This is a genomic window from Clostridium sp. AM27-31LB, assembly GCF_003480745.1.
GTDB classification, from domain to species: Bacteria; Bacillota; Clostridia; order Lachnospirales; family Lachnospiraceae; genus Butyribacter; species Butyribacter intestini.
The window spans coordinates 88,537-132,314 of the sequence record NZ_QUJS01000011.1 but is presented as its reverse complement, the minus strand read 5'-3'; the positions used below and the strand labels follow the sequence as shown (position 1 = coordinate 132,314).

The window sequence follows — 43,778 nt, the reverse complement described above, 5'->3', positions numbered from 1 at the left end:
TCTTAGCTGCATTGCAGCTATCCGTGCTACGCACAGATGAGGCGGTAAATTATTGTTTATGGCATTATTGAATTCAATTTTTTGGTCAATTACCCTCAAAATACCAGATACTTTTTTCTGAACTTCATAATCTGGAATTTCAATTTCTATCTTTCTAAATTCGGCTTGCTTTATTCCAGTTACGGTTGTACCAGTTTCTCTTGCCTTTAGTGAGGCTTGTCCAATTGGAGACTGAAGATAGTAAAGCAGATAATCATTATCTAGCACATTTTCTTTTCCTCTAAGTGTCAACAAGCGCTGTGCTATAGCCACATCATTTCTATCAAGTCTTGCTACCAGTCCAAGCGGAGCTTCCGTTGTAAGAAGAATATCTCCTTTTTTAGGAAATCCTCTAACCATAAATTTTTCGTATTCTTCTTCGGATATAAAATAGCATTGTGAGTAATCAATATGATTATTTTTCACTGATTTTGCACTTAATGTCATTATTCCAGTTTTAGATTTTTTTGGTGTTTTACCTCTATAATCTATCAAAGCATCAAGCGCATCTTCCATTATCATTGTGTTAAACTTCATACCCAATCGCCCCCAATTTCTTACGGATTTCATCCTCCAGTTCGTGAGACTTTGCAAACATATCTGAAAGCTCTGATGTAAGGCGTGTCATCTTTTCTTCAAAAGGTTCTCCATCGTCTGGGGCCTCTTCAATACCAACATATCTACCCGGTGTCAAAATAAAGTCCTGATTTTCGATTTCCTGAAGGTCTGCTACAGCACAGAATCCTTTCACATCTTCAAGCGTACCATCTTGAAATGCTGTAAATGTATCTGACAACTTCTGAATATCTTTATCTGTAAAGTCTCTGTGCTTACGGTCAACCATATAACCCATCTTACGGGCATCTATAAATAAAGTTTTACCTTTCTGCTTTTTGTTCTTAGAAATAAACCAAAGTGTAACCGGAATTGTAACGCTGTAAAATAACTGCGTAGGCAGTGCAACGATACCTTCTACAAGGTCAGCCTGAATAATATTCTTTCTGATTTCTCCCTCACCGCTTGATTGAGATGACAACGCACCATTAGCAAGTACAAGACCAATTTTTCCATTCGGTGCAAGATGATGTATCATATGCTGAATCCACGCATAGTTGGCATTTCCTGCTGGCGGAGTTCCGTATTTCCATCTAACATCATCTTTTAACTTGTCTTGTCCCCAGTTTGAAAGATTGAAAGGCGGATTTGCCATAATAAAATCAGCTTTAAGCGTTTTATGTAAATCATTGAAAAATGTATCTGCCTGATAAGGTCCAAAATCTGCATCGATACCGCGAATAGCCATATTCATTTTTGCCATCTTCCAAGTATCAGCGTTAGACTCTTGACCGTAAACAGCGATTTCTCCACGCTTGCCACTGTGTACCTGAATAAATTTTGCACTCTGAACAAACATACCACCAGAACCACAACATGGGTCATATACACGACAATTTTTGAATGGTTTCAAAATAGCAACGATTGTTTTAACAATGCTTGCAGGAGTATAGAACTCGCCACCCTTAACACCTTCGTATGCCGCAAACTGTTGAATACAATACTCATATGTTCTGCCAAGAAGGTCTTTGCTTTCTTCTGTATCGCCCATATCCATATTGGTAAAAAGATCAACAACCTCGCCTAATACTCGCTTATCCAAATCTGGACTTGCATAATTCTTTGGAAGCACATTTTTAAGAGTTGTATTTTCCTTTTCAATAGCTCTCATTGCATCGTCGATAACAGTACCGATTTCTGGAGTATGTGCTGCAGAAGCAATCTTGCTCCAACGGGCATCCTCCGGTACAAAGAAAATATTATCTTCTGCGTATGCATCCTTATCATCTTCAAAACCATCGCCCTCATCAACAAGCTGTTGATATCGTTTTTCAAATGCACTTGATATGTAACGCAGAAAAATAAGTCCTACAATAACCTTTCTGTATTCTGCTGCCGGAATGTGTCCCCAAAGAACACAAGCCGCATCCCATATTTGTTTTTCAAATCCAATATTAGCATTATTTTGAACTGCCATTTATAAATTCCTTTCTATTAGCAACTTGCTATATTTATCTGCACATGTTTCTTCATTTTGCAGTATCACTATCGTTCTATTACCACAATATCATCAAAGCCACATTTCAATTCAACACATATCCTAGCTAGAATATCTAACGATACTTGTTGATCGTTGTTCATTTTGGTAAATGTACTTGGTGCTATCTGTGTTTTCTTTCTCAATTCAGTTTTCGTCATATCCCTATCAATTAACAACTTCCATAAAGGTTTATAAGTTATTTTTACTTGATTTTCTGACATGTTATTTCCTCCAATTATCACGTCAAATAGTCCTTTTATCTTGATTTTTATTATATCATCAGTCTTTCGCTTATGCAATTACAAATTTCGAGTTCTCGAAATCATGCATATGATTATCCACAAAAAATTGAGCAGAGGAATCATCTCCCTCTGCCCTTATTCCACATCTTATCTTTCGCCTTATCTTTATCAGCATCTCTACCGACGCTCTTATCATAAATCCTCTGAAACTCTTCATAAAGCTCATCCCCATCCAGCTTTATCCCCAGCCTTTTCATTACATCCGAGAACAACCTTATACTTCCACTCACATCAGCTATATCAAATCGAAATACATCTGCCTTAACAGAATCACTGACATTCTCATAACCACCAAGCTCTAATATTCTACTAACAATCCAGCCAGCTTTGTCCACAGATTCTGTCTCTCTATTTTCCACATATTCACTTTTATCTGTTACATCAGTTATACTTTCGTCCATTCTTGCCAAATTCACATCAGCCAAATCAAGAATCTCTGGTGTTCCTATGCCATCAAAATCAGTCTGTTGTTTTCTAACTCCATCAGTTGGCTCTTTCTGTCTGCCTATTTCATTCTGATTATTGTCTGGATTTATTACCACAACATTCGTCCCCGGCTCAACAGCCACATCTTTCTTGGACACAGCCACATCTTCCATCCCCGGTATCTCAACATCCCTGTCTGCAACGATTTCTTCTTTCCCTGTCACCGCATAATAAGCCGTATACAAATCTTTCCTTCCGTATCCGTAAGTGCCAGAATTTCATTCTGCCATTTACGCACATCTGCTGGAGTTATTTCATTCATCTTCAGATTCTTGAAATATGGAAGTATCTTCTTTTCGACTATATTCTCCTTAGTCAGCCATGTGTTCAGCTTAACCCTCGGATTGACATCCTCTGTATACAGCTTCCAGAACTCTCCAAATGTCATATCCAGATTATTCTCCTGCCGAATCTTATAGTTTCGTTCATAATCAAGAGCTTCCCTCTTCGTTGCAAAGCCCCTTTTCTTTATCTGTTTATTTTCCCCGGTCCAGTCCTTACAATAGAATTTGACGAACCAGGTACCTGTCTTATTATCTTTATAAGCTGGCATATTCATCATCTCCTTTTCATTACACACGCAAAAGCAGGTACATAAGCTTTACTAACTTTTGCACCTGCTCCCAGCATTTTCTTTTTATCAGCCTGCATCACTCATACCATAAAATCGTTCTTCAAAGTACTTTCTATTTACTCTTCCACGAATTGCAATATAACCTTTCTTTACTATTTCGTCATTCAGTTCCCGCATAAGCTTATATGCTGCTGATTTTGAAATCCCAAGAATTTCCATAATATCTTCTACTTTTAAAAACTTTTCGTTCATACCTTTCACCACCTTTCTTCTAAAAAATGTTATTTTGACATTTCCCATACCAGTTCTGCTGATGTCACAACCAGCCTCATTACATGAGATATTCTCCTGTAATACCGCCCGCTCCTGCTCGAGGTACTCGGTCCACTTGGGGAAGTGTCTACATTCGCTCGCTTCACATTTAACTCTATAAATGAATTTCATGCGAAGGTCGTGGCAAGTGCCTGTTAGATTTCTGATACCGCTCATTCAGTTGTTTTCAATACCATATCGTATAGATAAATGAATTATGATTATTCTATATCCTATGGTATTGAATTGTCAAGAACTTTTTCTAATGTTCTCGTATAGAAAAACTTCCCTTTTCATTTTTTTCGTGTTATACTGTGTTCAACAGTCCATACAGGATCACAAAATGGAGGTAACTACACTATGACAATAGGTGAAAGAATAAAGAAAATACGGGTGTTCCGTAAAATGACAATGGATGATCTAGGCGGTGCTCTTGGCTTTGAAGGAAAAAATATGTCAGTCCGTATATCACAATACGAAACTGGTGCACGTATTCCCGGCGAAGATATGATTCAAAAGCTCGCCGATGCACTGCACTGCAATTACAAAGCTATTTCTGATTATAGCCTTGGTGCTGCAGAGGATATCATTGAAACACTTTTCTGGCTTGAAGAAAGTGCAGCTTCACTTCCAGCAAGAGGAAAAGGTACAAGATTTCCTGAGTACACTGCTCCCGGCAATCTGATTCACTTAACTGCAATGACTCCGGCAAAGCCATCTGAAACAGCCAGACCAACTTATAACGAAGATGATTATGACTATGCAGGTGCACCTGTTGCATTAACTTTTGAATATGGATTGGTAAATGATTTCCTTTCGGAATGGTGTGAAATGAAAACGAAATTAAATAACGGAGAGATTTCTCCAAATGAATATTTTGAGTGGAAAATAACATGGCCTCATGCGTAAAAAAGATAAGGAGTGAATATATGAACATTATTGATGAATTTATAGAACATTATAAAAAAGAATATGATTTTTATGATACTGCAAGTAAACTTGTTGCACAACAACTTGAAAATGCATTACATGCTTCTGGCATTCGTGCAATTGTTACATATCGTGCAAAAAATCCACAGCGTCTTCAAACAAAACTTATTCAAAGAAACACTGAACATCCTTATTCCTGTTTAGAAGATATATATAATGATATATGTGATTTTTCTGGCGTACGTGTTGCTTTATATTTTCCAAGTGACCGAGACAATGTCGAAGAAATTATCAAGGATAACTTTAACCTACTACAAGAGCCAAAAATATTTCCTACCCAACAAAAAATTCCCAATTTTAATAAACGTTTTTCAGGTTATTGGGCAAGACATTATCGGATATCTCTTAAAGATACTTCTTTAACAGAAAGTCAATTAAGATATGTTAACTCAAAAACAGAAATTCAAGTTGCATCCGTACTTATGCATGCTTGGTCAGAAGTAGAACATGATTTAGTATACAAGCCTCTTAGTGGGAATTTATCAAACGAAGAACTCTCTATTCTTGACGAACTTAATGGTTTAGTTTTAGCTGGTGAAATAGCTTTAGAAAGATTAAACGAAGCTGCAAAAAGCAGAATCAAAACCGAAAATGCTTTTAATAATCAATATGAGCTTGCTTCTTTTTTATACACAAAATACCAAAACAAGATTGACTCTAATAAGCAATTAAAGTTAGGTAATGTAGAGCTTCTTTTCAATCTAATGATACGATGTAAACTTATGACAGCTTCGGATTTAGCACCTTATTTAAAATCTCTTGATTTTGCAAAAGGACTTAAAACAATAAGTGAACTAATTACAGACAATATTATTTTTGGTAATTCGGACAGATATAATATATATATCAGTCTGAAAACCTCATCCAATGAAGAAAACAATGAATTTCATGCTTCTATAGGACAATTTATGGAACAATGGATTTTACTTGAAAGACTTATTAATTCAATTTCTATGGATAAAAATCCCAATTATCGTACTCCATTTAGCACAAACAACTTAAAAATAATATTCTCACCTGCAGAATTATCTCGCATTATTGAATTAAGAAAATACAGAAACGCTCTTGTACATGGGGCTCTAATACCTGAGATAAAAAATTTGAAGCAAATGACAAATGAATTAAAAACAGTATGTGATAAACTCCAAGATAATTATCATAAGGACATTATTCACATTTAGTACCAAAATAGTACCACAAGGCAAAAATCAAGCTCGCAAATGCCAATTTTACTAGGCTTTGCGAGCTTTTAAAAATTATTCAAATTCTACAAAGACTAACGCTTTTTGTTTAGGAATTATTCTCTGTAATGTTTCTCGTTCTTTTGATTATTTGATATATCCATATTATCCTGCCTATACGAGCTAATGTTATCATTTTGTTATCGGCATTGATAACACCTACTCGATAACTGTGGATAATAACTATATGTAGCATGTCAAATTATAAGCTATTTTGCTTAGAGATTCAACACAAAACTGAAATTTTACTTTTCCTTATATTCATCTGGTATTGCTATTTGAAATGTTTCACACAACAGCATCACATCATGCACATCATTTTTATCGTGTTCATATCCCAAATGAAGCATTACCTGACTCAATGGTTCAATACAAGAAACAGTTATATCTCCAACTTTTCCAATACCGGAAAAAGTTTTTGATGGAAATATATCTCCCTCATAAACAATTCCGTCATCTGTAAATTCAAAACAATGTAAATCAATGATTCTTTGTTTATCATCTTTCCAGACAGTATGACCATCCGTTGTATAATCAGTATTTACTTCCTCAAATCCATGCTGCTTAATCACATAAATATAATCATGATAATGTTTCAGTTCAACAAACAAATCAATATCATTGTGTATTCTTGATTCTCTTTTAAGAAGTGCATCAACACCCCATCCGCCATCTAAATATACTTTAATTTCGTTTTGCAAAGCATATTTTATAATTTCACATGCATCTTCTGTACGTACCATAATCTATCCTCCAAATTCAAATCTTTGTATGCTTTCCAACTCACTAAAAGCCTGAAATTTGTCAGTCTTTCATCCTTTTTGTTATCAATCACCAATTAGCTGTAATCCATTAGGATTTAGCTGATATATTTTATCGCACACCTCTTCAATATACTTTCTATCGTGAGAAATGCTAATGACAGCCCCCGGAAATTCTCGGAGCATTTTTCTTATTACCGGACCGGACAATGGTGAAAAATTTCTTGTCGGTTCATCCAGAATAAGAACATTTGCACCACTTAAGCTCATCCTCAAGAGAAGCACTTTCGCCTTTTGTCCGCCTGATAACTCCCGAATCGGATGCTCCATTTCATCTGGTGTGTATTTAAGTGAACCAAGGTATGTTCTAATTCTTGTACGCTCTTCTTTATCTCCTGTTTTATCAAGGTAATCAACCGGTGTAACATCCAAATCCAGCAGGTCTTCATAAGTTTGAGGCATATATTCTGCTTTAATGTCATTCCGATTTAGGAGTTCTTCCGCTATCTTTTTTAGAAGAGTCGTTTTTCCTGCCCCGTTGGCTCCTATCATACAGATTTTTTCTGAACCTTTTATTTTTAAATGAATTCCTTCTGCTAAAATTCTTTTGCCATCCGGAGTCACAAGCTTTGAAAGTTCATATTCTATGACCGTTTTTCCTGCGGGAATGTGTGAGTTTTCATCCCCTAATTTGACAAAGATTGCTTCTTCCTGTTCCGGCATCTGAGTCATATTTTCATCTTCTTTTTCAAATCTTCGTTCCATTGCCTTAACCGTATGCATTTTGTCCTTTAAGTTTTTGGCAACAGACGGTGCTTGTCTGGTACAACTTCTTAATGCACCTTGTACACTCTGCATAACTCTTTGATATTTTTCATCGCGAATCTTTTTCTCCCTACGGTCACTCAGTGCCCGCTGTTTTTGGATTTCAAATTTATGAAGCCGTTCTTCCACATAGCGTCTATAGGGAAGCTTTGCCACGGTATATCTCGCCTTTGTTTTTCGTATAATCTGCTCGATATGTATCACCATGTTGGCAGTACGCTCTATCAGCGTTTCATCGTGTGAAATAAAAAGCACAATGTGCTTCCAGTCATTTATGATTTTTTCCAGTAATGTAAGCGTCGCAATGTCGATGTCATTGGAAGGTTCGTCCAACAACAGCACAGAAACATCGCGAATGAAAAGCCTCATAAGTTGTGTCTTGACTTTTTCGCCTCCTGAAAGACTACCCATTGTCTGGTTACTGTAGAAAAAATCATTTTTCATTCCAAATTTTCCCGCAATAACAGACAATTCTTTAGGCGTTTTCTCCCAGAATATTTCCTCTTCAGAAAAATATTCGTATATTGTTTTTTCCTTATCTTCATCGAGCATCTCCTGCGGAAGATAACCAAGACGTTCGTGTCCCATTATCCTTTCCCCATCTGCTTCTATATAGTTTTCTACAAGCGACGGATTGTATATCCACTTCATTAATGTCGATTTCCCATTTCCCTCTTCTCCAATAATAACTGCCTTATCTCCATCATTTAGCACAAGGTTGAAATCATTAAGAATTATTCTCAGGTCTTTTTTATGTGTTAAATTTAATTTTTTTATCTGCAACATTAAAGTTTCTCCTTTTCGAAGTCTGAGCCAATTATTATTTTGAACACACAAAAACGAGTCTTTTTTGCATACGCAAAAATAGACTCGCTAAATAGACCCTTATTTCTTTTCCAAAAGGAAAACAAAGGAAATGCCTCTTGCGATAATCCAACTTAAGCGTACACAAAACAAACCTATTCTCTACAGGCTCAATAACTATATGTGTCTTACTTAAATCAAATTATCTATTAATCATTTCCTCACCTTACACAAAATGTGCCTTTCTTTCTTCTAATGGCAATACTATCATACTGTATTTTTTGTGTCAATACATTTCACCTTATGGAAGTGCAAATTAAAATTTTCACTTCCTAATTATACATCCAACCATTACGAAATTCAATCTTTCACAACCTCTTTACAACCACAACCACAGCACTCCAGCAAACGCAGGAGCACCATACCGTAAAACGCTTATGTGTAAATCAACTCCGTTCCTACAACTTCCCTCACACAAGCCTGAATATTATTCATTCTTCCAATCCATTCGTAGGGATTATCTTTCTTTAATTGTTCCGTCACATCTTGTCTGTCGGCATATTCCTTTACCAGTCGAAGAAACATATCCTCTGCTTGCTTATCGACTTCTGCAAGATAACTATGCAGCTTTCCGCTTGTCAGCAGGTTCATATATAACACTTTATAGTGTTCCTTTAAATGCCTTGCATGTCGTTTCCCCCATAAACCAATCGGCTCTATTTCTTCTTCGGCTGGTACTGTGATGTTCGGCAATAAATAATCACCCACCTGTCTATAAGTTCCGCCCATTTCTTCAAAAATTGTCTTTGTCATTTTCCTTTTCCTCCTGTGATTTTTGTCTATCGTGATCGTGTATTATCACGCTTGCGACCTTTAACTGTTCTTGCCTGCTCCAACAAATCATCTATCTGTTTGCGACCAAAAACCTTACGGAGCAGGCTGTAATCTTTATTTTCTGCTTTTAGGATTTTGTTTTCTTCGGTCAATCTTTCATTGACTTTCTCCAAACGCTGATTGGTGCGGTATAACTGTGCATTCGCTGTATTCAGCCTATGATAGTTGTCCCACCCCTCAAAGCAGCGGGCAAGCACCGTTTTGACAAGTTGCTTCAATTTCCTTACAACCGGCTCTGCCATTTTGGTTTTATATGCCTTTGCAGTCATAAATTTCTCTGGTTCTGGCAACTGATATTTCGGTGCAGTATCAAGCTCTATTTCAAGATTTGACAGCTCGTCTTTTGCCTTATCATAGTTCAATACTCGTTCCGACAACACATCAAATTCAATCTGTTTCTGCTCGATTTTCGCACCTAATGCCGCCACTTCTTTTTCTCTTTCCTGCTTTTTATAATCCAAAACAGAAAGATGTTTTTCGTGTGTGCCTAAATGTTCCCACTCAATCCCATAACGTTCCATCACCGCCGCAAGCTGTTCTTTTTCGGACTGTATCCATTGCGACCACTCCGTATCGCCACGACTGCCGCCCTTAAAACCTTGCGTTGCAAGAGCCTGCTTTAGTGACACTCTTGTATCAAGTCCACGCTTGCTGCCTGTGGTAAAAGGTACAAAATCTATGTGCAGATGTGGTGTAGCTTCATCCATATGCAGATGAGCCGAGAACACCCGAAGCTGTGGATTTCGCTCCTGAAAACCCTGATAGTATTCATCTAAAATCTGCTTTGCCAGTTCTCCGTTTTCCGTATCGGCGTTCATATTTCCCTTACCGCCCACCTGTAAAATGATTTCGTGGAACGGTTTTTCCTGCTTGGAACTTCGGATTTTTTCATAATAATCTTTTATCTTTCGGTCTGACCTTATCTGCTTGGCATTGTATCTTTCCAATGCTTCATCAAACAATTCGTGATAAACTGTCTTTATATTTTCATTGCAGTAGTCGATATTGAGATGAGTACGAGTTCCGTCTACATTTTCTGCTCGGAACTTTCGGCTATTGTGATTGACCGAGCCTTTACCGACCATTGCACTTATCGTTCTCTGCATTTTTTCATCTCCCATCTGTAAATTTCAACATTCTCAGGTTTTGTTACTTTTGTCAAAAGTAACGCAAAAGCACTTTTGACGGGTACACCCATCAAAAATGCGACCTGTAAACAGGTTTTGCGTTCTCCGAAGGCTCTCCGAGGGGTGAGCGTGTGCCGGTGGCACACACGCCTGCGAACCGACCGAGCCAGCAGGCGAGACCAAAGAGCCGCCTTTGAAAAGGCACTCTCTGCACACTCCCCTAAACTTTATCCGGTGTCAAAGTGTGACGATGGTGACAATGTTTTTCACAGCGTGCTGCTCTCAAAAACATTGACACCTTTGACACCGTTTGTCACGCCGTCTGCTCGGTTTCTTTCCAAAGTGAAACCTTTCTTCCGTCGTGTGTGCGGCTGTTCTGATAACGGATACCGTAATCACGAAACAGCCTGCTTGCGTTGATACTGAGCCTTAAAGAAAGTACATTCGGCTTTATATCCACCGCAAGCCTTTCGCAAAGTTCCGAAGCAGTTCCTTCCCATCTGTCACTTTCCGAAAAGAGCGTATCCGCTATCTTCTCAAGCAGAGGTTCGGGCGGTTCTTTCCACATCTCCGTTTCCGATTTTGCAAAGTTCCACACCAATCGCTCGCTGTCCCTTACAAGATGGATTTTCATATCCTGCTGGTCTCTGCCAGCAACATCAAGTGTGGCATTGTTGGAAGTACGCTTGTCCTTACTGAGAACAAATGCACCGTCTGCCGCACCCATCAGACCATTCGTGCCTGAAATCATATCGAATATATCTTCCGATTTTTGTTTGCGTGTATGATGAACAATAAGCATTGAAACCTTGTAACTGTCTGCCAACGCTTTCAGCCTTGCCACAACATCATAATCACTTGCGTAGCTGTAATCTGCTCCGCCTGCTTCACGCACACGCTTTAAGGTGTCTATGATAATCAAGCCTGTGTCTGGGTGTTCCCTCATAAACCCTCTTATCTGTTCTTCCAGTCCGCCATTGACCGTTTTACATTCCGTTGCGAAATACAGATTGCCTGTCTCCTTTGCACCGAACATCTGAAACAATCGCTTCTGCAAACGTGGGTAATCATCTTCAAGGGCAAAATAAAGCACCGTTGCCTTACGCACCTTATACTCCCAAAGCGGTGTGCCTGTGCTGATATGATAGGCAAGCTGTGCCATCATAAAGCTCTTTCCCACTTTCGGGGAACCTACGAAAAGGTAAGTTCCCCTTTGGAGCAGACCGTCGATAAGTGGTGTCTGAACCTCAAACACCGTATCATACAGCGTTGTCATTGATACTGTTTTCAGATAGGAAGGGTCTAACTGTCTGAGTATTTCCCTTTGCATTTCTTCAAAAGATTGCTCGTACCCCTTGAAATCCGTATCCTGATTGACTATACTATTGTCAGTACATTTGGAAAGTGACTGTTCCGCATCTGTTGCCGCAGATACATTTGGAATAGTCATTTCTTTTTTATTCTCCATTCGCATCCTCTCCTTTCAAACCGCCGAGAATAATGGAAATCAGTTCTATTACACTCAGCAGTTCATCATCCACACCTTTTCCTGCTTCAATCCTTTTCAGTTCCGCAAGGACTGTGGCAAATTCCGTTTTCAACGCCTTATACACTCTCGGATTGCCCTGTACCACCACATCCTGATTTAAGCAACGGCGGTAACAATACTCCTGTTTTGGCAATCCTGATAGAGCTACAGCTCTGTTAATGAGTTCGTTTTCTTCGGGCGATACTCGAAACCCTACTGTGATATTCCTCCAACGATTTTTGTTATCTCTGTTCTTAGCTGACATTTTCAAAATCTCCTTTCCCTAAATCATCTAATTTTTCTGCCATCTCAATCTGCTTTGACGGAAAGAGGTGTGCGTACTGATAAGTAATATCAATACTTTCGTGACCAACTCGGTCAGCAATCGCCACCGCAGAAAAGCCCATATCAATCAAGAGTGAAATGTGGCTGTGACGGAGATCGTGAATGCGGATACGCTTCACGCCTGCCGCCTTTGCCCCTCTGTCCATCTCGTGATGAAGATAGCTTTTCGTCACCGTAAAGATACGGTCTTTCTTCTTCAATCCGTAAAGCATACCGAGATATTCTTTCATTTCCTCACACAGAAACTTCGGCATTTTAATCGTGCGGTTGCTCTTTTTCGTTTTCGGAGAAGTAATCACATCCTGCCCTTTCAAACGCTGATAGGATTTATTGATTGTGACTGTTTCCTTATCAAAGTTGAAATCTGCCGGAGTCAAAGCTAACAGCTCGCCCTCTCGGATACCGCACCAGTAAAGCATTTCAAACGCATAAAAGGAAACAGGCTTGTCCATCATCTCAAAAGAGAATTTCTTGTATTCTTCCTTTGTCCAGAACAGCATTTCCTTGTGTTCCTCACGTCCCATATTTCCCACCTTTGCCGCAGGATTGGAACGCAGTTCATAGTAGCGGACAGCGTGATTGAAAATGGCGGACAACTGATTGTGCAGCGTTTTCAGATACGTCTGTGAATAAGGCTTTTTCTTCTCATCACGATAGGCAAGCATTTCATTCTGCCAAGTAATAATCTCCTTTGTGGAAATCTCGCTGATTTTCAGTTTCCCGAAATACGGAAGTATCTTTGTGCGTATGATATGCTCTTTGGTAAGCCACGTGTTTTCCTTCAAACGGTTCTTCACATCATTGATATAAAGCTCCGTAAAGGCTTCAAAACTCATATCAAGGTCTGAAGAAGTCTGCAATTTGAACATTCTTTCCCATTCCTGTGCTTCTCGTTTGGTAGCAAAGCCACGCTTGCATTTCTGCTTGCGTTCCCCTTTCCAGTTCACATACCTTGCCATCACATACCAAGTACCGTTATCTTCATTCTTAAATACCGGCATTTACATTTCCCCCTTTCCTGCTCCGTAGAGCCTTTCGTAAAAATACTGGCGATTTACACGCCCTGCAATCGTAATAAAGCCCTTTGCTTTCAATTCCTCATTTAATTGTCTGATGAGTTTATATGCATAAGGTTTTGATACGTTTAGTTCCTGAGCCACATCTTCGGCTCGGATAAATCTGTTTTCCATATCCTTTTTCTTCCTTTCTTAAAATAATTTTTTGCTTGCCGCTTTCTCCGTGTTAAAGTTCCAACAGGCACTCCTGCTTGTCGGCAGGCGCTGTGCTGTCCCAATGCACCGCAGTACATCAGGCGCTCGCTCGTATAGGGGTTCCCGAAAAGTCGGAGACTTTTGGGGAAGAGGAGGAGCAGTGCAGCGAATGAGCTTTTGTGCTTGCACACAAGCGAACGATACGGAACTTGCTCCGACGAGGTCTTGGCGGTTTGGCTTTTCGGACGGTCATTCAGTTGTCGCATTAAGCATATTTGTTTAATTCGTAATTTATTTTACTAAACATATTTGCTATTGTCAAGTGGTTGCAAAGAAAATATTAAACATTTTTGTTTCGGTTTTTCTTGACTTCCACTAAACATTTCTGCTATACTTATTTCACTAAATATAAAAGGAGCGTATCATTATGGCTATCAGCGAAAGAATACATTTTTTCAGACTAATGCGTGGTATGACACAAAAGTATCTCGGTACAGCAATCGGTTTTCCAGAAAAGAGTGCTGATGTGCGTTTGGCACAGTACGAAACTGGTACACGCAAACCGAAAGCAGACCTTACAAATGCATTGGCACAGGTGCTTGATGTTTCTCCACAGGCTCTTGATGTTCCTGACATAGACAGCTATATCGGTCTTATGCACACTCTGTTTACCCTTGAAGATATTTACGGTCTTACTGTCAGTGAAGCAGACGGAGAGGTATGCTTAAAGGTCAACAAGGACAAAGGCAGAGAAGCATATGAACTCCTCAAAATGCTGTATGCTTGGAAAGAACAGGCAGACAAGCTATCTTCCGAAGAAATCAACAGAGAAGAATACGATAACTGGCGTTACCATTATCCAGAGTTCGACACCACACAGCGTTGGGCAAAAGTTCCATCACAGGAATTAAGTGACGCTCTCGTGGAAGCATTCAAAGACCACTTGAAAGATAAATAAGCACCTACAGGACCTGCCACTGGCAGCTCCCTACAGATGCTTTGGCAACGACAAAAAAGCCCTTAACTATGGTTATTAACCACAGCTAAGGGCTTAGTTTATAATATGGAATTTGTTCAGAGCCAAGCTCCGAACTTTAGTCTGCAAGCCACCTGTTAATTGTTCCGTTACCCATAAACCACTGGATAACAAGAATAATGGCACTTGCTATGACTGTTATCAATTTGTTATCAAAAGACTAATCGAAATCGCTGAAACCCGCATAAACACTGGCTTTTTTAAGCAACTCGATTTATTCAAACTCTATCGTTCCAGGTGGCTTACTCGTCAGATCATAAAATACTCGATTGACTCCTTTCACCTCATTTATAATTCTACTCATTACTTTCTGAAGTACATCATATGGTATCTCGGCACTGTCCGCTGTCATGAAGTCTACCGTATTTACTGCTCTTAATGCTACTGCATAGTCATAAGTTCTCTCATCGCCCATTACACCTACTGAACGCATATTTGTGAGAGCGGCAAAATACTGTCCGATGCTGCGGTCAAGTCCTGCATTTGCGATTTCTTCGCGGTAGATTGCATCTGCCTCCTGAACTATCTTAACTTTCTCGGCTGTTACTTCACCGATAATTCTGATTCCAAGTCCCGGTCCTGGGAATGGCTGGCGGAATACAAGATTTTCAGGTATTCCAAGTTCAAGTCCTGCCTTGCGCACTTCGTCTTTGAAAAGATTTCTGAGTGGCTCTATGATTTCCTTGAAATCTACGAAATCAGGAAGTCCCCCTACATTGTGATGAGATTTGATTACTGCTGATTCTCCGCCCAGTCCGCTCTCTACCACATCTGGATAAATTGTTCCCTGTGCTAAGAAATCAACTGCTCCGATTTTCTTTGCTTCTTCTTCAAAGACACGGATAAATTCTTCACCAATGATTTTTCTTTTCTGCTCCGGTTCTGTTACACCTGCGAGCTTGTCATAGTATCGCTGCTGTGCGTTTACTCTTATAAAGTTTAAGTCAAACTGACCGTTTGGTCCAAATACATTTTCTACTTCGTCACCTTCGTCTTTTCTGAGCAAACCGTGGTCTACAAATACACAAGTAAGCTGTTTTCCGATGGCTCTTGATAAAAGTCCTGCTGCCACCGATGAGTCTACTCCGCCTGATAATGCAAGTAAAACTTTTCCATCTCCTACTTTATTGCGTATTTCTTCTATTGATTCTTTTACAAATGAATCCATTCTCCATGTGCCTGCACATCCACATACTTCGCGCACAAAGTTGTAAATCATCTTTGTTCCGTTTTCTGTATGAAGAACTTCCGGATGGAACTGAATAGCATAGAGATTTTTGCTTACATTCTGTGCTGCTGCTATAGGACAATCGGCTGTCGAAGCTGTAACCTCAAATCCCGGTGCCGCTTCTGCAATTCTGTCAAAATGGCTCATCCAGCATATAGATTTCTTTGGAAGATCTTTCTGAAGCACTGAATTGTCAGTAAAGTTAATCTCTGTCTTTCCGTATTCTCCGACCTCCGGAGTGATTACCTTGCCGCCAAGCACATGCATCATAAGCTGTGCACCATAGCAAAGTCCAAGTACAGGAATTCCAAGTTCAAATAATTCTTTTGAGTATGTTGGCGAATCTTCTTCATAACAACTATTTGGGCCACCTGTAAGAATGATTCCTTTAGGAGCCATCGCCTTGATTTCTTCAATTCCGGTACGATAAGAATATATTTCACAATATACATTGCATTCACGGACACGTCTTGCAACAAGCTGATTGTACTGCCCGCCAAAATCAATGACTATTACTTTTTCCTTATCCATTGATATTCATCCTGCCATTTATAGGTATTTTTTATAAATAGCTTTTCCTTTCCTTAATTTTCGTAAAACCCTTATTAACTATTATAAATTAGGCTCATAACAAAGACAAGAGTTAATTTTAATTTTCACATGACATTGGTAACAGTTCAGCCCAAAAAAAGATAAGTCAATAATACATGAGCTTGCTCAATGTATTATTGACTTGTTTTTTGGGGCGGAATAGCCTTTCATTTATGAAATGAAGTAAACTCAAGCTGCATAGCAGCGACTGACAGCTTGCTGGCAGGTTTACGAATGTAATAAATGAGGGGCTGAACTGTTACATGACATTGACTGTATATGTTATTGTTTACTTACAAACCTGACACTAGCCGTCAAAGTTATGCCAACAGAAACTCTCCAAAAATCAATGATACAGTACACTAATAAACAGCTTAAAATTATTATTTTAATATTCAATTTAAACTATCTGCCTAATTTTCTCCACCAGACTAACATCTGCCGGCAGCCATTCTACCTCATAAATCTGCTCCTTTTGAAGCCATCTCGCCGCCTCATGTTCTTTTAATTCAAGGTTTCCTGACACCACCTCACACCAAAAACATTGCATTGACAAATGAAATTTAGGATAATCATATTCTACGGTTTTTATGTAATCCCCTACTTTTATTTCCGTTGCAAGTTCCTCCATTATCTCTCTTTTTAATGCTTCCTGTGGTGTTTCTCCTTCCTCTACTTTTCCTCCCGGAAATTCCCAGCCTCCTTTAAATTCCCCATATCCTCTCTGCGTTGCAAATATTTTCTTTGGTGTATTTATATTGTCACATATTACTGCTGCAACTACATTTATTATCTTTTTATCTGTTTCCATAATCAATTTTCAATTCCTTTCCACAATTTAAATCATTTTTACATTCTTAATCCACAAAATACTCGTAAATATCCTCACGAACAGAATGTTCCAGCTTCATTTTAAAATTCATTATAGGAAGTTTCTGCCCCTTATCATTTTTTATTTCCGTCTGCATATAATCAACCGGAGAAACTTTTCCCATATAATAAAAATCTGTTCCTTCTCCATCACTTTTCTTGATAAATAAATATATTTTTAACCCGATTTCTTTATAATTTATAATCTTCTGACTCTCCGGACTTTCAAGACTTACCTTGCTTCTTGTCATCCAACTGAATAATTGATTATTAATAAACTGGTCTTCATATTTTGTGCTATTTGCAATGTCCTCTTTCTTCTCATATGTTACAAATATTGGACATGTATTATGCTTAATCCTGTAACCGTAAACTGTTGAGCTGTCATCATGTTCCCAATTTAATATCCTGCATACATCTTTTCTTGAATATTTTTCATATAATACAAGATTGTCCTCATCATGATTTTTAAATAAATCCTCATAACGCCTCAAACCATATCTGACAAGACACTTCATTTCATTTACAAATCGGGTATTATTAAACAACGAATAAAAGAGTGTAGCCCGTCTTAACATCCCATTTTTTGCTTCATCCGTACTTATAAATTCTATGTCATTATACCGTTTTTTCTCTGCTGGTGCATTTACAAATACTTTTCCCAAAACATTTAATGCCGATACATAATCTGACTCACGATATTTCTCACCTTTTTCTTCGAGAAGTATTTTGTAAGTTTCCAAACTTATCTTTTCATTATTTAAAAGGCTGCTAATCATCAAAAGTTCATGTATCCTTTTTCCATTTACAAGCGATGATATAAATTCCAGTATTGCTTCCTCTTTATCGCTAAATGAAACAGTAAAGTCTTTATCTACTGATTTTACAAACTGGTCATATGATTTTGAATATTGAATAAACAACATTGGGTCAATCTCACCATACTCATAAAAATCAAGTACATTTGGTATTCTGCCAAGTTTGTATTTTAGAGCAAAATATTTTTCACGCAATAAATTCTTTGTTGTTTTTGAACTGTCAATAGATTCAAATATTCTTTTTTTACTTATCTCATCAAAATGTATTGTAGACTCACCCGGAATTACTCTTGAGCCTTCTCTTACATATTTGCGGATTGTGTCCTTGTTATATGTTCTGTCACCTGACAATGCAATAGGAATCATAAAATTATTCATATAGTTTCCTATAAAATCAAGTATTACTACATATTCTTTGCCCTCATATTTTCTAAGACCTCGCCCCAACTGTTGTATAAATACTATAGGCGATTCTGTTGGTCTTAACATAACAACCTGGTTTACTGCTGGCATGTCAACACCTTCATTAAATATATCAACCGTAATTATATAATCAAGTGCATTTTCAGATTCATCCTGTTCAAGCCTCAAAATAGCTTCTTCTCTTTCTCTCTGCGAATTGTCTCCCGTAAGCACAAGAGTTCTCAAACCTCTCATATTAAATTTTGCCGATAATTGTTCTGCTTCATCCTTATTTCTGCAAAACATAAGACCTTTTACTTTGTCCCCCGAATATCCATAATAATCCATCTGCTGCATTATATAATTTACTCTATCATCACAAACTAGATTTGTAAAATTTTGAACATTCTTAATAGCATTGTCATCTATTATATGCCCATCAACTTCTAAATCAGTTATTCCAAAATAATGAAACGGGCACAAAAGCTTTTCTTCCATTGCCTGTTGTAAACGAATTTCATACGCAATATTGTGGTCAAAAAGTCCGTATATATCATAGCCATCTGTTCTATCAGGTGAAGCCGTCATTCCTATCCAAAACCTCGGCATAAAATAATCCATTATCCTCTGATAACTGTCAGCTCCCGCACGATGAACCTCTGCTCGTGTCAAGTAAGAAACAAAAAAAAATTAATTTTTTTTATCAATGGGGAACCTTTAGCAAGATTCCCCATGTTACTTCTTTATAATTTTGTTTTCTCGCTATTACTACTGATTATACCATCATCCAGCCTGAAAGTCATCAAAGTTCCATCTGATTTCAATATGCTCATTATCATACACCAACACATAATCAATGAGATATCTGATTACTTCTTCATCAAACTCATCCAACTTACTAAGCTTTGTTAGCTGTTCCTGCTTTGCATCAAGAAAGAGATCCTTTTGCATATCAAGTGTTTCCTGCTTCTCTGTAATCAGACTTTCTATCTCTGCGATTTTCTGCTTAACTTCTGCAGTCTTTTTTGCCATCTGATCACGAGTGATATTTGTTTTTGTATAATCATCGTATATCTCAAACTTTAGCTTTGCATAGTGTGCCTTTGACTTTTTAAGTGATTCGATTTCCCTTTCAAGATTATCTGGACAATTACCGCCATCAGTTTTCAACTCAAATTCCTGCAACTGAGCCAATGCCATATTTCTAGCAATGTCTAGAAGTGTCGCCTCAAGTTCTTCACCTCTAATACGTGACACATGACCGTTGTGGCATCTGTATGAGGATTTATTTCCGTATTTATAAAGTCCCTTACCACATATTCCACAGCGAATATACGATTTACGCCACTTTCCATTTGGTTTTCTCTTCGTCACTTCTCGTCTTGCTATCATCTTGTGAGCAAGCTTGAAGTCTTCCACAGAAACTAATGGTTCATGACAGTTTTCAACAATTATCCAGTCCTCTTTATCTCTCTGCACAACCTGATGACCGGTATCAATATTATCAGCCGTCTTGTTATTGATTACAGAACCAATATAGACTTCATTATATAAAATCTCCATTACTGTACTGGCACTCCACATGTGCTCACCAATATCCCTTTCATAACATCTCTTAACTCCAATCTTTTGGTAATACTCAAATATGCTATCATATCCATTATTATTCAGATAATTTGCAATCTCGGTGTATTTCATGCCTTTAATAGCCAGTTCAAATATCAGCTGGACAACAGGTGCTGTTACTGGGTCAGGCACTAACATATGCTTATCATCTTCACTTTTCTGGTATCCAAAAGGAGCAAATGCAGCAATGTACTTTCCCTGCTTAGCCAACACTGCCTTAGCGGCTCTTACCTTTTTTGATGCATCCTTACAATACAATGCATTCACAAGATTTTTCAGTGCAACACTCATACCTCCGGTTGAACCAAAGCTGTTAGCAGAATCGTAATTATCATTCACGCTGATATATCTTACCTGAAGAACCGGAAATATACATTCCATATAGTTACCAACTTCAAGATAATCTCGTCCGAGTCTGCTGTAGTCCTTCGTCACAATAACCTGAATCTTACCAGCCTTTACCAGATCCATCATTTTTACAAAATTAGGTCTGCTAAAGTCTGCTCCGGAATATCCATCATCTGAAAATTCCATTATGTTGCAGTCCTTTAGTTCAGGCAGTTTCTGGATATGATCAAGCATTAACTTTCGCTGATGGGAAATACTGTTACTTTCCTCATGAGCAGCCAAGTTGTCATCTTCATCTGATAATCTCATATAGAGAGCTATCGTCTTATCCATTGCTGCTCACCTCTCTTTCTTCTGCCACTTTAAGCAACTCCTTTAGGAAATCATCATACAAGAGCTTAACTTCTATATTGCCATCATAAAAAACAATTTCCGATACAAAAGCATCCACAAGCTCCTTTGTAAGTTTTCTTTTAGCCATATATTTATTGACAGTTTCTTCCCATCCTTCATCAATATGAAATTCTTTTTCATACAGACTTCTTCGATGAAGCAATTCAGTAATCTGCGCTTCAATCTCATTTACTCTGCTTTCATATTCTCTCTGATACTGGCACAGTTCTTCCGCAGTGATTAACTGTTCCCTATAATCTTCATACAAACCACTTTTGTTAGCGGTAATTCTTCTTACATCATTTTGAAGTTTTGCTATCTGCTTGGTATAAATATCATATTGAAGAACATTCTCTTTTCTGCTGTTCATCTTCTGAACAAACTTTGTTTTCTCAACACACAAACTCATATGCTGACGGATAACAGAAAAAACACTATCCATAACCTCAGAATAATCATAAGAGTACTTATTTTCACATAGCCTAGCTAATTTTCTACGGTTCTTACACTTATAATAGAACTTTTCTGAATAAGTGTGATGCCTGCCAATCAATACACTGCCTCCACAACAGGCGCATTTTGTTTTATATACCAGAATATTATCCGGCTTATTTGGAACATCAGCTTTAGGTTTTGATGCTTCTAAATGCTTCTTTTTGATATGCTCCATTCTCTCCCTTGTTTTGTAGAAAGTGTCCTTATCAATTATTGGTTCATGAACATTTTCTATTCGCTGCCATGTTGATGCATCTGTTTTAACATTCTTTCTCCCGGTATCAAGAGCCTTCCTTTGCTTTCCATGAACAATATTTCCAATGTAATATTCCCCTTGGAGTATCTCTTTTACATGCGAATAGTGCCATTCTCTTGCTTTTTCAGCAAGTTCAATCTTTCCTGACTTATAGAATCTGTATTTCGGAGGTGAAAGAATTCCTTCGTATTGCAAAGTCTTTGCAATACCAGCATATCCCTTCCCATCCAAAAACATATTAAAAATTCTAACTACATTGTCAGATACCTCTTCATCAATCAAAAGCTTTCTTGAACCATCTGTAGCCCTGTAATATCCATATGGTGGCGTTCCCTCGCTGAAGCCGCCCTGTGCCCAAATACTATGCTTTCCGGTCTCTACTTTCTTTGAAAGGTCTTTGGAATAATATTCGTTCACAATATTCTTAAACGGTACGGATAAATCAGTTCCCGGTCTTGCAGTATCAAAATCATCTGTGATAGCAATATATCTCACATCAAGAAAAGGAAATACCCTCTCAATGTAGTTGCCTGCTTCCACATAATTTCTGCCAAGTCTGCTAAGATCACGAGTAATAACAGTATTGATTTTGCCTGCCCGGATATCATGAATCATACGGTCAAATTCCGGTCTTTCAAAAGTTGTTCCTGTAACAGATATATCAGCATACACACAAACTTCTACCATATCATCCTGCCCATTAATAAACTCTCTGATATATGCAATCTGTGTATCTACAGTATCTCTTTCCTTATTCGCCTCTGATTCGAATGAAAGTCTCGCATAGATTCCAACCTGATATGGTTTTGCCTCCTTATCCAGGCTTAAAACTGCTTTTGTTGTCAGATTGTCAGTTGGCTCTGCAACTGCAATCGGCGTATTTTTTCTACTCTTTCTTGCCATACTACACAGCCTCCTTTAATCTGATATTCAGTTTTCCCGTACTGTCCACTTCAACAAAATGTCCCTGACTTTCTATTACATCAAGACATTCCTTGTAGCAGTCATCAAAGTCAAACACTACTTCAATGTGATTCTTATCAAATACCTTTATTTCACGGATAAGAGATACAACCACTTCCCTCGTGAGTTTCTCAATGTTTTTATGTTCCGTAAAATAATCAAGCCATACAAAGCCTTTGCTCTTACGATTCAACACATCATCCATTTCCAATTCAATCTGATGAATAGCAATCTCAGCATTCTTTTTTCTCTGCTCATATGCTGCATGAAGTTCCTTGTAATCTTCCTTTGAAATAATACCATCCTTCATATCCTCATAAAGCATTCCTCTGAGATCTGCACATCTGTCTACTTCTGCCTGTTTCTTTTCACGCCTTTCCTCAAGCTTTTTCATATCAAGCTGCTGAAACGGCACGTTGCCGATAAAAGAAAGAATTCTTTTAAGGTCAATCATGTTATCAATGTGTGTCTGTAAAAGCTCTAGCACCACTTCTTCCAACTTATCCGTGGAAATTCTGTGGGAACTGCACTGCTTTGAATCCTTATGGGTTGCACACAGATAATAGGCATAAGTTTTACCACCCACTTTTGAAGTTTTTCTTACCATGGGAATCCCACAGCCGCCACAGGTAACTACCCCTGACAGCGGATAAACTTCCTCTCTGTCCGGTGATGTTCTTGTATCCATTGCAAGCAATCTCTGTACTACTTCAAAATCCCTGTCCGTGATAACCGGCTCATGGTTCTTTTCAATCCTTATCCATTCGCATTTTTCTTTGATTATGGTCTTTTTGACCTTGTGATTCGGTGTTGTCTGTTTTCCCTGTACGAGATTACCTATATAAACCTCATTTGTAAGGATTCTCCTTACCATGACTGAAGTCCACTCCGACTTTTCTTTTGTCTTAAAGCATGTCTGATAATTGCTTCCTGTGCTTGCTTTATACTCAGCCGGTGGAAGTATTCCTGATGAATTAAGTTCACATGCAATTGCATCCTGACTTTTTCCATGCAACTTCATTCTGAAAATATCTTTCACAACATTTGCTGCATATACATCAATTTCCAGTTTGTGCTTATCTTTATCATTCTTTTTGTATCCATATGGCACAAATGCCGTGATTACATCTCCCTGCTTTCTCTTAATTTCAAGATGTGAACGTATCTTAATTGAAATATCACGACAGTAAGCATCATTAATAAGATTTTTGAATGGAATAATAATCTCATCTGACTGCGACTTTGCCTCTCCGGAATCAATACCATCATTGATTGCAATAAATCTTACTCCCATAGCAGGGAATAATCGCTCAATATACATACCTGAATCTATATATTCTCTTCCGAATCTGCTCAGATCCTTAGTGACAACGCAATCAATTTTGCCTTTCTTAATATCTTCAAGCATCATCTGGAATGCCGGTCGCTCAAAATTAGAGCCGCTGAAACCATCATCAACATACTCCTGCACAACCTCAATATCATTTTTGTTTTCGAGAAAATCTCTAATCAGTGATTTCTGATTTGCGATACTGTTACTCTCAGTTTTTTCATGTGAAGCAACAGCGCCATCTTCCTTCGATAAACGAACATAGATGGCTGCATGATAGATCTTTTTGATCTGACTTATCTGACTCATATGCACATCCTCCTATTGTTGTTTAAGTTAGAAGATAACTTTTCAATAAGGTGATATGCACTAATTTAGAATTTTTATACCAAAAACATCATAGCACATATCACTTTGAAATTCCACCACAAATTTTCAGACATTCAAAAGCAGATTTTCAAATGCCTGTTCCATCGACAGTCCATTATTCGCAAAGCTTACCTTAATCATCATACTTCCACGACGCAGCATATATGGATTTCCCACCTGTTTTAAGAACTGTGCCTGCCTCTTACTCTGTGGCTGATTTTTATCTATTTTAATTTTTCTAATATCAGTCAGATCTTCTATTTTTACATTGTTAAAATCCACATCTAATAGTGCTCTGTATTCTTCTGCTGTCATAAAATCTATCCCCCCTTTCAGTAAAAATGCCACCCATAAAATACAGGTGGCTATGTAACCCGGAGCAAATGCCCCGGTAATATTTAATTGTACTTTTCATATGCCCCAATCTGGATTTTTACACATTCTGTAATCTTATCAAGTAGTTCTGTATCTGAAATTGAAGCAACTACCCTCTCAATCTGGACATTTACATCAATGGATACAATCTGCTCACATAATGCCATACTGTCAAATACCTCAAAATCTGTGTCAGTAACCTTTACCTTTGCAGCCGGTATTGGACAGTGGGTTGGCAGATATTTCTTTTTCCATGTTTTTGTGGACATGGCTACTGCTGTGACAACCGGTGAATACTGATTTGCTTTGTTATTTGAGATAATAATATAAGGTCTTGTATACTTCTGAATGCTCCCTTTACTTACTGACTCCAGATTTGCAATAACAATGTCGCCCCTGTTCAGTTTCATCTATGTCATTCCTCCTGTTCCCTGATATATTCTTCTGCCTCATCCTCTGTCGGACAGGCAACAATCCGTTTCCCATATTCATCAATCACTACTGTTTCGCCCGGAAATATAATCAGTTTTAATTTTCTATTTTCTTCTGTCATATCATTCATAAGAAATGAGAGCAGGTTCATAGCCCCTGCTCTCTGCATTAATACTGATTCCATGTTCCGCTGCAAGTGTCATTACAGCTTTAATCTCATTAAGTTCCATTGAAATGTCTACCACATCTCTTACCAGCACACAGATAATGACATCTCTTTCAATATAATATCTTAATCGTTCAACCGCTTTTTTATCTGTATTAAAAATTGTCTCAACAACTTTCATGCCGGACTTTTTTGCATATGCCTCGATACGGTCAGCTGTATCATTTGCATTATTCCTTACAAATATCAGACATTGCTTTTTTTCTCTGGAATCCTGCATATTGCCTCCTATCTGCCGTCCCTGATGTTATGATAGAACTTTGATACCGTATCAAGCACCAGCCCTCTTATATCACTTTCCTGAACAGGCTCTTTGTACATCATCTCATAACACTCTTCAAGTTCTCCATTAATATCCTCCACATAGATATCATATTCGCTGAGTTTTCCAAGTGTATCAATAACGGTCTCATCTGTTGCACCAATCATATCCTTTGAAAGTGTTATGATTGTATTAACATCTTCCTCCATATTTAAACCGATAAAGGCATATTTCATCGGAAATGAAACTCCTTCTGTAGAAGCAGGCTCTGAAAGCATAGCTACAATTTCATAGCCATTATCCTTACAATACTTTTCAAGCAGCTCCGGCACAAAATGATCTGTAGCCTCTAATCCTGTTTTTGCACAATATATAATTGCTCTTTCCATCTTAAAATCTCCTTATAAATAATATTGATTTGATACTGTGCGCACTTTATCTCCTCACATAAGCTGACTTATCTGTACTCTCCACACCATCACACCTAAACATTTTGATGCTAGAATATAAATAGTACAAGCCAAAATGAGAAATTCCAAATACACATAAGCATGGTACAATAGAAACATGCTGAAGGAGGATCTCATATGGCAAAGCAACATGACAAACAATTTAAACTTGATGCAATCCAGTACTATCAAGATCATAAAGATCTCGGAGTACGTGGATGTGCAGAAAATCTTGGCATCGGATACAGCACATTAACAAAATGGCTGAAAGACTTCCGGGAATCAGGTGATATTCCTGTTCGTGGTTCTGGTAATTATGCATCTGATGAGCAGAAGGAAATTGCCCGTCTCAGACGTGAATTACGTGATGCAAAAGATGCACTTGATGTGTTAAAAAAAGCAATCAACATTCTGGGAAAATGACGGAAGCCATTTATCTTGAAGTGTCTGAGAAGACGGAAGCTGCCAAAAAGGCTGGACGCCGGGTTTCCGTCTCCGGAATGTTGAAATTTTTAGGTGTCTCTCGCTCAGGATATCTTGCATGGCTCCACCACGTACCTTCTGATACAGAAAAACGTCGTAAAGCTGTAAAAGCAAAAATACAGGATATTTATGATGATTCCAAGCAAAACTACGGTGCTCCGAAAATCACTGTAGAACTTCGAAAAACTGGTGAAGTCATTTCGGAAAGAACCGTTGGTACATATATGCGCCAAATGGGAATCCGTGCTCAGTGGAGCAAACCATGGACGATCACCACAAAAGATTCCGATTTCAGCACTGAATTACAAAATATCCTCGATGAGCAGTTTAATCCTGATCGTCCGAATGCAGTCTGGTGTTCGGATATTACCTACATCTGGACAATAGATGGATTTGTCTATCTGACCAGTATTATGGATTTATTTTCCAGAAAAATCATAGCCTGGACGCTTTCAGAAACACTGGAAGTATCCTGCGTGATTGATACTATAAACAAAGCCAAAGCTCGCCGAAATATCGATCAACCATTAATTATCCATTCGGATCGTGGCAGCCAATATGTTGCAAAAGAATATAAAAAAGCAACCGAAAATATGCAGCGCAGTTATTCGAAGAAAGCTTTTCCGTGGGATAATGCATGCATTGAATCCTTTCATTCTATTATCAAACGTGAATGGCTCAATCGCTTTAAAATTCACGATTACAAGCAGGCATACCGCTTGATTTTCGAATATCTGGAAACTTTCTACAATACGAAACGAATTCATAGCCATTGTAACTATATGTCACCAAATGAATTCGAACGATTGTATAAAAGAACACACACTGAGGCTGAGCTTCTGGCGGGTTAAAATGGGAAAAGTTTCTCATTTTAACTTGTACTAAATCTTGACATAGGACCATTTCTTTTCTGTCGGTAATCATAAATCAGTTTGTGTGGGAAGATAAAATACTATCTTCCCGGTTTCTCAACCTTCCCCGTATCGGGTAACATATCCTTTGCCAGCCACAAACACTTCGTAGTTTCCTGCCCATCTGGACTTACGAAAGTAGCCACTCTCTGAAAATGCATTTCGCTGAAATTCAGGTGCACTTATTATCTCATTACCTCCGGCTGCTAACCCGGTAGGCACAACCCTCTGCTCTTATCCTTAAAGGCTCCTGCTGTTACGTTTCTCATAATCGGCTACAGTTCTGAGGATAGTCATCGCACGAAATGGGATTCTGCCACCCTGTCATAGACAAGGCGATATAAGCTCGTGGGATATGCGTGTCCTATTCTGTTTTCAATATTCAACGGTTCTTTTCTCAGAACCTGAACAAAGTATAACTGACACCACACATCTTCTACAGTAACCGACACTCTTTTGAACTAAGAGTAACACTCCCACCTGTTCCAAATCCTTATAAAAAAAGCCGGACTGCATTATCAAAAATGCAATCCGACTTTTTTATTCTGTCAGAAGCTTCATATTGTCAACGGCATTTAATACCATATTCCGGATAAACTGTACTTCCTTCTCCTTCAGACCAACCAGCAGATCATCGACTTCTGCCTTTCTTTCACACCCACACACAAGATAATCCAACGTTATATGAAACAATTCAGCAATACTAATCAGCGTATCTATTTTTGCTCCATTTACACCAGCTTCAATTTTCCGCAGAGCATCCACTGACAATCCAATCTGCTCGGCAAGCTGCTGTCTTGTCATTCTTCTTGCCGCACGCAACTCTTTTATTCTTTCTCCACTATTAACAATATCGTAGTACACCTTCCACTCTTTTCCGGCACCTTATATATTTGCTTAAGCTGTATTCATTGTACCGTAAGTGAATCTTTTGTAAGAGTGACTAAACCAGCTATTTCAGGTGGAATATTGTACACCTTAATACCAAGAATATAAATATTTGCGGATTAAAAAAGAGATATTTCCAAACTCTCATTACATTTTGGAAATATCTCTTTACTTAATATCCTCATCCGGCACAAACTCCATGATGTCCTCTATCTTACAATCAAGTATGGAACATAATCTGTTTAGGATTACCGTTTTTACGACCATATTCTTTCGCAATCGCTGTAACTGTGCTTTATCTATTCCATAATCTTTAATTAGTGCATACTGGCTAACATTTTTCTTCTTGAGTGTAATCCATAACCTGTCATATACTATCATTACAAAGACCTCCTCCTTGTATTCTACGCAAGAGTGTCCTATAATGATATGGTGCGTGTATGCACCATACTGTATGTATATGATAGAATAGAAAATAGCCATAATCTGCATAGAAAACAGCTCTCAAGGTTATTATGTAATATAGAACGGATTATCTGTTTTACTTTTATGGTATTCAACCGGGACAATTCAATCACCTGACAATTTGCCCGCAGATACCCTTTTCAGAAAGGATTCACAACAACACTATGAATGATAAAAACACATACTCTGTTGATAAATATTTGAAAATCATTGCCGAAAAAGAAGGAATCACAAAAGAAGAAGTCCAACAGGAAATTGGGCGGGCAGTTTCTATTGCTTTAAAAAGCCCTGATCCACAAATGCAACGCTTCTGGACAGACTTTCCATGTGAAAATGAAACTCCCACCATTGAAGAAATCATATACCATCTCGCTGAAAAATTTGCAAAAGAGTCATAGACAAAGGACAGGATAACTACCCGTCTATTCACTCAGATAATCTTCCTGTCCTCTTAATATTTGTTCAATCATATGTAATGCAAATTCTATTTCTCTTTCGTCACACCGATTCATCATAAATGCAAAACGCTCAATGTGTTTTTCTGGGTGCTGCTGGCTCATCAGAACCGTAGGCGATGACTCCAATGCATGAACAATATTCAAATATGTATCAAGACTCATTGCCCTTCTGCCATTTTCAACACTTTTGATAGTATCCAATGATACATCCGCCCGTTCTGCAAGCTCTGCCTGCGTAATTCCAAGCCTTCTGCGTTCTTTTCTGATATTCTCTGCAATAATTTCGTATATGTGCTCTCTTTTCCCCATAGCCCCATCATCCTTTCTGACTTATCGCATTATATCAGAAACTATTATGGGTTTTGGTAAACTGTAATCCTTTGACATTTTCGTGTAATATTTTGCATATTCTGTCAAAATCCCTTTAATTTTATGCTATCAGGATGTTTATTATTTATCGCCAACGGAATACCTTTTTGCCAACAGTCCATTTCATACCCTTGCTGTTTTAATTTTTCCAAACACTCTCCCTTAACAATAATATATTCTGGTTTCGCTCTTCCAAAAAATCCTTGATCATACCTGTCAAAATCTTCCGGAACATACTTCATCTCATATTTATCCTCACCCTTAGGCGATAATACCATATGCCCAATACTTTCTTGACAATTCCTTATTAACGATATTGGATAAGAAATTAGGATTCTGTGCTTGAAATGCTTTCAAACTTTCAATAAAAGCAGACTTACTTTCTGTTTTCAAATCCGAAAAAGTTGAATCTACTTTTTGATTTTTTACATTTTTTTCAATATACTCATCCGATTTAGCTTCATATTTCTCTACCATATGCGGATTTTTCGTTACAGCATTAGAATACCAATTTGTCAAGTATTTTAAAGTGTTAAGCTGTCTATCAGAATTACTACTTTCTCTACTGATCCTTTGATATTCATCATATGCACCTGAATCCATTGACCTCATCATATCAAGACCATCTGTAGTGTAAACAAGATTACTACCATGTCCTAAATAATTTCCTTTTTTTACCCCGTAATCCATATTTCCATCTGCATTCATCCTTCCGGCACTTGCCAGCTTTGCTATAGATTCCATTGCATCCAAAAAGGAACTTTTTTTATCTTCTGATATAAAATTATTTGCAGCATATTCCGCTTTTTTCATTCCTAATGATATATTAGCCTGACGCTCCTCCTCACTCATAGAGCTGCCATTTCCAATAAGAAAATTTTCGCGGATAATATCATATACAAATCCCTGTTCCTCTTTGCTACAATTTTCAAGAGAAGACGATATCGTCTTGTCAACATCATACATTCCTGAATATGCTGGTAAATCATCTGCACTTTTATCCACTTGAACAATATCCTGCTCAAATTCGTTTTTCTCTTTTAGCTGTATTGCTCTTTTACCTTTTGCACTTATTTCCAGAATAACCGCATCATCTTTTTCCTTGGAAATATCAATTTTCTCTTTTCCATTCCAGTGATTATTACCATACGGAGTGATCACGCTGTCCTGATAATGTTGGGTAGCTATCTTCATTTTAACCCTCCTGTATTTTGCATAATAGGTTGACACACCAAATCGTGTGACAACCTATTTTTATATTTTCTTAGTTACAATTTACACATTAAAACGGATGATACATAGTATATGCCAAATGGAAAATAGTCTCTGAAGCACTTATGCTACTATCATCACTTGGCGATACAGAAACTCCACATATATCAAAATAATGAGTGGATGTTGAACCATAATACGAATATACACCAATTCCAGGTGGTAAAGAAATATCAATTTCAAATTTACCACTTGAATCTGTAGTGCCTGTACCTCGCCTTATTGCATTCGCAGAGGTATTATTAGCCTCCCATGCCGGACTATAATATAATCCGTTAATCTGCTCTCCCCCAACTGCATACGTTACACCCGTCGAACTGTCTGTTGCTGTCAGCACTCCATAAACAGTTAATGTTCCAGATCCCTGCGTTCTGAAATGTGCTCCATATCCAGGATAATTAACAACCTTATTTAACCCTTCTGAACCTTTAAGATCAGTTATAACAATACCTGTAGCCTTCAAAATAGGAGTAATAGACAATTTATAATTCTGAATGTCCAAATCATCAAAATTCTCCATAGTTTTTGCATTGGAAACTCTAATATAATATTTTCCTGACGAAACAGAAATAGTGTTTCCGCTGCCTACTCGTTTCATTTGATACCCTTCTGATGCAACATTCTGATATACTTCTACAGAACAGGTATTTGTTGAAGCTGTAGTAGCAGAAATTTTTAATTTGTCATAAATTCTACTGCTTGGCACTGTAATTACATACCAATCATTATCAATCGGAGAACTTAAATTTCTTGATTCAATATAAGCCCCTCCTGCTCCATATGTAAATGCTAATGCCTGTCTTACAGACTCGTCAATCTCATAAGAATCACACGCTGTACTTACTGAATAATCCAATGTGAATGATTCACTTACACTTCCGCCCTCAGATGCTAATACATACAAATAATATGTTGCTGTATCACCTGATGTTATATAGCCTAACGCTTCCGGCAATGTACCTGCGGTGCCATTAATATAAGTATAATAATCTGAGCCCGTTAAAATATTGCCTTCTGCATCCAATAAATACAAATCGTAATCCAAATCTGCATTAGCAGGCGTTGTTAACTGTGCTTGCAAATATACCCCTGCTGGCAAATTAATATTATAAAGTTTTGCATCGCCCTTTGCTGTCAAATAGTCACTAACCGTACCGACTACAACCGCAGTATCAGCTTGTGTAGCCAAAATATCCTCTGCAATACTTTCATCTACTGTAATACTTTCTGACGATTTCGATAAGTCATTATTTTCGGTTGTTTCCAATTCTGAAATTTCTACAGGTTCCTGTTGCTGGATATCCACCGATTCATTTCCAACATTAGTATCTTCTGCTGCGACTAAAGAATCCTCTGTGATTTCTGCTGCTTTAACATCCATTCCATTAGCCAATGAAAATGTCATTGTTAATGCCAATGCTGTCGCAACCACTGTTGTTATAAATTTATTTTTCATATCAATTCCCGCCTTTCTAAGCTTATTTTGTACAACAATTTGAACATTATTTTCAATAACCTTTTATTTTTTTTTAATGTTCGGACGTTTCGGCTGATGCCATATTCCTAAACACGCAGGTGGAAATCCATCTATCCCATATACAGCTTCTTTTCTCATGACACGTTCTACAACCTTCAACACTTTCTTATTAACCTGCTTCATTCTCTCTCACCTCCTGTTTAAAAATTTTTGCTATACACAGCAAAGCTGCACATAATATAACAGCTATTGCCATATAACTAATGTAAACCATATCCGCATCTAACAGAACACATCCCAATATTATACACCCCTCAAGTAAAACAATAGTCCTTGCGGATTTTTTCGATTCCATCAATTCCTCTGATGTCATGTGCATATTAGGATGATTCACTGTACCAATCAATCCTATCCCCGTTATAGCAATTACCAATATTGCAAATAACCATTGCGGATGTTCTGACAGTCTTGCACTGATAATTACAATAACTAAATAAGAAACAACGGTTGCCAAATAACATTTATAAAACTTGTCCAGATGATATCCGCCAGTTCGCTTTCTTAATTCTAAGAAAAACACAAGAAAAAATATAGTTGGAAACAGTTTATGGAACGCCAAACTGATTACGATAATACTGCCAACCGTAATAAATTTCTCAATCCAACAGATAAAGACATAAATATATCTTTCTTCCATGTCTTTATCAATTAACCTTGCTTCAGTCATCTGACCAATTAAATCATCCGCCATTTTTTCAATCATAGTTATGCCTCCTGCCAGATTAAGTATAACTTTATCTGTTTACAAAACAATATCTATTGCAGAAAGTGACCTTTTTTTGCAGAAAATGACAAAAAAAGTGATTTGCTTGCAACAAATCACTTTTTTAAGGTTCATCTTAGTTTGGCAATATAACTGAGAAGTAGAACTCATTATTTTCATTTCGTATAGCATAAGAGCCTTGATATTTTGTTATAACCTCAATTATATTTTTTATTCCAACCCCATGCTCATCTATTTCATATTTCTTTGAGGTCTGTATTTCTCCATCTTTAATATTAAGTTTACCATCATATGTATTCTTTACAGATATAATGATGTTGTCTTTCTCTTTAACCAGTTTCATTTTCATAACTTTTTTGCCTGAGCACTTTTCACAAGCCTCTATTGCATTATTCAAAAGATTCGATAAAATAACAACAATATCCTCATCACGCATTTTAATTCCTGATAGATCATTGATTTGAAAGATAAATACAATTCCTTTATCCAATGTTTCCTTATATTTGCTATTTAATATAGCATCGATAATCACATTATTTGTTTTAATATAGTCTAACTCTGTACTCAAATTTCCGCTTATACTTCTCACATAATCCTTTAGTTCATCATAATTTTCCATCTCTATCAAAGACTCAATGCACATAATCTGATTCTTATATTCATGTGTTTTTTTCCGTTGTTTAACAAAATTTTCTGAAATAGAACGGTACATGTCTGTCTGATTTCGTGCTTTCAGTTGAAACACTTCATTTTCACGAATCTTAATTTCACGTTTTAATATATCATTTATCATATAGAACACAACTATATTCATCCCTGCCAGACACAATGCTATAACCAAGAATACATTTTCCTGCTTTTGATTCTCAATGCTTCCAGATGTTATGATCAATGCAATAACTGTGAAGATTGTAAAAAGTGGAAAAAAGATAAATCGAAGCCAATCTGTACTTCTTAAAACATCCGAGGACTCCCCTCCTATTTTTTTCCTGATAAGCAGAACAACTAGAAAAAGAATTATTTTTGCCAAAACTGTTATTAAACTTCCACCTACAAAATGTGACTCATTAATTTCTGCTACACTATGAAAGAGAGAGACATTTATCCAAAGTGTAAAATAGTCTACAGAAAGCAGTAATGCTTGAAATAATAATGATAAGATTATTGCTTTTTTTAAATGGATTTTAAAATAAAAGCTCATAAACAGCGCAATGACAACAATAGCTAACATCTGCTTTAGGACAAACTGATCATAAAATAACAAAGCTATTATATATCCACATATTACCGTTCCTAAAATAATACTACAGTTTCTCCAATTATTTTCGGATCTCTTTTCAGCAAAACTTTCAAAAAATATTTTGCAGCATATTATTTCCAATACCGTCAGCATTATACTTTGAATGTAATTAACCAACATCTATATTTCTCCTTTATACGAAACAAATGTTTCTTCAACAAATTTATATCGTGCTTTTGGAATTTCTAATTTAATACCATTGTTCAATAACGCCTCATACCGGCTGACTTTCTCAATATGCTTCATATTAACCAGATAACTTTGATGTATCCGGATAAAATCATTACCTTGCAACTCTTTTTCCAGCTCATCTAGTTTGCCATATATTGAATATTTTTTTAACTTGTCCTCCATAATGTAAAATTCCAGTTTATGCAATCTGCTCTCTATGTATAACAAACGCTCTAATGCTACAACCTTTGCACCCTCATTAAAGTTAAATTTCTTCTTTTGGGCTACATAATTCATATTCAAGCTGATTGCATCCATACACTCAAATATTAATTCTTGAAAATTTACATTATTTTTCAAAATATATCTTATAGCTCCTACGCTGTATCCTTGAGGGGCACATGTAATAAATGCTGTAACAAAAACTATAAAAACATCATTACTGACTTTTCTTATTTTCTGTGCAGTTTCCATTCCATCCAGTTCATCCATATTTACATCCAGAAAAACAATATCATACTTTGCCAGATTGATACCTAAACTTATAAAATCCTTTCCTGATTCAAATTCATCAATTTCGTATAATATATCATTTTCATTCATATATTCTATTAAAATATCATGAATGCGTTTTCTAAATTGTCTTTCATCATCACATATAGCAATTCTGAACATATGCTCATCCCCTTCCACACACAAATTTGACATACTTCTTTCATTTGGTTGGATTATTTTTTGTATATTTTCCTATTTTTTATTATATTTCGGCATCTTTATCCAAAATTTTAACCACTACTCTATATTTGTAATATTGCATGTTCGTCTACAAAATTATATATCAATACCTATTTTTAATACATTTTGCTATTGCACATATCGTTTCACTGCAATCTTTCCCATAACCATAAATACTGCTACCAGGACTATACTTACATACCCGGCATAAAAATAATCTTGCAGATCCAGACAAAACAAAATGATAAGAACACATACCTGTAATGCCGTTATGCAATGTGTTACCCTTGCATAATACCTTCTTTCTTCCTCATCAAGCGGTTTATTGATACTTTCCACTGGGGCAAGGACAATAATAATTACCACTGCAAGAACTCCGATCAATAAAATCACGGCATTAGGAACATTTTTCATTACAGGCTCATATGTATAAACCGGAATAAATAAAATTGCCATTGATATCAAAAAACAGCCGATTCTACTCTTACAGTGGCTGCCCCCACTATAGCTTCTCAACGAGGCATAAAATAACAGGAAGACCAGAACAAGTCCCGGTCTCCCCGTCACAATGCCAAATATTCCAGAAGCCAAAAGGTTTCCTGCAACAACAATGCCATTTTCTATCCCATATCGGTACAGTTCTGCATCCTCTTTTTGCACAATCCCCTTTTGTATCAATATTTCATTTATCTTCTTTGCAAATTTAGCAATCATACCCTGTTACCACCTTAAAATTTTCTAAGTTTTTTCGCATTATCCGGTAACTTGTCCTGTCCGAAAATAAACCAGCAGCAACGGTTCATATTTGTTGCAGTTACCGTAAGGGCAAGTGCTGCCACGCTTGTTAATGCTCCATGACTGAGTCGGTTCATCAATCTTCTTAATTTTGACATATGTATATGTCCTCCTTTACATTTGATGAATGCACTATATCATACTTTATGGGAAAATCCGGCAAAGTGTAACAGATTGACATTTAAGTGTAACGCTTTGCATTTATTCCTTCACTTCAATTCCATAGAGCATTGCTGAAACCTCAAATATATCCCCTTTATCTGTAAAACTGACCGTTCCATTGTATTTTTCTACCACTTTACGAACACTCTGAACACCATGCCCATGTCGGATATTATCTTTCTTGGTTGTTTTCAGGCTTTTATTTTTCTTTCCTGTTTTGCTGTTTGTTATTACAAGAAGCAAAATCCCCGACTGGTACTTATTTTCAATCTTTACAAAACGCTGTCCCTCCGGCACCTTGCTACAGGCTTCTACCGCATTATCCACAAGATTTCCATACAATACACCTATATCCCCGTGATCAAGCTGCATCTGCTTTGGAATACGAATAGATGTTTCTACTTTTATTCCCCTTGCCTTTGCCCTGCCAAATTTAATACGGAGCACAGAATCTACGATTGGATTATCAGAATACTGCTTTTCATCTATCTGCTCAAATTCCTTGCACATTGCACCGATTTTCTCTGAAAGTTCCTGCCCATCACTATTTTCCACCAGATGATACAGTTCATGCAATTTATGTTTCATATCGTGCTTTAACTTCTGCACTTCCTTATTCTGTTTTTCTGCTTCTTCATAATAGATGTCTTTATAGTGCATTTCTTCCCTGTACATTGCATCCTCATACTGTTTTTGCACAAGATAATTAAAACGCTCCATCATATACAGCATAAAATAATCCGTCAGGACAAGGGAAATTACAATACTGGCACACATAAGCAGGCTTTTTTCACTGCCCGCCTCCAATGACAAAAGAATAATAAAGCAACAGTTCAACACCGTAAAGGTAAATACCATAACCAGCACACCCAAAATTTCTTTCGGAAAGGCAGCAATCTGCATCCCTTTCTTTGAAATCAATTTTGACAGAATATACATCACATTTCCACGAACAAAGCTGCATATTACCATTACAAAATAATATTTATAACTTTCTCCCATATGAAAATTCATCGCATGGAGTAACAGCAAAGCTACAGGTTCAAACAGCATTCCAATACCCATGAATGTCACAATATTTATAATTCTCGTCCACATTCCTGATTCATAATAAAATGATAACAGTATAAGCACAATCAAAAGAGTCGCAAGATTCAGATACGGATTTTTTATGTTGCTGACAAATGTCCATATAATTGCAGCAATGGTAAATCCAGCCCATATCCATACCTTTGATACTGGTTTCATTTTCTTATTGGAATGAAAATAATACATAAACACTGCCAGATCAAACAGGCTGATGGCAAAGCGTATCACATATTCCATCCTTAAACCATCCTCCTTACAAACTCCATATGTTTTTCTTTTAAATTCTGCTTATGGGAACGGGCAATCAGAAGTCTTTCTTCATTGTCCATCACTACTTCATCTCCCTCAATCGCCCTGATATGCCCAAGATTGATGATATATGATACATGAATATGGGCAAAGACCTTATCATCAAGCTGTTTCCATATTTCTTCAGTTGTCATATTTGCCTTGAAATTTTCTGAGATCGTATGTATCACTGCCTGACGACCTTTCTTCTCAAAATACACAATATCATCGCAGCTAATACGAAACTGATTTTTTCGGAACTGAAAGACAAAGTCACGCTTTATCATATGAAGATACTGCATGGCTTTTAAAAGGACGGACTCCAGCTTTTCCACTGTAATCGGTTTAGAAATATAGTCAAAGGTAATAACCTCAAAAACATCCATAACATACTGCGTATATCCAGTCAGGAATACAAACAATGCTTTGGCATCTATTTTCCGGATTTCTTTTGCAAGCTGCAAACCATTCATCTCCGGCATTTCAATGTCAAATATATACAGATGATACATTTCACCATCATCTATAACATGCTTCAGCAACTCCTTCGCTGTAAAATACACTTCATAAGAAAACTGGTACTGCGCTAACTTATCAAAAGCACTTTCCAGCATTTCTACATCTGTTCTGCTGTCATCACAGACCGCAATATTAAGCATAACACTTCCTCCTTTTCGGGCTTGGAAGTAGGAAGCACTTCAATTTATCTAATCAACTTAGATAAATAAGCCAGCACACGGTCAAAAAACTCATTTCTCTGCTCCTTTGTGCTGTTCGCAACATAGTAATCCAGATTAAAATCTTTCATACTGCTCTCGCCTGTTATCAGATATGTAGGATCAATTCCATATTTATGATAGAGTGTCAACACTTTATCTACAGATATTCCCGTTATACCCGCCTCAAGCTTTCGATAATGTTCCACTGTAACACCTAATACATCCGCAATTTCTGACTTTTCGAGGTTCATATTCAGTCTTGCCTCTCTTAGTCTCTTTCCTATCTGTATATTGGCATCTTTTCTTCCTGTATCCAAGATTTTGCACCTCTTTTCCATGTTAATCATATCAATGGGACTTTGATTCTCATAGTCCAGAAAACAACCCAGCGCACATCATTTTATGCTCGTAAGTAGGTTAATTTGTGCTTTTATTAAAAAAACGAATGGCACATCTGATACCATTCGTCTTTATCTGCTCTATATTCTGTTGTAAATTCTATTAGCGGACAGTTTTTGGCTATTTATCATATCCATCACTGCATTTCTTTTACTCTGACATCCACTGTATTTTTAAAATTTTCAATCTGATGTGAATACTGTTCATTCATAAGCGTGGAATGAATCATAAAATCCGCTGTTGCAATATTATTTGCAATCGGTATATCATACACCTGTGCAATTCTAAGAAGTGCCTTAACATCCGGATCATGTGGCTGTGCTGCCAGTGGATCGGAGAAGAAAATAACCATGTCGATATTTCCCTCTACAATTTTTGCCCCTATCTGCTGATCTCCCCCTAACGGACCACTGTTATATCCTTTTATCTTTAATCCTACATGATCTGCTATCATTCTCGCAGTTGTTCCGGTTCCTGACAGATTATGTTGCTGTAAAATTTCTTTATTGTCCATACACCATTTCAACATATCCTGTTTTTTCCCATCATGAGCAATCAAAGCTATGTTTTTTTGTTTTTCAATCGTCATTGTAAGATATTTAATCATCTGCGTACCCCCAAGCTGCCGTTTCTATTATTGTGTTCCATCCTTTTTCTGTACTCTCTTGGTGTAATCTTGTATCTATCCTTAAAAACACGGTTAAAAGTTCTTTGACTTTCAAACCCACAATCAAGACATATATTTGTAATGGAATCCATTGTGTTTTCCAGTGCCGCAACTGCATAATTTAACCGGACTCCATTCACATATTTACTAAAATTACAGTGAAATGTTTTTGCAAACATTCTTGATAACACATATTTGCTTACACACAAATCGTATGCCATTTTTTCAAGACTGATTTTCTCTCTAAAATTTTTAGCTACATATTCTACCGCATTATAAATCAGGTCATCACTCCCTACTGTGCTTTTATCAACCATTGGCATTTCTGCGAAAACATGGGCAAGAATCATCTGTACATAAGCCTGTATCAGCATGGGATTCCCCTCTGTTATTCCTGCCAGATATTTTATTGCATTTACTACATCAGGATGCACTTGCTCTTTTTTTACAACCGGGTTCTTCGGGCTGTATATCTGCAACTCTTTATAATAGGAAGGAAACAGTGTCGGATCAAGATACAGGTATATTACCTTGTTTTCTTTTTTCCCAAATACTTGATAATGATGTATTACGTTTGGAAACACGATTGCAAAATCACCCTCATCCATGTGATACAATTCTTGTCCAACTCCAAGTTCAATATCCCCATCCGTTACATACACTACCTCTATTGCTTCATGTAAATGTGGTGGAAAATGCACTGTTTTCTTCCACTCTACCACTATTCCATCAGTTCTGTTCTCATATACCAATAACACTTGCAAGCAACTCCTCAAACAAACTTAGCGGATAATGAAGGAATAGTGAATGTCTTTTTCTGCACTAATCCGATAATCATCTTCCACATCACTTCCCCAGCTATCAATTCCACCGACTCCTCTTACTGCACCATAGACACAAAGGACTGTTCTTCTTGCTGGTGGCAGTTCCTCATGGTGTGTTGCGTTTTCAATCTCTGATGCTGTATAAGGCAGGCACGAAAAAGCAAATGCCTTGTCGTTTTCTTCTATTCTTAATGTCTGTGGTGAACTATCCGTTCTGCTATTATCAAGACTTGTATGTCTTGTAATCTCCAGCCACTCTGTATCCATTCTCATACCACATTCCTGTGGAACCAGATATGGTGTCAGGCTCAAATCTGATACCTCATAAATTCCTTTTTCTGCCCCTGCCTTTCTGTCCGGATAGGTTTCCCCCGATAATCCCTTGTACATATATTTATCTGCAAGTGTCGGCATAATAAACCTCATTCCGAATACCGGAAGTTCCGGCAGTCCCTTTACTCCTGTGTAATCCACATCCACCTTGATATTTCCAGTTACATCAATGGTATAAGATACAATGACTGTTGTTACTGGATTGCTGACAGTCTCATAAGTATATTTCACAATTATTTCCCCGGCAGCCACATCACCGCCATAGCTGTTATTGTCCGGAGCATACTGCTTTTGCAATTCACCATCCATAATAACTTCAGTTTTTTTACAGTCAATGAACATATCCGATGCGAGCCAGCTTCCACTTTTAATGTGAAACCTGCTGCCTCTGTCATTATCTGTTAATGCTCTCCAAAAAGTAGGCTTTGGACAACGATACAGCCATTCATAACCGTTTTTTACTATAGACTCCAAACCGCCCTGTGAATAAGAGAATATATAGTCAAACCCATCTCCATGTACACCAAGTGTATAATCTCCATATACAACTCTCAATTTATTCTTATCTGTATAAGCCATAGTAATACCTCACTTCCTGCATAGCTGGTTTTTCCTTACGGTCTGCAAATACAATTCCATTTCCTGAAAACTCATAATCAGAAGGCTTATCATCAAAGTCCCCGCCATAACGCAAAACTTCTTTTCCTGTCACTTCATCTTTCACGAGAAGTGCCTGATCAATGAAATCCCAGATAAATCCACCGTGGTACATCTCATACTTATCTATTAACTTCATATAAGTACCAAGTCCTCCCATCGAATTACCCATATCATGCATATACTCACACAAAAGATACGGTTTCTTTGGATTATTATTTAAATATTCCTCCACTTCATAAGGCTTTGCATACATTCTGCTCTCTACATCTGATATGGTTTCCTCATAATTACGGTCATAGAAAGAGCTTTCATAATGAACAAATCTGCCATCCTGCTTTTCCTTGAAGTAAGTATTCATTGCTTCTATGTCATCACCCGCATAAGATTCATTTCCTAAAGACCAGAAAAGAATTGCTGTATGGTTTTTAAAAGTTTCAAAATTACTCCTAGCCCTGTCAACAACAGCCTCCCGCCATTGCGGAATAGAACAAGGTACGCTGCACGATGGTTCAATCGCACCTAGTTTCTGGAATGTTCCATGACTTTCCATATTCGTTTCTGCCATTACATAAATACCAGCTTTATCACACAGGTAATACCACGGTATCTGATCCGGATAATGACAGGTGCGTACTGCATTGATATTATTTCTAATCATACAATCAATGTCTGCTGTCATTTCATCCATACTGATGCTTCTTCCTGTCTTTGCACTCCACTCATGACGGTTTACTCCGGTAATGACAAGACGTTTACCATTTAAATAGATTACCTTGTCAATCATTTCCAGCCTTCTGAAACCTATGTCATATGGAATTATCTCTAATATTTCTCCAGCTTCGCCTCTAAGCTCTACATATGCGTGATACAGATATGGGCAGTGATTATCCCATGCCTTAACACTTCCAACCTCAGTATCAATCACTCCTACAAGACTTCCAGCTTTTTCCTCTAAGGTGATATTGTCCTCTGCCACCTGATTATTCTCTCTGTCTTTTAAAACCAAATGGGCAGATACTTTCTTTCCTTCTGGAGCAGATACTTTCATCTTTACCGATACCCTGCCGCTTACATTATCCTTGTTTAGTGTTGGTTGAAACCATACATCTTCCAAATGCACCTCTGGCACTGCTTTTAAAGTTACATTTCTAAAAATTCCAAAAAATCGGAAAAAGTCCTGATCCTCCAAAAATGCTGCTGTACTCATTTTGTGAACCTGAACTGCCAGCACATTTCCTTTTTCTCTGATAAATGGTGTCAGATCAAATTCTGACGGTGTAAAACTATCCTCCGCATATCCTACAAACTGACCATTCAGCCACAGATACATCGCTTCTTCCACACCTTCAAAACAGATACGGATTTTCTTTTCACGCATTTGCTCACTCAAATCAAATCGTTTGATATAAGATCCGACAGGATTATACTCTGCCTCGGAAAACATTCCTGCCTCGTCCCCGGTACTCTCCATACTATACGCACCCCTATGATATTCTTTTCCCTCCCACGGATACATCGTATTGATATAGCGTATTTTGTCATAGCCTGCCAGTTCGATATGCCCCGGAACCATAATCTTATCAAATAAAGATGCATCAAAATTTTCCTCATAGAAATTTTCCGGTCTGTCCATTACATTTTTGCTAAAAGCAAACTCCCATTGTCCATTTAATGACTGCATCAAAGGATTTTCTGATTTTTCCATATCTGCATAATCCATATAGTAACAATGGTCGCTGTGTGCGTCCAACTGGTTTACACGGAAAGCCAAAAATGACATATCATAAATTGGACAAAATATGCACAAAATGATAAAATTAATGAACATAAGGATTATATTGGACAGATTTTTAGCCATTTTTGACATACACTTTTTTATATTTCAATACAAGGAGGCACACATGTACACAAATAATGCATATCTCAATCACTCAACGATTGATAGAAAAGATAAATCCAAGCCGCTTGTTGTAACTATGTGTGGAACATATAAGCTATACACACGTCCTAAACTGCCTACCTGGAGACCTCGTGGCAGACTTGATTTTCAGTTGATTTATATTGCTGCCGGAAAAGCCCATTTTCATTTTGGTCGTAATAGTGAAGAAGAAACTATTGTTCATGCCGGACATATGGTTTTATATCGTCCAAAGGAGCCTCAAAAATATGAATATTATGCCGAAGATCAGACAGAAGTCTACTGGGTTCATTTTACAGGCAGCGATGTAACAAATATATTACGCTCTTATGGATTGACCGATGACAAAAAGGTATTTTACTGTGGATCTGGTCCCTCCTATCAGAATCTTTTTCGTGCAATGATGAATGAATTACAGATGTGTAAGGATAGTTATCAGGAAATGCTTGAAATGTATTTAAGACAGATTTTTATAAAACTGCAACGATACTTTAATAACAGCATAAGGATAGATAATCCCGTGCTGCAGAAACTATTGACATGGCTATTGCCTATTTCAATGAACATTACAGTGAATCAATCAGCATTGAAGAATACGCTGAAAAAAA

At 37.4% G+C, this 43,778-nt stretch carries 53 protein-coding genes (2 of these 53 only partly in view); 8 read left to right on the top strand and 45 right to left on the bottom strand.

The genetic code is table 11. The features are described from left to right. The 6 genes from DW721_RS14360 to DW721_RS14335 form a co-directional block, all read right to left on the bottom strand. Positions 1–576 (bottom strand): restriction endonuclease subunit S (locus DW721_RS14360; RefSeq protein WP_207665629.1); only part of this gene is annotated, 576 nt, incomplete at its 3' end. After that, positions 566–2,071 (bottom strand): class I SAM-dependent DNA methyltransferase, encoded by a 1,506-nt coding sequence (locus DW721_RS14355; protein ID WP_118746122.1) that lies wholly within the window; start codon positions 2,069–2,071, stop codon positions 566–568. The genes DW721_RS14355 and DW721_RS14360, both read right to left, overlap by 11 nt. A gap of 68 nt (positions 2,072–2,139) precedes the next feature. Then, positions 2,140–2,355: a helix-turn-helix transcriptional regulator gene (locus DW721_RS14350; protein ID WP_118746121.1), complete on the bottom strand. Its 216-nt coding sequence runs from the start codon at positions 2,353–2,355 to the stop codon at positions 2,140–2,142. A gap of 140 nt (positions 2,356–2,495) precedes the next feature. Beyond that, positions 2,496–3,107, bottom strand: a complete 612-nt coding sequence (locus DW721_RS14345) for a hypothetical protein (protein WP_243036037.1) — start codon at positions 3,105–3,107, stop codon at positions 2,496–2,498. After that, complete coding sequence (locus DW721_RS14340) at positions 3,083–3,475, bottom strand: Arm DNA-binding domain-containing protein (protein ID WP_243036036.1); 393 nt, start codon at positions 3,473–3,475, stop codon at positions 3,083–3,085. The genes DW721_RS14345 and DW721_RS14340 overlap by 25 nt, the downstream gene beginning before the upstream one ends. 87 nt (positions 3,476–3,562) lie before the next feature. Further along, positions 3,563–3,748 carry a transcriptional regulator gene (locus DW721_RS14335; RefSeq protein WP_118746125.1) on the bottom strand — a complete coding sequence of 62 codons (186 nt, stop codon included), beginning with the start codon at positions 3,746–3,748 and terminating at the stop codon, positions 3,563–3,565. A gap of 420 nt (positions 3,749–4,168) precedes the next feature. On the opposite strand from DW721_RS14335, the gene DW721_RS14330 reads away from it, so the two are divergent. Together DW721_RS14330 and DW721_RS14325 are read left to right on the top strand one after the other, a co-directional pair. Next, positions 4,169–4,717 carry a helix-turn-helix transcriptional regulator gene (locus tag DW721_RS14330; protein ID WP_118746120.1) on the top strand — a complete coding sequence of 183 codons (549 nt, stop codon included), beginning with the start codon at positions 4,169–4,171 and terminating at the stop codon, positions 4,715–4,717. A gap of 20 nt (positions 4,718–4,737) precedes the next feature. Then, positions 4,738–5,979, top strand: a complete 1,242-nt coding sequence (locus tag DW721_RS14325) for a RelA/SpoT domain-containing protein (protein WP_118746119.1) — start codon at positions 4,738–4,740, stop codon at positions 5,977–5,979. A gap of 305 nt (positions 5,980–6,284) precedes the next feature. Here DW721_RS14325 and DW721_RS14320 read toward each other — a convergent pair whose 3' ends face one another. The 8 genes from DW721_RS14320 to DW721_RS14285 form a co-directional block, all read right to left on the bottom strand. After that, the gene (locus tag DW721_RS14320; RefSeq protein ID WP_009247521.1) at positions 6,285–6,782 is read right to left on the bottom strand and encodes an aminoglycoside nucleotidyltransferase; all 498 of its coding nucleotides are present in this window, start codon (positions 6,780–6,782) and stop codon (positions 6,285–6,287) included. A gap of 84 nt (positions 6,783–6,866) precedes the next feature. Then, positions 6,867–8,411, bottom strand: coding sequence for an ATP-binding cassette domain-containing protein (locus DW721_RS14315; protein ID WP_009247522.1), 1,545 nt, complete (start codon positions 8,409–8,411; stop codon positions 6,867–6,869). Positions 8,412–8,864: 453 nt separating this feature from the next. Further along, entirely contained in the window at positions 8,865–9,242 is a 378-nt protein-coding gene (locus DW721_RS14310) for a TnpV protein (RefSeq protein ID WP_009247523.1), read from the bottom strand. Between the two features lie 26 nt (positions 9,243–9,268). After that, positions 9,269–10,429 carry a plasmid recombination protein gene (locus DW721_RS14305; RefSeq protein WP_009247524.1) on the bottom strand — a complete coding sequence of 387 codons (1,161 nt, stop codon included), beginning with the start codon at positions 10,427–10,429 and terminating at the stop codon, positions 9,269–9,271. A gap of 334 nt (positions 10,430–10,763) precedes the next feature. After that, complete coding sequence (locus tag DW721_RS14300; protein ID WP_009247525.1) at positions 10,764–11,918, bottom strand: AAA family ATPase; 1,155 nt, start codon at positions 11,916–11,918, stop codon at positions 10,764–10,766. Continuing rightward, on the bottom strand, positions 11,908–12,243 hold the full coding sequence (locus DW721_RS14295) for a hypothetical protein (RefSeq protein WP_009247526.1): 336 nt from the start codon (positions 12,241–12,243) through the stop codon (positions 11,908–11,910). The genes DW721_RS14300 and DW721_RS14295 overlap by 11 nt, the downstream gene beginning before the upstream one ends. After that, the gene (locus tag DW721_RS14290; protein WP_009247527.1) at positions 12,233–13,324 is read right to left on the bottom strand and encodes a site-specific integrase; all 1,092 of its coding nucleotides are present in this window, start codon (positions 13,322–13,324) and stop codon (positions 12,233–12,235) included. Before DW721_RS14290 ends, DW721_RS14295 begins: the two co-directional genes overlap by 11 nt. After that, on the bottom strand, positions 13,325–13,513 hold the full coding sequence (locus DW721_RS14285) for a transcriptional regulator (protein WP_009247528.1): 189 nt from the start codon (positions 13,511–13,513) through the stop codon (positions 13,325–13,327). Positions 13,514–13,961: 448 nt separating this feature from the next. Here DW721_RS14285 and DW721_RS14280 point away from each other — a divergent pair, with 448 nt between their 5' ends. After that, the gene (locus DW721_RS14280; protein ID WP_009247529.1) at positions 13,962–14,492 is read left to right on the top strand and encodes a helix-turn-helix transcriptional regulator; all 531 of its coding nucleotides are present in this window, start codon (positions 13,962–13,964) and stop codon (positions 14,490–14,492) included. Between the two features lie 292 nt (positions 14,493–14,784). Here DW721_RS14280 and guaA read toward each other — a convergent pair whose 3' ends face one another. From guaA to DW721_RS14230, 11 genes are all read right to left on the bottom strand, one after another. Continuing rightward, a complete protein-coding gene (guaA, locus tag DW721_RS14275) occupies positions 14,785–16,329 on the bottom strand; it encodes a glutamine-hydrolyzing GMP synthase (protein ID WP_055940433.1) in 1,545 nt (514 codons plus the stop codon). Between the two features lie 460 nt (positions 16,330–16,789). Beyond that, positions 16,790–17,200 (bottom strand): (deoxy)nucleoside triphosphate pyrophosphohydrolase, encoded by a 411-nt coding sequence (locus DW721_RS14270; protein ID WP_022013394.1) that lies wholly within the window; start codon positions 17,198–17,200, stop codon positions 16,790–16,792. Between the two features lie 46 nt (positions 17,201–17,246). Further along, complete coding sequence (locus DW721_RS14265) at positions 17,247–19,151, bottom strand: DUF3427 domain-containing protein (protein ID WP_347560395.1); 1,905 nt, start codon at positions 19,149–19,151, stop codon at positions 17,247–17,249. Positions 19,152–19,262: 111 nt separating this feature from the next. Then, positions 19,263–20,786: a recombinase family protein gene (locus tag DW721_RS14260; RefSeq protein ID WP_007889590.1), complete on the bottom strand. Its 1,524-nt coding sequence runs from the start codon at positions 20,784–20,786 to the stop codon at positions 19,263–19,265. Next, the gene (locus DW721_RS14255; RefSeq protein WP_055195973.1) at positions 20,779–22,500 is read right to left on the bottom strand and encodes a recombinase family protein; all 1,722 of its coding nucleotides are present in this window, start codon (positions 22,498–22,500) and stop codon (positions 20,779–20,781) included. The genes DW721_RS14260 and DW721_RS14255 overlap by 8 nt, the downstream gene beginning before the upstream one ends. A 1-nt stretch (position 22,501) precedes the next feature. After that, complete coding sequence (locus tag DW721_RS14250; RefSeq protein ID WP_055195972.1) at positions 22,502–24,199, bottom strand: recombinase family protein; 1,698 nt, start codon at positions 24,197–24,199, stop codon at positions 22,502–22,504. A 126-nt stretch (positions 24,200–24,325) separates the two neighbouring features. Next, on the bottom strand, positions 24,326–24,574 hold the full coding sequence (locus DW721_RS14245) for a DUF6870 family protein (RefSeq protein WP_021923722.1): 249 nt from the start codon (positions 24,572–24,574) through the stop codon (positions 24,326–24,328). A gap of 83 nt (positions 24,575–24,657) precedes the next feature. Beyond that, positions 24,658–25,044, bottom strand: a complete 387-nt coding sequence (locus DW721_RS14240; protein ID WP_006859319.1) for a type II toxin-antitoxin system PemK/MazF family toxin — start codon at positions 25,042–25,044, stop codon at positions 24,658–24,660. A 5-nt stretch (positions 25,045–25,049) separates the two neighbouring features. Further along, entirely contained in the window at positions 25,050–25,217 is a 168-nt protein-coding gene (locus DW721_RS16190; RefSeq protein ID WP_156337705.1) for a hypothetical protein, read from the bottom strand. After that, complete coding sequence (locus DW721_RS14235; RefSeq protein WP_055225167.1) at positions 25,189–25,512, bottom strand: hypothetical protein; 324 nt, start codon at positions 25,510–25,512, stop codon at positions 25,189–25,191. Before DW721_RS14235 ends, DW721_RS16190 begins: the two co-directional genes overlap by 29 nt. Before the next feature lie 8 nt (positions 25,513–25,520). After that, entirely contained in the window at positions 25,521–25,943 is a 423-nt protein-coding gene (locus DW721_RS14230) for a hypothetical protein (RefSeq protein WP_021923717.1), read from the bottom strand. Between the two features lie 198 nt (positions 25,944–26,141). Here DW721_RS14230 and DW721_RS14225 point away from each other — a divergent pair, with 198 nt between their 5' ends. Then, positions 26,142–26,426 carry a transposase gene (locus DW721_RS14225; protein WP_118746117.1) on the top strand — a complete coding sequence of 95 codons (285 nt, stop codon included), beginning with the start codon at positions 26,142–26,144 and terminating at the stop codon, positions 26,424–26,426. Next, entirely contained in the window at positions 26,423–27,337 is a 915-nt protein-coding gene (locus DW721_RS14220; protein WP_118746116.1) for an IS3 family transposase, read from the top strand. Before DW721_RS14225 ends, DW721_RS14220 begins: the two co-directional genes overlap by 4 nt. A gap of 117 nt (positions 27,338–27,454) precedes the next feature. Here the strand turns inward: DW721_RS14220 and DW721_RS16185 are convergent, their stop codons facing one another. From DW721_RS16185 to DW721_RS14210, 3 genes are all read right to left on the bottom strand, one after another. Continuing rightward, entirely contained in the window at positions 27,455–27,619 is a 165-nt protein-coding gene (locus tag DW721_RS16185) for a hypothetical protein (protein WP_007889520.1), read from the bottom strand. 318 nt (positions 27,620–27,937) lie between these two features. Further along, a complete protein-coding gene (locus tag DW721_RS14215) occupies positions 27,938–28,261 on the bottom strand; it encodes a helix-turn-helix transcriptional regulator (protein WP_005602820.1) in 324 nt (107 codons plus the stop codon). Between the two features lie 192 nt (positions 28,262–28,453). Further along, a complete protein-coding gene (locus tag DW721_RS14210) occupies positions 28,454–28,666 on the bottom strand; it encodes a helix-turn-helix transcriptional regulator (RefSeq protein ID WP_118507328.1) in 213 nt (70 codons plus the stop codon). Positions 28,667–28,914: 248 nt separating this feature from the next. On the opposite strand from DW721_RS14210, the gene DW721_RS14205 reads away from it, so the two are divergent. Next, positions 28,915–29,148 carry a hypothetical protein gene (locus tag DW721_RS14205; protein ID WP_055195970.1) on the top strand — a complete coding sequence of 78 codons (234 nt, stop codon included), beginning with the start codon at positions 28,915–28,917 and terminating at the stop codon, positions 29,146–29,148. Between the two features lie 24 nt (positions 29,149–29,172). Here the strand turns inward: DW721_RS14205 and DW721_RS14200 are convergent, their stop codons facing one another. From DW721_RS14200 to DW721_RS14120, 17 genes are all read right to left on the bottom strand, one after another. Continuing rightward, positions 29,173–29,517 (bottom strand): helix-turn-helix transcriptional regulator, encoded by a 345-nt coding sequence (locus DW721_RS14200; protein WP_006859583.1) that lies wholly within the window; start codon positions 29,515–29,517, stop codon positions 29,173–29,175. Between the two features lie 104 nt (positions 29,518–29,621). After that, on the bottom strand, positions 29,622–29,855 hold the full coding sequence (locus tag DW721_RS14195; protein WP_006859582.1) for a hypothetical protein: 234 nt from the start codon (positions 29,853–29,855) through the stop codon (positions 29,622–29,624). Beyond that, the gene (locus tag DW721_RS14190; protein WP_055195968.1) at positions 29,839–30,771 is read right to left on the bottom strand and encodes a hypothetical protein; all 933 of its coding nucleotides are present in this window, start codon (positions 30,769–30,771) and stop codon (positions 29,839–29,841) included. The genes DW721_RS14195 and DW721_RS14190 overlap by 17 nt, the downstream gene beginning before the upstream one ends. An 88-nt stretch (positions 30,772–30,859) precedes the next feature. Then, on the bottom strand, positions 30,860–32,305 hold the full coding sequence (locus DW721_RS14185; RefSeq protein WP_006859580.1) for a hypothetical protein: 1,446 nt from the start codon (positions 32,303–32,305) through the stop codon (positions 30,860–30,862). 63 nt (positions 32,306–32,368) lie between these two features. Next, complete coding sequence (locus tag DW721_RS14180) at positions 32,369–32,509, bottom strand: cyclic lactone autoinducer peptide (protein ID WP_055195967.1); 141 nt, start codon at positions 32,507–32,509, stop codon at positions 32,369–32,371. Then, positions 32,496–33,089: an accessory gene regulator B family protein gene (locus DW721_RS14175; protein WP_118746115.1), complete on the bottom strand. Its 594-nt coding sequence runs from the start codon at positions 33,087–33,089 to the stop codon at positions 32,496–32,498. The genes DW721_RS14180 and DW721_RS14175 overlap by 14 nt, the downstream gene beginning before the upstream one ends. 136 nt (positions 33,090–33,225) lie before the next feature. Further along, a complete protein-coding gene (locus DW721_RS14170) occupies positions 33,226–34,530 on the bottom strand; it encodes a sensor histidine kinase (RefSeq protein WP_055196194.1) in 1,305 nt (434 codons plus the stop codon). Further along, the gene (locus DW721_RS14165) at positions 34,531–35,256 is read right to left on the bottom strand and encodes a LytTR family DNA-binding domain-containing protein (protein ID WP_347560394.1); all 726 of its coding nucleotides are present in this window, start codon (positions 35,254–35,256) and stop codon (positions 34,531–34,533) included. 189 nt (positions 35,257–35,445) lie between these two features. Further along, positions 35,446–36,030: an accessory gene regulator B family protein gene (locus DW721_RS14160; protein WP_117686863.1), complete on the bottom strand. Its 585-nt coding sequence runs from the start codon at positions 36,028–36,030 to the stop codon at positions 35,446–35,448. A gap of 14 nt (positions 36,031–36,044) precedes the next feature. Beyond that, positions 36,045–36,209: a cyclic lactone autoinducer peptide gene (locus DW721_RS14155; RefSeq protein WP_005602854.1), complete on the bottom strand. Its 165-nt coding sequence runs from the start codon at positions 36,207–36,209 to the stop codon at positions 36,045–36,047. A gap of 103 nt (positions 36,210–36,312) precedes the next feature. Continuing rightward, positions 36,313–37,599 carry a sensor histidine kinase gene (locus DW721_RS14150; RefSeq protein WP_118746113.1) on the bottom strand — a complete coding sequence of 429 codons (1,287 nt, stop codon included), beginning with the start codon at positions 37,597–37,599 and terminating at the stop codon, positions 36,313–36,315. 2 nt (positions 37,600–37,601) lie between these two features. After that, a complete protein-coding gene (locus DW721_RS14145; RefSeq protein WP_015567858.1) occupies positions 37,602–38,309 on the bottom strand; it encodes a LytTR family DNA-binding domain-containing protein in 708 nt (235 codons plus the stop codon). A gap of 44 nt (positions 38,310–38,353) precedes the next feature. After that, the gene (locus DW721_RS14140) at positions 38,354–38,686 is read right to left on the bottom strand and encodes a helix-turn-helix transcriptional regulator (protein ID WP_227701399.1); all 333 of its coding nucleotides are present in this window, start codon (positions 38,684–38,686) and stop codon (positions 38,354–38,356) included. Positions 38,687–38,904: 218 nt separating this feature from the next. Then, on the bottom strand, positions 38,905–39,375 hold the full coding sequence (locus tag DW721_RS14135; RefSeq protein WP_005602859.1) for a methylglyoxal synthase: 471 nt from the start codon (positions 39,373–39,375) through the stop codon (positions 38,905–38,907). After that, positions 39,372–40,193, bottom strand: a complete 822-nt coding sequence (locus DW721_RS14130) for an AraC family transcriptional regulator (protein ID WP_006859543.1) — start codon at positions 40,191–40,193, stop codon at positions 39,372–39,374. The genes DW721_RS14135 and DW721_RS14130 overlap by 4 nt, the downstream gene beginning before the upstream one ends. 24 nt (positions 40,194–40,217) lie before the next feature. Further along, the gene (locus DW721_RS14125) at positions 40,218–41,171 is read right to left on the bottom strand and encodes a beta-galactosidase small subunit (protein WP_005602861.1); all 954 of its coding nucleotides are present in this window, start codon (positions 41,169–41,171) and stop codon (positions 40,218–40,220) included. After that, positions 41,155–43,023, bottom strand: coding sequence for a glycoside hydrolase family 2 TIM barrel-domain containing protein (locus DW721_RS14120; RefSeq protein WP_347560393.1), 1,869 nt, complete (start codon positions 43,021–43,023; stop codon positions 41,155–41,157). The genes DW721_RS14125 and DW721_RS14120 overlap by 17 nt, the downstream gene beginning before the upstream one ends. 130 nt (positions 43,024–43,153) lie before the next feature. Between DW721_RS14120 and DW721_RS14115 the strand changes: the two genes are divergently transcribed. Continuing rightward, positions 43,154–43,778, top strand: the 5' portion of a protein-coding gene (locus tag DW721_RS14115) for an AraC family ligand binding domain-containing protein (RefSeq protein WP_347560392.1). 8 nt of this gene lie beyond the right edge of the window; 625 of the gene's 633 nt are visible here — the first part of the coding sequence; the start codon lies at positions 43,154–43,156; its stop codon lies off the right edge, out of view. Continuing rightward, positions 43,711–43,778, top strand: the beginning of a protein-coding gene (locus DW721_RS16710; protein ID WP_347474539.1) for an AraC family transcriptional regulator. Its footprint extends 232 nt past the window's final position; only the first 68 of its 300 coding nucleotides appear in the window; it begins with the start codon at positions 43,711–43,713; its stop codon lies off the right edge, out of view. Before DW721_RS14115 ends, DW721_RS16710 begins: the two co-directional genes overlap by 76 nt.

Coding starts and splice junctions, on each gene's coding strand:
- DW721_RS14355 (WP_118746122.1), bottom strand. CDS start 2,071: ATGGCAGTTCAAAATAATGCTAATATTGGATTTGAAAAACAAATATGG.
- DW721_RS14350 (WP_118746121.1), bottom strand. CDS start 2,355: ATGTCAGAAAATCAAGTAAAAATAACTTATAAACCTTTATGGAAGTTG.
- DW721_RS14340 (WP_243036036.1), bottom strand. CDS start 3,475: ATGCCAGCTTATAAAGATAATAAGACAGGTACCTGGTTCGTCAAATTC.
- DW721_RS14335 (WP_118746125.1), bottom strand. CDS start 3,748: ATGAACGAAAAGTTTTTAAAAGTAGAAGATATTATGGAAATTCTTGGG.
- DW721_RS14330 (WP_118746120.1), top strand. CDS start 4,169: ATGACAATAGGTGAAAGAATAAAGAAAATACGGGTGTTCCGTAAAATG.
- DW721_RS14325 (WP_118746119.1), top strand. CDS start 4,738: ATGAACATTATTGATGAATTTATAGAACATTATAAAAAAGAATATGAT.
- DW721_RS14320 (WP_009247521.1), bottom strand. CDS start 6,782: ATGGTACGTACAGAAGATGCATGTGAAATTATAAAATATGCTTTGCAA.
- DW721_RS14315 (WP_009247522.1), bottom strand. CDS start 8,411: ATGTTGCAGATAAAAAAATTAAATTTAACACATAAAAAAGACCTGAGA.
- DW721_RS14310 (WP_009247523.1), bottom strand. CDS start 9,242: ATGACAAAGACAATTTTTGAAGAAATGGGCGGAACTTATAGACAGGTG.
- DW721_RS14305 (WP_009247524.1), bottom strand. CDS start 10,429: ATGCAGAGAACGATAAGTGCAATGGTCGGTAAAGGCTCGGTCAATCAC.
- DW721_RS14300 (WP_009247525.1), bottom strand. CDS start 11,918: ATGGAGAATAAAAAAGAAATGACTATTCCAAATGTATCTGCGGCAACA.
- DW721_RS14295 (WP_009247526.1), bottom strand. CDS start 12,243: ATGTCAGCTAAGAACAGAGATAACAAAAATCGTTGGAGGAATATCACA.
- DW721_RS14290 (WP_009247527.1), bottom strand. CDS start 13,324: ATGCCGGTATTTAAGAATGAAGATAACGGTACTTGGTATGTGATGGCA.
- DW721_RS14285 (WP_009247528.1), bottom strand. CDS start 13,513: ATGGAAAACAGATTTATCCGAGCCGAAGATGTGGCTCAGGAACTAAAC.
- DW721_RS14280 (WP_009247529.1), top strand. CDS start 13,962: ATGGCTATCAGCGAAAGAATACATTTTTTCAGACTAATGCGTGGTATG.
- guaA (WP_055940433.1), bottom strand. CDS start 16,329: ATGGATAAGGAAAAAGTAATAGTCATTGATTTTGGCGGGCAGTACAAT.
- DW721_RS14270 (WP_022013394.1), bottom strand. CDS start 17,200: ATGGAAACAGATAAAAAGATAATAAATGTAGTTGCAGCAGTAATATGT.
- DW721_RS14260 (WP_007889590.1), bottom strand. CDS start 20,786: ATGGATAAGACGATAGCTCTCTATATGAGATTATCAGATGAAGATGAC.
- DW721_RS14255 (WP_055195973.1), bottom strand. CDS start 22,500: ATGGCAAGAAAGAGTAGAAAAAATACGCCGATTGCAGTTGCAGAGCCA.
- DW721_RS14250 (WP_055195972.1), bottom strand. CDS start 24,199: ATGAGTCAGATAAGTCAGATCAAAAAGATCTATCATGCAGCCATCTAT.
- DW721_RS14245 (WP_021923722.1), bottom strand. CDS start 24,574: ATGACAGCAGAAGAATACAGAGCACTATTAGATGTGGATTTTAACAAT.
- DW721_RS14240 (WP_006859319.1), bottom strand. CDS start 25,044: ATGAAACTGAACAGGGGCGACATTGTTATTGCAAATCTGGAGTCAGTA.
- DW721_RS16190 (WP_156337705.1), bottom strand. CDS start 25,217: ATGAACCTGCTCTCATTTCTTATGAATGATATGACAGAAGAAAATAGA.
- DW721_RS14235 (WP_055225167.1), bottom strand. CDS start 25,512: ATGCAGGATTCCAGAGAAAAAAAGCAATGTCTGATATTTGTAAGGAAT.
- DW721_RS14230 (WP_021923717.1), bottom strand. CDS start 25,943: ATGGAAAGAGCAATTATATATTGTGCAAAAACAGGATTAGAGGCTACA.
- DW721_RS14225 (WP_118746117.1), top strand. CDS start 26,142: ATGGCAAAGCAACATGACAAACAATTTAAACTTGATGCAATCCAGTAC.
- DW721_RS14220 (WP_118746116.1), top strand. CDS start 26,423: ATGACGGAAGCCATTTATCTTGAAGTGTCTGAGAAGACGGAAGCTGCC.
- DW721_RS14210 (WP_118507328.1), bottom strand. CDS start 28,666: ATGATAGTATATGACAGGTTATGGATTACACTCAAGAAGAAAAATGTT.
- DW721_RS14205 (WP_055195970.1), top strand. CDS start 28,915: ATGAATGATAAAAACACATACTCTGTTGATAAATATTTGAAAATCATT.
- DW721_RS14200 (WP_006859583.1), bottom strand. CDS start 29,517: ATGGGGAAAAGAGAGCACATATACGAAATTATTGCAGAGAATATCAGA.
- DW721_RS14195 (WP_006859582.1), bottom strand. CDS start 29,855: ATGGTATTATCGCCTAAGGGTGAGGATAAATATGAGATGAAGTATGTT.
- DW721_RS14190 (WP_055195968.1), bottom strand. CDS start 30,771: ATGAAGATAGCTACCCAACATTATCAGGACAGCGTGATCACTCCGTAT.
- DW721_RS14185 (WP_006859580.1), bottom strand. CDS start 32,305: ATGAAAAATAAATTTATAACAACAGTGGTTGCGACAGCATTGGCATTA.
- DW721_RS14180 (WP_055195967.1), bottom strand. CDS start 32,509: ATGAAGCAGGTTAATAAGAAAGTGTTGAAGGTTGTAGAACGTGTCATG.
- DW721_RS14175 (WP_118746115.1), bottom strand. CDS start 33,089: ATGATTGAAAAAATGGCGGATGATTTAATTGGTCAGATGACTGAAGCA.
- DW721_RS14170 (WP_055196194.1), bottom strand. CDS start 34,530: ATGTTGGTTAATTACATTCAAAGTATAATGCTGACGGTATTGGAAATA.
- DW721_RS14165 (WP_347560394.1), bottom strand. CDS start 35,256: ATGTTCAGAATTGCTATATGTGATGATGAAAGACAATTTAGAAAACGC.
- DW721_RS14160 (WP_117686863.1), bottom strand. CDS start 36,030: ATGATTGCTAAATTTGCAAAGAAGATAAATGAAATATTGATACAAAAG.
- DW721_RS14155 (WP_005602854.1), bottom strand. CDS start 36,209: ATGTCAAAATTAAGAAGATTGATGAACCGACTCAGTCATGGAGCATTA.
- DW721_RS14150 (WP_118746113.1), bottom strand. CDS start 37,599: ATGGAATATGTGATACGCTTTGCCATCAGCCTGTTTGATCTGGCAGTG.
- DW721_RS14145 (WP_015567858.1), bottom strand. CDS start 38,309: ATGCTTAATATTGCGGTCTGTGATGACAGCAGAACAGATGTAGAAATG.
- DW721_RS14135 (WP_005602859.1), bottom strand. CDS start 39,375: ATGATTAAATATCTTACAATGACGATTGAAAAACAAAAAAACATAGCT.
- DW721_RS14125 (WP_005602861.1), bottom strand. CDS start 41,171: ATGGCTTATACAGATAAGAATAAATTGAGAGTTGTATATGGAGATTAT.